Source organism: Antrihabitans stalagmiti, assembly GCF_016482825.1.
Lineage (GTDB): Bacteria > Actinomycetota > Actinomycetes > Mycobacteriales > Mycobacteriaceae > Antrihabitans > Antrihabitans stalagmiti.
Genome location: NZ_JAEMNV010000001.1, coordinates 345,438 through 403,108, shown reverse-complemented (window position 1 = coordinate 403,108; position 57,671 = coordinate 345,438). Strand labels below are relative to the sequence as shown.

The following is a 57,671-nucleotide window of genomic DNA, read 5'->3' as shown; positions in this document are numbered from 1 at the left end:
TGGTTCGTCGCGTGTGTTGATGATGGGCCGGGATCGGGTGGTGGCAGAGGAAACGCCTTCCCAGATGTGTTCGGCGCGCTGTGACAGGCAGAACGTCGCCGCCTTCGGCGTCTGCAGCACCTTGCCTGCACCACAGATCAGCTGGCGAGTGACAAGGAACGGCAGCAGCACATCGGAGATGCGCGAGAACTCACCAGCACGGACCACGAGGAAGTTCTCGTGGCAGCCGTAGGAGTTGCCTGCCGAATCGGTGTTGTTCTTGAACAGGTAGATGTCGCCGCCGATACCTTCTTCGGCGAGGCGTTGCTCGGCATCGATGAGCAGCTCTTCGAGGACGCGCTCGCCCGCACGGTCGTGGGTCACCAGTTGGACGAGACTGTCGCATTCCGCGGTCGCGTATTCGGGGTGACTGCCGACGTCGAGATACAGCCGAGCGCCATTGCGTAGGAACACATTGGAACTGCGTCCCCACGAGACGACACGCCGGAACAGGTACCGGGCAACCTCGTCCGGACTCAGCCGGCGATGGCCGTGAAAGGTGCACGTGACCCCGAACTCGGTCTCGATGCCCATGATTCGTCGCTGCACAGTTCGACAGTACAACCACGACACCCTCTCTACCCGGAACAACCAGCGGAACCGGCGCCGACGCCCACACCGAGCTATGCCTAGGCTGGGGCGAGTGAAGCACTCCGCGTCGACCCTGCTGGACTCCCTCGATCGCCGACTTTTGGCCCGAAGTGCACATATTCGGCCGACAGGTGTCGACCGATCACTGCTCATCGCAAGCAAACTCGCCAACCACAGTGTGTTGTGGATGGGCGTTGCAGCAGGGCTCGCTGCAACAGGCGGCACGAACAGACGAGCGGCCGTTCGCGGAGCCCTCGCGGTCGCTGGCGCGAGCGCGCTCGCGAACGGTGTTGCCAAACCGGTCTTTCCGCGCCGCCGCCCACCGCCGGACTCGGTCCCGTTCGTGCGCCGTCTCGTCCGCCGACCCGAGTCCTCGTCGTTTCCGTCGGGGCACGCCGCGACGGCCGCCGCATTCGCTACCGCGGTCGCCATCGAATCTCCCAAAGCAGGCTTGGTCGTGGCCCCCGTTGCAGCAGCTGTCGCCTATTCGCGGGTGCACATCGGGGTCCACTGGCCTTCCGACGTCGTCGTCGGCGCGGCGCTCGGGGTTGGCGTCGCCCTCGCGACGCGACGGTGGTGGGCAGTCCGAATCGAGGAACCGGCATCGATCGGGGGGAGCGTCGAGGTCGCGGCGCTACCGCAAGGGCGAGGACTCGTGGTTCTGCTCAACGCCGGTGCCGGATCCGACGACGACTCGTTGACAACCGAGCTGCGAGAACGTCTGCCGGCCGCCACTTTCGTCGAGCTCGATACCGAACGAGACATCATCGAGCAGATCCACGCCGGGATCGACAGCACCGACGCCGAAGCACTCGGCATCGTCGGCGGCGACGGATCGGTGCTCGCGGCGGCAGGCATCGCCATCGAGCGCGGCCTGCCGCTTGCCGTGTTCCCCGGCGGAACCCTCAATCATTTCGCTCGCGACGTCGGAGTCACCGACGTCGCTGCGACGACGGAAGCATTGGAGGCGGGTTCTGCGGTGCTGATCGATATCGCAGAGGTCCACGTCGACGGTCACACCGCCGAACTGTTTCTCAACACCTCCAGCCTCGGCGGCTACCCGGACTCCGTCCGGCTCCGCGAGAAATGGGCACCGCGGTTCGGCAAATGGCCCGCCGCGGCTGTGGCAATGGTCCGGGTTCTCGCGTCGGCACAACCCCTCTACGCCCGCATCGACGGCACCGAACACGCGATCTGGATGTTGTTCGTCGGGAACGGCCGATACTCCCCCGTCGACAAGGTGCCCATGTCTCGCCCCGACCTGCACAAGGGCGCCCTCGACGTCCGCTACATTCGTGCCGACACGCGGCTCTCCAGGCTGCGGCTTGTTGTCGACGCTTTGGCCGGAACCCTCGGCAACTCGAAAGTGTATGTCCAGCAGTTCGTTTCGAAAATCGATATCGAAATCGACGGCGCCGAGGTCGCACTCGCCACAGACGGCGAAGTGCCCCGGGCCGGTCGCACATTTCGTTTCGCGAGTCGGCCGGGGGCACTCCGGGTATATCGAACGCCCTAGGTCGGGTCGGCTGGACCTGCGTCGGTCGTGTCGGCCTTGTCGGGCGCGGGCTCGGCTTTTTCCGGCTCGGCAGGCTCGGGTGCAGCAACGCCGCCGAGCAGAGCCTCCAACGCGGACCCGGTGATACGACGGAACGCACGACGCGGGCGCGCTTGGTCGAGTACCGCCACCTCGAGCGCGGCGACGCCGATCGGCTTCTTCTCCTTGTCGGCACCTTCGGGCACACCGGCCTGCAGTGCTGCGACAGCGACAGCGATACCCGCCTCGAGCGACAGTCCAGGCTTGTACGAACTCTTCAACGCGGTCGCGATGGGTTCGGTGGTGCCACCCATCACGATGAACTCCCGTTCGTCGCCGATGGAACCGTCGTAGGTGATCCGATACAGCTGCGGCGGCTTCGGATCGTCGGGATACCCAACCTCGGCGACGCAGATCTCGACCTCGTACGGTTTCAGCTGATCGGTGAAGATCGTCCCGAGCGTCTGCGCATACGCATTGGCAAGAGTCCGGCCGGTCACGTCACGCCTGTCGTAGGCGTAGCCGCGAGTATCGGCGTGCACGATGCCTGCTTTGCGCAGATTCTCGAATTCGTTGTACTTACCGACGGCGGCGAAACCGAGACGGTCGTACAGTTCGCTGACCTTGTGCAACGCCGTCGACGGGTTTTCGGCGACGAACAGCACGCCGTCTGCGTACGTCAGCACGACGACACTTCGACCGCGACCGATTCCTTTGCGCGCCAACTCGGACCGGTCGCGCATGATCTGCTCGGCAGATGCGTAGTACGGCATCGTCATCGCGGCGCACCTCCCTGTTCGGTTCGGTCGGCAACGACGGCGCGAGCAATCTCCTCCGTACGCGTGGCCGGTACTTCGACCGCACCGTCGACGGTGATGGTCACTGCCGACGGGTAGATACGCCGAGCGAGATCGGGTCCGCCTGTGGCCGAATCGTCGTCGGCCGCGTCGTAGAGCGACTCGATGGCGATGCGCAACGCCTCGGCCTCGTCGAGGCCATCGCGGTACAGCTTCTTGATCGCCGATTTCGCGAACAGCGAGCCGGACCCGACAGCGTGATAGCCGGAGCGTTCTTCGCTACGTCCACCGACGACGTCGTAGGACACGATGCGGCCGGCTTTCGCCGGGTCCGCCGCTGCGGTGTCGTAGCCGACGAGCAGCGGGATCGCTGCGAGGCCCTGCATGGCTGCAGGCAGATTGCCGCGAACCATGCCGGACAGCTTGCTTGCCTTGCCGTCGAACGTCAGCGAGATGCCTTCGATCTTCTCGTAGTGCTCGAGTTCGACCGCGAACAGCCGGACCAACTCGATGGCAATGCCTGCAGTGCCTGCAATGCCCGCCGCGGAGTACTCGTCGGTGACGTACAGCTTCTGAATGTCCTTGTTGGCGATCAGGTTGCCCTGGGTCGCCCTCCGATCGCCCGCGAGCAGGACACCGCCGGCATAGGTGAGAGCGACGATCGTCGTGCCGTGCGGCGCGAAGTCGGCCCCAACCATGACGTCACCACTCCGTGCTTCGAATCGGTTGCCCGGCAACAGTTCCGGCGCGTGCAGACGCAAGTGCTCCGAGAACGACGACAGGTTCGATCCGAAATGCAGCGCGAGCGGCCCCTCCGCCGGTGGAAAACCAGTTCTGTCCGGGGTCACTGGCCGCCCTTCTGGACATAGGCGCGAACGAAGTCTTCGGCGTTCTCCTCGAGCACGTCGTCGATCTCGTCGAGCAGGTCGTCTGTTTCCTCGGCAAGCTTCTCGCGACGTTCCTGGCCTGCGGCACCGTCACCGGCTGGACCTTCGTCCTCGTCGCCGCCACCGGTGCGCTTGGTTTGTTCCTGCGCCATAGCAGCCGACCTCCTCGTATGCAGTGCATTCGAACGGGATTCGAATGCGTGTCTCCCGTGAACCTTCTCGGACCTTAACCCTACCGATCGCTACCGTCATGTTGGGGTAAAGCTCGGGTTCACCGCTAGGTTGCGTCGACTAGGTGGTGAGTTGATCGACCAGCTCTGCGGCGGTGTTGACCGAATCGAGCAACTTGCCGACGTGCGCCTTGCTGCCACGCAACGGTTCGAGGGTCGGAATGCGGACCAGCGAATCGCCGCCGAGATCGAAGATCACCGAATCCCAGCTTGCTGCGGCGATATCGGCACCGAACCTGCGCAGGCATTCGCCACGGAAGTAGGCGCGCGTATCGAGCGGCGGCCGCGTCATCGCTTCGAGCACCTGAGCCTCGGTGGTCAAACGCAACATCGAGCCTCGTGCGACGAGACGGTTGTAGAGACCCTTGTCCAGCCGGACGTCGGAGTACTGCAGGTCGACGAGGTGCAGCTTGGGGGCCGCCCAGCCGAGACCTTCGCGATTTCGGATGCCCTCGAGCAGACGTAGTTTGGCCGGCCAATCGAGGATGTTCGCGCACTCCATCGGGTCGCGCTCGAGCAGGTCGAGAACCATGGCCCACTTTTCGAGGATGTCGTTCGCCCTCGCATCGTCGGGGCTGTGCGATGCGACGAACTTCGAACACCGCTCGAGGTAGATCCGTTGCAGCGCAAGCCCGGTCAGTTCGCGTCCGTCGGCGAGCGCGACGACGGCCCGCAGCGTCGGATCGTGGCTGATCGTGTGGACCGCCGTCACCGGACGCGCCAGCTGCAGATCGGAGAGGTCGACACCCGCTTCGATGAGGTCGAGCACGAGAGCGGTCGTACCGACCTTCAGGTACGTCGACATCTCGGCAAGGTTGGCGTCGCCGATGATGACGTGCAGGCGGCGGTACTTGTCCGCATCGGCGTGCGGCTCGTCGCGGGTGTTGATGATGCCGCGCTTGAGGGTCGTTTCCAGGCCGACCTCGACCTCGATGTAGTCGGAGCGCTGTGACAGCTGGAAGCCGGCTTCGTCGCCGGACTGCCCGATGCCGACCCGGCCCGAACCGCAGATCACCTGCCGGGACGCGAAGAACGGCGACAACCCGACGATTATCGAATTGAACGGCGTGTTCCGGCTCATCAGATAGTTCTCGTGCGTGCCGTACGACGCGCCCTTGCCGTCGACGTTGTTCTTGTACAGCTGCAAGCGTGGCGTTCCCGGCACGCTGGACGCGTAGCGCGCCGCGGCCTCCATCACGCGCTCCCCCGCTTTGTCCCAGATCACGGCGTCGAGCGCGTCGGTGACCTCGGGTGCGGAGTACTCGGGATGGGCGTGATCGACGTACAGGCGAGCACCGTTGGTCAGGATCATGTTGGCAGCACCGACTTCGTCGGCATCGATCACCGGGGCTGGTCCGCTGAGCCGACCGAGATCGAATCCACGAGCATCCCGAAGCGGCGATTCCACCTCGTAGTCCCACCGCGTTCGCTTGGCCCGTGGCACACCCTCTGCCGCCGCGTATGCCAGTACTGCCTGCGTCGACGTGAGAATCGGATTCGCCGAGGCCTCGGTAGGCGACGAGATGCCGTACTCGACCTCGATTCCGATGATTCGCTGCATGCGTCCGAGCCTATGCGACCTCCTCCGAGGATCGTCCGTCCGCTCGTACTTTCGGACGATGTGCGTGCAAGCGCCGCCGACCAGGCTGAGGGTATGGACCGAATCCGATCACTCGACGTACTGCGCGGTATCGCGATCCTCGGCACGCTCGCGACCAACATCTGGATCTTCACCAACCCTGAAGGTTTGGTCGGCTACATCAGTCGGTCGGATCCGCTCGACGGTGGGTGGCAGTGGGTGGAGAAGGTCATGCAGCAACTGGCGCAGGGCAAATTCCTCGGTCTGCTGACGATCATGTTCGGCATCGGACTCGCGATCCAACAGCAATCCGCGCTGCGTCGAGGTAGGCCGTGGCCAGGTCTGTACCCGTGGCGAGCACTCCTGCTGTTCATCGACGGCATCGTTCATTTCGTACTTGTCGTCGAGTTCGACGTCCTGACCGGCTACGCGGTGACAGGCCTTGTCGTCGCCTTCGTCCTCGCGACATCCGAACGCGCGCAACGCCGTTGGATGTGGACGGCGGCTGCGATACATCTCGCTCTGCTGACGCTGATCACCCTCGCGCTTGCCTTCGCCGCCGAGCCCGAGACCGCACCTGCGCCCCTCGACCCCAATCCGTACGCGGACGGCTCGTGGTTGGATCTCGTCGTGTTTCGGCTCGACAACGTCGTGCTGTTTCGTTTCGAGCCGGTGTTCGTATTCGCGATGTCGATCGCGCTCTTCCTTGCGGGTGCGCGGTTGTACCGGGCAGGTGTGCTCGGGCCACAGGGCCACCGCATTCGCGTTCGGCTGATGCTCGCAGGTGCAATCGCGTGGCCGATCGACATGGCGCTCGGCGTGGCCGGCGGCGATACGGGCGTCATCGCCGCCCGCTACGGCACCGCAGCGATCGTGGCGTTCGGTCTGCTCGGGCTCATCGCAGAGTTCTACGTTCGCCGCACCGTGGGGGCGGTCGGTAGACGCCTGTCCGAGGTCGGTCGGATGGCGTTGAGCAGCTACGTCCTGCAGAACATCGTTGCGTCGATCATCTGCTACGGCTGGGGATTCCGGCTCGCCGATCGGGTGTCCGGCACTGCACGAATACCGTTCACGCTCGCCGTGTATGTCGTGGTCGCGGCGGTTGTGACGGTCTTCGCGCACGTCTGGCTCATGCGCTACGACAAAGGACCGGTGGAGTGGCTGTGGCATGCGAGCTACCTGAGAATCGTTTCGAAGACTGCAGCGAACGATGCGACGATGGCAACCATGACGTCGAAACCTGCGGACGAAGTGGTCGCCGTGTACGACAGCGAACGCAACGTGATCGGAGAGGCACCGAGATCGGTCGTCTACGCCGACGGGCTCTGGCACGCGACCTCGGGGGTGCTTGTTCGGTCCTGCGATGGTGAGCGGATCTACGTGCACCGCCGGACGGACACCAAGTCGATTTTCCCAGGGATGCACGACTGCCTCGCCGGCGGCGTCGTCGACCCCGGCGAAACCATCGAAAGCGCCGCGATCCGCGAACTCGAAGAGGAACTCGGGATCGCGACGACGTCACTTCGACCACTGACAGACCTGTCATGGGACGGCACCTGGCACGGTAAACCGATGCGCTGCCACATGTTTGCGTTCGAGATTGCCAGTGACGGACCGTTCCGACATCAAGCCAGCGAGATCGTCGACGGCTGGTGGTGGACCGACGCCGAGCTACGCGAGCACCTCGCCGATCCGACGTGGCCGTTCGTCCCCGACACCCGACTGCTGGTACCTGGGATGTTGCGTTCCTTGGCGTAGCGCGAGAACGCGTGGACAGTGGTGTCATGAAGTTCGGAGCGGCGAAGTCCGGAGCCGCGACGCCCGCGCAGACCGACCGCGGTTCGCCGGTGGGGCGTCGAGTCGTTCTCGGTCTGCTGGCTGCGGGGGTCGCCGGTGTCCTCGGCGGCAACGAGATTCAGAACGGACTCGCCCGTGTGCTCGGCCCACTCGGCAATCACGATCCGACCGGACTGATCGGTTTGATCCCTGTCGGCAACACCTTCAGGTTCTATTCCGTCACCCGCGGAGCGCCCCGCCGCGACGCGACCAACTACCGCCTCACCCTCAGCGGGCTTGTCGACAAACCTCGTAGCTTCACCCTCGACGATCTGCGATCGATGCCGCAAACCACTCTGGTGCGCGATTTTCAGTGCGTCACCGGCTGGCGGGTTCCCGAGGTGCGGTGGAGCGGAGTACGACTCGCCGACCTCATCGACGCAGTCGCTCCGCGGACCACCGCAACCGCGGTTCGATTCACTTCTTTCGACGGGACCTACACCGAGAGCCTCACGCTCGAACAAGCCCGACGCGACGATGTCCTCGTCGCACTCGAAATGATCGACGGACCCGTCACCCACGATCACGGCGGCCCGGTTCGGCTCTACGTCGCACCGATGTACGGCTACAAGAGCCTGAAGTGGCTCGACGGTATCGAACTGACCAGCGAAGTAGTACCCGGTTATTGGGAAGAACGCGGGTACTGGATCGACGCGTGGGTCGGCGAATCGAACGGACGCGACGATGACCCGACCTGAGCTCACCGACAGCGAAGCGGACGGCGCGATGGTCGAGGTTCATCGCTTCAGCCGGGCCGAACGCTGGGTCCACGCGACGACGGGCGTGCTCGTCGCGGTCTGCATCGTGACTGCCGCGATTCTCTACAACGGTTCCCTTGCTGTGCTCGTCGGCAACCGTCACGTTGTCGAAATCGTGCACGTCTATTGCGGTTTCGCGCTGCCGGTCCCATTGCTCGCCGGACTCGCATCCGTCGCATACCGGACCGACCTGAGCCGCCTCAACCGGTTCACCCGTGCCGACTGGCAATGGTTGCGGTCGAAGACTCGGCGGGTCAACGCGACCGGTGTCGGCAAGTTCAACGCCGGGCAGAAGGTCAATGCCGCACTGAGCGCGGGCTCGATCCTCGTGCTGTTCGGCACCGGCATCGTCATGTTCTTCCCCGACTGGACCCGGTTGGTATGGCGAACCGGTGCGACGTTCGTGCACGATTGGTTCGCGCTGGCGTTCGGACTACTTGTCGTCGGCCACCTCTTCTACGCGTTCAACGACACCACGGCCATGCGGGGGATGCGAACCGGCTGGGTGCCACGCTGGTGGGCGGAGCGCGAACACGAGGTATGGGCCGCGGAAGTACGTGCCGGATCGGGCGACGACGAGCATTCGGGTAGCAAACCGGCACCGTAGGGTGCCTATTGTTCGAGTGTCGCTGCGGCCACGCTGGACGGGACCAGCACGGTTGTCCCACTCAGCGATTCGGAGTCACACATGGCCCGCAGGACCGCTTCAGCGGCAATATTTTTGGGGTTTGCGATCGCAGTTGCTCCGGCATTCGTCCCGATCGCGAGTGCAGCTGCGGCACCGAGCGTCGGCATCCAGCAATCCCCGCAGGGCCCGAACGGCCCGGCCAAAGGTCCGGACCGACCGCTCAGCCCAGACGCTCTGCGCTATCACTTCGTATCGGCCAACGACAATCCAGCCTGTATCGAGATCGCAGCGGAAGCGAATCGTCTGCTGTCGCAAGGGTTGGCAAGCGCCGCAGCCGATGTGGCCAGAAGTAAGGGCGACGACTGCCCGACCGTCACGGTGCGGGGCTAGCCATCCGGCGGGGCTAGGCCGCCGTCGCGAGTTCGGTGTCGCGGCGGCGTTTCTCGAGGTCCCAGTTGCGGAGCAGGACGTCGGTGGCGAAGCTGGCATCGAGCGGTTCACCGGACCAATCAGCAGTGACAGCATCGGGATCGATGTGGTGGTAGCGGCGACTGAGGTCGTCGACGTCGCCGGACAGCAGTGGCGCGTAGTCGATTCTGCGTCCGTCGAGGTCTGCGAAGGTGAAGCGCTGATTGCCGTCGGCAGTAATGGTGAACAGCCCGTCGTGCAACGCGCGGTGATGCTCACCGCAGAGCAGGGTCAGATTGTCGAGATCGGTCGGACCACCCCGCGAATAGTAGACAACGTGATGCGCATGCAGAAACCTCGTGCGGCCACAGCCCGGAACCGTGCAGCACCGATCCCGGATCAGCAACTGCCGCAGCAGGGTTCGACTCGGCCGACGTCGAGACCTGTCCCAGGCGATGGTCGGTCCGAGACGGCCGTGACGGATCAGCCGCACCGCCGCAGTGCACAACACTGTTTCCAGAGTCTGCGAGTCGAGACCGGGTCCGTCGTCGAGATGAGCATGCGGAGCGTCCAGTGGTGCCCCGTCCGGACCGACATGGACCAACACATCCGCGGCCGGCGACACGACCGGAGACTCGGCGGTGCACAGAGTCTCGGCCATCGCCACCATCGCCGGAACCGGATTCGAGGGTGCCGGTGCAGTCCGGTCCGGCTCGTCGTCGTCGGTGCGGGTCCGTTCACACTCCGCGCGGGTGAGGGCGGCGAGGAATCGGGCACCGTCCTCGGGACGGAATCGGGCCATCACCACCAGGTAGCCGTCGTCGTCGTAGAACCACCGCCCACGAGCGCGGTCGGTGTCGGTGTTGTTGTTGGTGTCATCCGGGGTGCGGGCTTGTTTGACGAGGCCGCGGACGAGTCGATCCAGATGTGCCGCAGGTGACTGCAGAGCGATACGCAGCAACGATTCTTCGGTGTGCGGTGTCGCAACACGGGTGAGGGCACGGACTTTGGAATAGGACACCCTGCCTTCGGCAAATGCCTGCGCGATGCGTGGCAGCTCGGTGACGGCGTTCGCGACGCGGACCTGTTCACGGGCGGTGTGCAGGCTGATACCGGCTTTCCAGGACAGCCAGTGGGCTGCGGAGTGTAGTTGCCAGCCGGCCCAGCCGCGGCGGGCGTCGAATTCGGCGAGCAGGGTCAGGAATCGTGCGGTGGCGGCGGCGATCTGCCCGGCGAGAGAACAGATTTCGGTTTCGATCTCTTCGATCGGCCGTTCCGCCGGGTGGTTTGTCGGTGGTTGTGCTGTGGTGTTCATCGAATCTCCCCGTTTCGATAGAACTGATGCTCGACAAACCTACCGCGGGGCACCGACAGAAACTGATCGCCGACACGTCCCCGCGGGGACGCCCGGACCCGGGCATCGAACAGACACCGACCAGCTCCGCGATCAGGCCAAGGCCGACGCGAACACCAGGCTCGTCGATACCCGAACGCCCGACCCACCGACGGAACGGATCGCCGAAACGTCCCCGCGGGGACGCCTGAACCGGGTCCGACGTCCCCGCGGGGACGTCCCGATCCCGTCGCCACCGCAACCTGTCGGACCGCATCGCTAGCGTGGATTCATGAGCACATTGTCGATGAGTTCAGATGAACGCGAAGAGTTTCTTGCCGGTGTCCACATCGGCGTTCTGGCCGTTGGACGGGCAGGCGACGCACCATTGACCACGCCGGTCTGGTACCGCTACGACGACGGCATTGTCGAGATCGCGACAGCAGCGAGTACCAAAAAGGTTGCACTACTGCGCGAGTCGCCCGAGGCAAGTCTTTGTGTGCAGCGGGAGGAGTACCCGCCCGCGTACGTGACGGTCGAGGGGGCGGTGAGCATCGAGTCATTACCGGCCGGGGTGGTCACCGACATCGCGGCGCGCTATCTCGGCGCGAACGGCGCCGCCCAGTACGCGGAAACCGCCGAGGACGACACGCTGCTCCGCCTGCAGGTCCATACCTGGCGATCGGTCGATTTCGCCAAGCTCGGCGGCTGACCTCCCATTCGTCCAAGCGTTCCCGAACCGGCAAAGTGGACACTGGGGGCATGACACAGCAGACGACCGACGGTCACGCCGAGTTGCTGACGCTTCTCGAGGACTGGGATGCCGCGCTCGTCGCCAACGATGCCGAGCGCATCGCTGAATTCGCCACCGCAGATTGGTCGTTCGTCTCGCAGGACGGACTTGTGCCGGGCCGCCAGTTTCTGGAGTCGGTCGCGAACGGAACCGTTTCACACGACACGATGAGCAGCGAGGTGGTGTCAGTTCGCGAGTTCGGCGACGTCGCGGTAGTTGTCGCTCGGGTGACAAATACCGGCTACTTCCAGGGCGAGCGGTTCGAGAACGACGAGTGGACGTCGGATGTCTTCGTTCGTAGCGACGGTCGATGGCGGTGCGAACTGACCCACCTGACTACCGCCCGACAAGGCGTTGCCTGAGGGCTGGCCGACTCCTACCCGCCCGGAGTGAAGCTGCCGACCCAGTTCGCAAACGCGCCGGGATTACGCGTCTGCAGCAGTACTCGTCCGGGTCCGACGAAGTCGAACACGAACCCTTCGCCGGATTTCATCGACTGAATCGAACGACCCTGCACTGCCCTGCGCATCGAGAACGACATCGACAGGTCGTATGCGACAACATGTCCGGTGTCGATCGTGACCGCATCCCCTGCGGCGAGATCGAACACGTCGATCGCGCCGAAGACTCCGAGAACCACGTCACCCTGGCCGTGTGCGCGCAGGCCGAAACCACCTTCACCACCGAAGAGGTTGGCCATGCCACCCCACTTGCTTTCGATCTGCACACCATGCGAGCTGGCCAGCCAGCCGCCGCGGTTGATGAAGTAGGGCCGGTCAGCGGTAACCGGCAGCGCGAAGGCGTCGCCGGGCAGCACGGAAGCGACGTCGACCCAACCGCCGTTGTCCGGCGCGGTGTAGGTGGTGATGTAAAACGACTCTCCCGCAAGCACTTTGCGTTTGAGACCGGCTACCAGACCACCTTCGGCTTTTGCTTCGAGACGAATGCCTGCAGAGTGGGCGACCATTGCGCCGCTCTCGACACGAACGGGTTCGCCCGGTGCAAGAAAGCACCGGGCGACCGTCGATGATGGGTTGTGGCGGAGTTGTACCTGCACGAGGCGACCCTACAGGTATTGCCCCGTGTTGGACTCGGTGTCGATAGCCCGGCTTGCACTGGCATTCTTGCCGGTGACGAGCGTGCGGATGTAGACGATCCGCTCGCCCTTCTTGCCGGAGATACGAGCCCAGTCGTCCGGGTTGGTTGTGTTCGGCAAGTCCTCGTTCTCGGAGAACTCGTCGACGATCGAGTCGAAGAGATGCTGGATCCGCAGACCGGGTGACGCCGTCTCGAGGACTGCCTTGATCGCGTACTTCTTCGACCGGTCGACGATGTTCTGGATCATCGCGCCGGAGTTGAAGTCCTTGAAGTACAAGACCTCCTTGTCACCGTTGGCGTAGGTGACTTCGAGGAAACGGTTGTCTTCGCTTTCGGCGTACATCCGCTCGACGACCTTCTCGATCATCGCCCTAATGCAAGCCGAACGATCGCCACCGAATTCGGCGAGGTCGTCTGCGTGCACCGGCAAACTCTCGGTCAGGTACTTCGAGAAGATGTCCTGTGCGGATTCCGCGTCCGGCCGCTCGATCTTGATCTTCACATCGAGACGTCCGGGCCGCAGAATCGCGGGGTCGATCATGTCCTCGCGATTGGAGGCGCCGATGACGATGACGTTCTCCAGACCCTCGACGCCGTCGATCTCACTGAGCAGCTGCGGCACGACGGTCGTCTCCACGTCCGAGGAGACACCCGAACCACGGGTCCGGAAGATCGAGTCCATCTCGTCGAAGAAGACGATCACCGGAGTGCCCTCGGACGCCTTCTCGCGTGCCCGCTGGAAGATGATCCTGATGTGGCGCTCGGTTTCGCCGACGAACTTGTTGAGCAGTTCGGGGCCCTTGATGTTGAGGAAGAACGACTTGGCTTCCTTGGCATCCTCGCCGCGCGATTCGGCGATCTTCTTTGCCAGCGAGTTGGCGACCGCCTTGGCGATCAGCGTTTTACCGCAGCCGGGAGGACCGTAGAGCAGCACACCCTTCGGTGGCCGCAGCGAGTACTCACGGAACAGTTCCTTGTGCAGGAAGGGCAGCTCGACCGCGTCGCGAATCTGCTCGATCTGCCTGCCGAGACCACCGATGTCGCTGTAGTCGACGTCCGGCACCTCTTCGAGCACGAGGTCCTCGACCTCAGCCTTCGGAACGCGCTCGAACGCATAGCCGGCCTTCGTGTCGACCAGCAGCGAGTCGCCTGGGCGGAGCTTGCGGATCGGCCGGTCGGGGTCGTCGACGTCGTCGATCTCGGCGACATGAGCAAGCGGCTCGGCCAACCAGACGACGCGCTCTTCGTCGGCATGGCCGACCACAAGCGCTCGGGTGCCGTTGTCGAGAATCTCGCGAAGCGTGCAGATTTCACCGACGCGCTCGAACAAACCCGCCTCGACCACTGTCAGCGCTTCGTTCAGACGCACGGTCTGGCCGAGCTGGAGCGTGTCTGTGGCAATGTTCGGCGAGCAGGTCAGGCGCATCTTGCGACCCGAGGTGAACACGTCGACAGTCTCGTCGTCGTGCACGCCGAGCAGGGTGCCGTAACCACTCGGCGGCTGCCCGAGTCGATCGACCTCCTCGCGCAGCGCGATGAGTTGCTGACGCGCTTCCTTCAGCGTGTCCATCAGCTTCCCGTTCCGAATGGTCAGCGAGTCGACTCGACTTTCGAGTTCACGTGACCGTTCCGGCGACTCGGCAAGCTGGCGGCGGAGTCCAGCAGCTTCGGCACGCAGGGCTTCCAGTTCTCGCCACGCCGCCGAATCCGAACTATCTGTGGGGCTCATAGTGTCGACTCCTCCCAGTCCCGGTCTATCCACGCTACCGGCAGCGCGCGCTTTCTGCCGTACGACACTGTTTCGGTGCTGTGACGTGTCTCGGATGTGTTCGGCGACACGACGAGTACCGCCAGGTCGTTGCGGCCCGATGTTAGCGTGACGTCCCGTCGCCGATACGCCCCGCAAGCTGCGATCGAGAGAAGAGTGCACGTGATTCACCGCAAATGCGTTAGTTCCGTCGGTGCTTTGCTCGTCGCGGTGGCCGTTGTCGCCTGCGGTTCCGACGATGCCAATACCCCTGCTGTCGGTCAGCCGTCGTCGCAGCCGACCACAACGGCACCTGAGCCGTCGGCGGTGCCGACCACCACGCAGGTGCCCGATGTCGCTCCCCCGACGCCGGATCTACTCCAGGATTCGCTGGTGCGGCTCGTCGATCCGGCGATCCCGGCACAGAACAAAGCGGGGTTGGTCGTCGACGGTCAGACGCGGGTGGAAGCGTTGGCCGCCTTGACGACGGGGCTGGACAACTACGGGCGAATCACCTTCGTCGTATCCGGTGTCGACGTAGCCGGGACATCGGCAACGGCAAAGGTCGACGTCACGGGTCCGCACGGCACAATCCCCATCAACATGACCTGGGACAAGGTCGGCGAGGCGTGGCAGCTGTCGAGCGCAAGCACATGCAATCTGCTTGCGATGGGCAGAGTGCAATGCTGAAACGACTGCAACTGTCCGAAATGGTCGGTTTGTTCTTGCTGGTCGATTACCGTTACGCGGCATGAAGGAAGGCGACCAGGCGCGCAACTTCGCCTTGCTCGATCACACCGGCACACGACGGACCCTGTACTCGTTCCTCACCGACGGACCCCTCGTGCTGTTCTTCTACCTCATCGCGTCGTCGCCGATCTGCTCTGCCGAGGCCTGCCACTTTCGTGATCTGGCGGCAGAGTTCGCCGCGGTCGGAGCGCGGCGCGTCGGGATAAGTACCGATTCGGTCGACAGGCAGGCGCATTTTGCACAGCAGCGGTCGTTCGACTTTCCGTTGCTGTCCGACGTCGGCGGTTCGGTTGCAGAACAATTCGGCGCCAAGCGCAGCGCACTGGCAAAACTGAGCCGCACCAGGCCCGCTGCGTCGTCAGGCCGCCATGCCCGGCATCGCGACGGGTGGCTCACCCGAATAACCACACGCCGCAAGACCTTCGTCATCGACGAGAACGGCACGGTGTGCAAGATCGTGTCGAACGATCTGCGCGCGAACATTCACGCGGATCAAGCGTTGTGGTATCTGCGTACCGAATACCGCAAGCCCCTCCCGTACTAGCTCGGGCTCTGCCCCTTCGATGCCCTGCGCTGCGGCTTCGGCGTCACCGTTCCCTCCGCCAGTTTGCGTGCGCTCACGAGAAAAGCTGTGTGCCCCTGCATTCGGTGCTCGGGACGCACAGCAAGGCCGACGACGTGCCAGCCGCGGACGATCGACTCCCACGAGCGTGGTTCGGTCCAGCATTCCTGCTCGCGCATCGCCTCGACCACCTTCGACAACTGCGTCACGGTCGCGACGTAGACGATGAGGACACCGCCTGGAACCAGCGCCTTCGCGACGGACGGCAACGCGTCCCACGGGGAGAGCATGTCGAGCACCGCACGGTCGACCTGCCCGTCGAATTCGGCGACGTCGGCGATGGTGAGATCCCAGTTCTCGGGGCTGCCCCCGAAAAAGGTCTCGACGTTGCGGACCGCGTGCTCGGCGTGGTCGGCGCGGACCTCGTAGGAGATGACGCGGCCCTCGGGCCCGACCGCTCGCAACAACGAACACGTCAATGCACCGGAACCCGCACCGGCTTCCAGGACACGCGCGCCGGGGAACACGTCGCCCTCGTGCACGATCTGTGCCGCGTCCTTCGGGTAGATCACCTGCGCACCTCGCGGCATCGACAGGATGTAGTCGACGAGCAACGGCCGCAGTGCAAGGTAGGGCGTGAAGTTGCTCGACTTGACGACCGTGCCCTCGTCGGAGCCGATCAGATCGTCGTGCGCAAGGCCACCGCGATGGGTGTGGAACTCCTTGCCCGCTTCGAGAACGACCGTGTAGTGCCGGCCCTTCGCATCGGTCAGCTGCACTCGATCGCCGACCTGAAAGGGTCCGGTACGTCTTGCCGTCATCGAAATCCGACTCCCTATTGCTGGTCCGCTATTGCTGGTCCGCGCGGCCTCGACTCATTGTCGGCCCAGGGGCATACCCTGCCAGGTGTGACGACAACAGCACCGCCAGCCCCCGATTCGGCACCTCCGCGCAGGCCTGCGCTGTCGCCGTCGCGTGCTGCCGATTTCAAGCTGTGCCCGTTGAAGTACCGATTGCGTGCAGTCGATCGAATCCCCGAAGTGCCGACGAGAGCGGCCCTGCGGGGAACTGTCGTGCATGCCGCACTGGAATCTCTGTACGGATTACCCGCCGCGGACCGTGTTCCCGACACGGCGACCGCGCTCGTCGATCCTGCTTGGGACCGTCTCGTCGGGGATGCACCGGAGTTGTGCGAGCTGGTCACCACCGACGAGCGCGGCGAATTTCTCGACGAAGCGCGCGCGTTGATTTCCAGGTACTACCGGCTCGAAGACCCGACTCGATTCGAACCTGAATCGTGTGAGCAGCGAGTGGAGGTCGAGCTGGAAGACGGTGTCCTGCTTCGTGGTTTCGTCGACCGCATCGACGTAGCACCGACCGGCGAGGTTCGGGTCGTCGATTACAAGACGGGCCGCGCACCGGGCGAAAGGCGCGAATCCCACGCGCTGTTCCAGATGAAGTTCTACGCGCTGGTCATTCTGCGGACCCGTGGGATCGTCCCGACGCAGCTTCGACTGCTGTATCTCGCCGACGACGAAATTCTCACCTACCAGCCCGATCGTGACGAACTGCTGCGGTTCGAACGCACGCTGTCCGCACTGTGGAAAGCGATCCTCGAAGCAGGCGCGACCGGAGATTTCCGGCCGAGTCCCAGCAACATGTGCAACTGGTGCGACTACAAGCCGCTGTGTCCAGCGTTCGGCGGCACTCTCCCCGAGTATCCGGGCTGGCCCGCAACCGTGCCGGACGGCACGAGGTAGGCCTGCCCGGATCCAGCGTCAGAACGCTCGACAGGACCGAATGTCGGACGCGAGAATCGCTTTCGCGCCCAAGTCGGCGAGACGATCCATCACGTCGTTGTGTTCGGTTCGCGGCACCATCGCGCGCACGGCGACCCACGCTTCGTCCGCGAGCGGCGACACCGTCGGCGACTCGAGGCCGGGCGTGATCTGCACGGCCTCGTCGAGCAAGGTCTTCGGGCAGTCGTAGTCGAGCATCAGGTACTGCTGCGCGAAGACGACTCCCTGCACACGTGCGACCAATTGGTTGCGTGCGCGGTCCGCCCGGTCCGACCCGGCCCGCTCGATGAGCACTCCCTCCGAGTCGCACAGTGAATCACCGAAAGCGACCAGGTTGTGCTGCCGGAGCGTGCGGCCCGACCCGACAACGTCGGCGATCGCATCGGCGACGCCGAGTTGGATGGATATTTCGACGGCACCGTCGAGCCTGATGACATCGGCTGTCAGTCCGCGCTTCGCGAGATCGGCGCGAACGAGGTTCGGGTAGGACGTCGCGATGCGGAGGCCGCCGAGGTCGTCGGCACTCCAGTCGCGACCTGCAGGCGCCGCGTAGCGGAATGTCGATCGACCGAAGCCGAGCGGTAGGCGTTCGTCGACGGTCGCCCCCGAGTCGCGGGCGAGATCGCGGCCGGTGATGCCGAGGTCCAGTTCGCCTGACCCGACGTAGATCGCGATGTCTTTCGGTCGGAGGAAGAAGAACTCGACCTGGTTCGCTTGGTCGAGCACGGTGAGGTCGCGGGAATCGGTGCGGCGGCGGTAGCCGGCTTCGCTGAGAATTTCAGCAGCAGATTCCGACAGGGCACCTTTGTTGGGGACTGCTACACGCAGCATGGGTTGAGTCTCTTTCACGGTCTTGGCCTTTCAGGCGGGGCGTGCACGGCGACGAGGAGTACCGATCACAGATGTCGGTAGACGTCGTCGAGCTTCAGGCCGCGCCCGATCATCAGCACCTGCACCCAGTAGAGCAGCTGCGAGATCTCTTCGGCGAGGGCTTCGTCGCTCTCGTGCTCAGCCGCGATCCACACTTCGCCAGCCTCTTCGAGAACCTTTTTGCCCTGCGCATGCACGCCGGCGTCCAACGCTGCGACGGTTCCGGAACCGTCAGGGCGATTGGCGGCACGGTCGGCCAGCTCGGCAAACAGGGATTCGAAGTTCTTCACGGAAGGCCATTCTTCCAGCTACGCCAACGGTGACCGGCCAGTGGGTGCGAACGTGCCCGCACTCGGACGTGGCGAACGCCTCAGCCGAGCTCCTGCAACGAGATCTGGAACGACGTGTCGCTGGCGCCGGGGATGTCGCCTGCGACGATCGACACCCACAACCCATCTCGGGTGAAGACGTGGGAGCCGCCGCTCGACGTGGTGTCGTCGAGGGTCCAACCGAGCCCCGGCAGCCTGCTGTCGTAGAACTCGATGAACTCGTCGGCGGTCGACGTGGTCGTGCCACTCAGCAGAGCGGTGACCGACTCGTCACGGCTCTCGGTTGTGTTCAGATTTTCCGGGAACGGAAAGTCGTCGGGAAACAGCGACGGAATGCCGTCGGTTGCCGGCTTCGTCGTTGTCGGCGGCGTAGTCGCCGTGTCGGACGCGGTCGGCTTGGTCGTCGCGGGCGCCTTCGGTGTCGCGGTTGCCGTCGCCTCGGCGGTGGACGGTTCGGGCGAGGCCTTCGAGCTGTCGTCGCCACCGCAGGCGACGAGGGCGAATGCCAACGCAGTTGTGGCCAGCAAGCAGGTGAATCGTCGGGTCATCACTAGGTCCCTGTCGTCGACACCGCAGTTCAACGGTTCGACGATAGCCCCGGCGTTTACGCGCTGCTACCCGATGCGCAGATCACCGACGGTCAGCCCGATCAGGCTGTCGCGAAAGACCCGACCGGACGCTTCGGGAACCGGAATTTCGCAGGGTACGACGATGAGCGAGCACCCAGCAGCTTCCGCGGCGATCGCACCAGTCGGCGAGTCTTCGATCGCAACGCAGTGGGTCGGGTCGGTACCGAGCAGTTCGGCGCCGCGAAGGTAGAGGTCGGGAGCCGGCTTGCCTTGTGGCACCTCGTCGGCGCACACCGATGCGGCGAAATGCTCGCGGCCGAGCGTGTCCAGACCGAGCTCGGTGAGCGAGCGTTTGGTGTTGGTCACGAGTGCCATGGGGATTCCCGCGTCGAGAACCATGGCCAATGCCTCCTGCGCCCCTGGCCGCCACGGGATACCGTCACCGAACAGCTGGACAACGCGCTTGTCGAGCCAGTCGTCGGCATCGGCAAGGGCGTCCGGATGCGGTTCGAGGTCCAGCGAGTCGAAAATGATCGCGAGAGTGTTGGGTCCCGAGGATCCGATCAGCGCATGTCGCGTCGCTGGTGTCATCGGTCCGCCCAGGTTGAGGGAGAGTTCGTTTATGGCGACGTCCCACAGCTTCTCCGAATCGAGCAGCGTTCCGTCCATGTCCCACAACACACCGGCTACTTCTGGCACGCACTTTCCCCTCTGATTCCGACATCTCTGATCCAACATCGACAGCCATGACGGTAGCCGACTGGACCGCTTCGCCGAGTGGCGCGGGAGGCGAGGACCACACACCTTCTATCGTCGTGATGACCATCACCGAACGCCTAAGATTCGATGCCCGAAACGGACGATAGACTCGCTCTCGGGGGTCGGAAGAGACCGTTCGTCAGCAATGTGACACGCGTCTCGCCTCATCGCAGGGAATATTTGTTGCCGAATATTTGCTGATCCCACAAACTGAACAAACAGCAAGTAATTGAAAAGCGAAGCAACCGACAAGCGAACGAAAGGACCTTTCATGTCGTGGTTACGACATACCGCGGTCGCGCTCGCTGGTGTCGCAAGCGTCGGCTTCACGGGCGCTGCGGCGTCAGTAGTGCTATCCGACATGGGCGTCGACATGCCCACGAAATCGATCTTCGACTTCGCCATGCCGAATACGCCGAGGCCAAGTGGCCCGGTAGCCGTCAGTGGCGTCAATGGAGTGGACGCTGCGCGCACTGTCGCAGTCGATCTCGCAACCGCGACCGAAGTCGCACACCTGCTGCTCGACACAGCAACGCAGGAATCGGTGACCGCACCGAATCTCGTCACACCGCACAAGCCTGCGCTCGAGGCGAAGGTGACCGTCGACGACTATTACCTCGGCGCAGCGGTCTCGCCTGTACGGTCACGCGTGGTCGGGCTCGATTTCACGACCAATATCCTCGACGTGATCCCGACCTTCGTCCGAGCCTTCTACGATCCCGATCCGAACTCCAAAGGTCCGACCGAGATCCGTACCGAACTCGACGGACGTGTCGGTGAAGTCAACGTCGTCGTTTCCGATCCGGATGTCGGCGAACGAGAAGTCACCCTCACCCGCACCGACGCGGTCTGACCCAGCCGAAGTGCTGCATCACCTCAGACGTTGAAGTACTTCGCCTCGGGGTGATGCAGAACGAACGCGTCGGTCGACTGCTCCGGATGCAGCTGCAGCTCTTCCGACAGCACGACACCGATTCGCTCGGAATCGAGTAGCGCAACCAGCTTCGCCCGATCTTCCAGGTCCGGGCACGCACCGTAGCCGAAGGAGTAACGGGCGCCGCGGTAGCCGAGCTTGAAGTACTCCGACACATCGGACGGGTCGTCCTCGGCGAGACTGTGACCGCCGAGCACCAATTCCTCACGGACGCGGCGATGCCAGTACTCGGCGAGAGCTTCGGTCAGCTGTACACCGATGCCGTGTACCTCGAGGTAGTCGCGGTAGGAGTCGGCAGCGAAAAGTTCGTTGGCGAAATCTGCGATCGGCTGACCCATCGTCACCAATTGGAACGGCAACACGTCGACGGAACCGTCCGCAACGGCCTTCTCCCTCGACCTGACGAAGTCGGCGATACACAGGAAGCGGTCGCGCTGCTGGCGCGGGAACGTGAAGCGGTACCGTTCCGCCGCATCGGGTTCCGGGCTCTCGAGCACGATCACGTCGTCACCCTCGGACACGGCCGGGAAGTAGCCGTAGACAACCGCGGCATGAGCGAGGATGCCGTCGCTGGTGAGGCGATCGAGCCAGTACCGCAGGCGCGGACGTCCTTCCGACTCGACCAGTTCCTCGTACGTCGCGCCTTCGCCTGCTCGCTGACCGCGCAGTCCCCACTGGCCGAGGAACAGAGCACGTTCGTCCAACAGATTCGAATATTCGGACAGCGCAACACCTTTGACGATGCGACTCCCCCAGAACGGCGGTGTCGGGACAGGAAGATCTGCCGCGACGTCGGAGCGCTCGGGAACAACGACGGGAACCTCTGCGGCCTTTCGTTTTTCGGCGATCTTGCGGGAACGCTCGTGCCGCGCTTTACGTTCGGCCGCCTTCTCACGTTCCGCGATCGCCTCGGGGCTGTCCGGATCGGGTCCGCCGCCGCGTTTGCGCGTCATGATGGTGTCCATCAACCGCAGACCTTCGAAAGCGTCACGGGCGTAACTGACTTCGCCGTCGTACACCTCGGTCAGGTCGTTCTCGACGTAGGACCGTGTGAGCGCCGCGCCACCGAGCATGACGGGGAACTGCCCCGCAACACCCTTGGCGTTCAGTTCGAGCAGGTTCTCCTTCATCACGACTGTCGACTTCACGAGCAGGCCGGACATACCGATGACGTCGGCCTTCTTGTCGATCGCGGCATCGAGGATCGACGCAATCGGTTGTTTGATACCGAGGTTGACGACCTCGTAGCCGTTGTTCGACAGGATGATGTCGACCAGGTTCTTACCGATGTCGTGGACGTCGCCCTTGACGGTCGCGATCACCATGCGGCCCTTGCCGTCGTCGTCGGTCGCCTCCATGTGAGGTTCCAGATAGGCGACAGCAGCCTTCATCACTTCGGCAGACTGCAGCACGAAAGGCAACTGCATCTGACCGGAGCCGAACAGTTCGCCGACCGTCTTCATCCCGGACAGCAACGTCTCGTTGATGATTTCGAGGGGCTTCTTGGTGAGCATCGCCTCGTCGAGATCGACGTCGAGACCGTTGCGGTCACCGTCGACGATCCGGCGTTCCAGCCGCTCGAACAGCGGCAGCTTGGCCAACTCTTCGGCTCTCGACTCACGGGCATCGGCCGCCGAGACGCCTTCGAACAGCGCCATCAACGTCTGCAGCGGGTCGTAGTCGTCGCGGCGACGGTCGTAAACGAGGTCGAGTGCGGTCTGCCGCTGTTCCTCGGGGATCCGCGCCATCGGCAGGATCTTCGACGCATGCACGATCGCGGTGTCGAGACCGGCCTCGATGCACTCGTTCAGGAACACGGAGTTGAGCACCTGCCGCGCAGCGGGATTGAGGCCGAACGAGATGTTGGAAAGCCCGAGTGTCGTGTGGATCTCCGGATGCAGCCGCTTGATCTCGCGGATGGCCTCGATCGTCTCGATGCCGTCGCGCCGGACCTCCTCCTGGCCCGTCGAGATCGGGAACGTGAGCGCGTCGATGATGATGTCGCTCTCCGACAATCCCCAGTTGCCGGTGATGTCCGCGATCAACCGCTCGGCGATCCGGACCTTCCACTCGGCGGTACGCGCCTGACCCTCTTCGTCGATCGTCAACGCGACGACCGCCGCACCGTGTTCCTTCACGAGCGACATGATCTGCTGGAAGCGCGAATCGGGTCCGTCGCCGTCCTCGTAGTTGACGGAGTTGACCGCACAACGCCCGCCGAGGTGTTCTAGACCAGCCTTCAGCACAGCGGGTTCGGTGGAGTCGAGCATGATCGGCAACGTCGACGCGGTCGCCAATCTGCTTGCGAGAGCAGACATGTCCGCGGCACCGTCACGGCCGACGTAGTCGACGTTGAGGTCGAGCATGTGCGCGCCGTCGCGCGTCTGATCCTTCGCGATATCGAGGCACTTCTCGTAGTCCTCGGCAAGCATCGCCTCACGAAAAGCCTTGGAGCCGTTGGAGTTCGTACGTTCGCCGATCATCAGGATGCTGGCATCCTGCTCGAACGGCACTGCCGTGTAGAGCGAAGAAACGCCGGGCTCGCTGATGTGCTTACGCGTGCCCCGCTCGACATCGCGCACGGCCGCCGCAACCTGACGAATGTGCTCTGGCGTTGTGCCGCAACAGCCGCCGACCAACGCCAGACCGTATTCGCGTACGAAACCACTCAGTGCGATTGCCAACTCTTCCGGTGACAGCGGGTATTCCGCGCCGTTGGCACCGAGGACTGGCAGACCTGCGTTCGGCATCACCGACACCGGCAGCTTCGAGTACTTCGAAAGATGGCGGAGGTGCTCGCTCATCTCGTCGGGTCCCGTTGCGCAGTTGAGCCCGATCAGGTCGACGCCGAGCGGCTCGATAGCCGTCAGCGCGGCGCCGATCTCGCTGCCGACCAGCATGGTTCCGGTTGTTTCCACAGTGACGTGGGTGATGATCGGCAGCCGCCTGCCGAGCTTTGCCATCGCGTTCTGGCTGCCGATGATCGCGGCCTTGACCTGCAGCAGGTCCTGACACGTCTCGATCAGGATGGCGTCGGCACCACCGTCGATCATGCCGAGCGCGGACTCCGTGTAGGCGTCGCGCAACACGGCGTACGGGGCGTGTCCGAGGGTGGGCAGCTTGGTGCCGGGGCCCATCGAACCGAGGACGAAACGTGGCATCCCGTCGCGACCTGGACCCATCTCGTCGGCAACGTCGCGCGCTAGCTGAGTGCCCTTCTCGGACAGCTCACGAATGCGATCGGAGATGTCGTAATCGGCAAGGTTCGGCAGGTTGCAGCCGAAGGTGTTCGTCTCGACTGCGTCGGCGCCCGCTTCGAAATACGCGCGGTGAATGTCTTTGAGCACATCGGGGCGCGTGTCGTTGAGAATTTCGTTGCAGCCCTCCAGCCCGAGAAAATCGTCGAGGGTGAGGTCGGCAGCCTGCAACATCGTGCCCATCGCACCGTCGCCGATGACAACACGCTGATCGAGTGCATCGAGCAGTGCAGAGTGCAGTGGCAAAGACATGCGCTCCAGAATAGTGGGGGCCTCAACAGTGTGATCTTCAGACGTATCCGGCTCACGGCCAGAACTACGCGGTGCAGCGGCAACCATCGGCACATCCCCTCGTCTATCCACGCTTGCCGCACCCGAATCGGACGTGCGGCCTGGTCGTCACCCGGAGCACCCCACCGTGGCGGAGGGTTGCCGACCAGCGAGCCGGGGCTGTGCGCTGGTACTCATGACCAACGTCAAGGCTGGCAGGGGATGGCTTTCGTTGTCAAACGGCGCTATGTGAAGAGGCGGACCCGCCCTGGTCGTAGGCTGTGTCGGTGAGTTCCGAAGAGTTCCCGGTCGTAGCCGACCTCGATCTGCCTACGCTGCGCGATCCGATCCTCGTCGCGGCGTTCGAAGGCTGGAACGACGCCGGTGATGCGGCAAGCGGTGCAGTCGAGCATCTCGAACTGATCTGGGATGCCGAGCCGCTGGCAGAGCTCGATTCCGAGGATTATTACGACTACCAGGTAAATCGACCGACGGTGAAGCAGATCGACGGCGTCACCCGGGAGATCCAGTGGCCGTCGACCATGCTGTCGGTGTGTTCGCCTCCCGGTAGCGAACGCGATGTTGTGCTGCTTCGCGGTATCGAGCCCAACATGCGCTGGCGCAGTTTCTGCGACGATCTGCTCGAATTCGTCGAGCAACTCGGCGTCAGCACCGTCGTGATCCTCGGCGCACTGCTCGCCGATACCCCGCACACCCGCCCGGTTCCGGTCACCGGTTCGGCCTACAGCAAAGAGGCCGCCGAGCAGTTCAAACTCGAACAGACCAGGTACGAGGGCCCGACCGGCATCACCGGCGTGCTGCAGGACCACTGCGTCAAGGCGGGTGTTCCCGCGGTGTCGTTCTGGGCGGCCGTTCCGCATTACGTGTCGCAGCCGCCCAACCCGAAGGCGACGATCGCCTTGCTGCAGCGGGTCGAGGACGTGCTCGACGTCGAGGTTCCGCTCGGTGAACTACCGACCCAGGCCGAGGATTGGGAAGAGGCGGTCACGGAGATGACGGCCGAGGACGAAGAAATCGCCGAGTACGTCCGCTCGCTGGAAGAACGTGGCGACGCCGAGATCGACATCTCCGACGCCATCTCCAAGATCGACGGCGATGCGCTCGCAGCCGAATTCGAAAAGTACCTTCGCCGGCGCGGGCCTGGCAGCTTCGGACTGTAACCACGGGTGAGGACCACAGCGTGAGTCGCCTCCGCACGCTCGCCCTCTACGCGGGTGGGTTTCTCGGACCGTTCGGTGGCGGAGTCGTCACGGCAATGCTCCCGGAGATGGGCAACGACCTCGGCGTCAGCTCTCCCGCAGCAGCATCGACGCTCGCGGCGTACCTGTTCCCCTTCGCAATCTTGATGTTGGTCTCCGGCACACTCGGTGCACGCTGGGGTCAATTCCGCACTGTCCGAATCGCTTACGCCGTGTACGTCGTCGCGTCGCTGGCCTGCGTCGTCGCACCGAGTCTGTCGTTTCTGTTGGTACCGAGAGCAATTCAGGGGTGCGCGAATGCCTTCACCACTCCCCTGCTGTTGGCCTCGCTTGCGTCGATAACTCCCAAGGCGCGGCTCGGTCGTGCGCTCGGCACGTTCTCGGCACTGCAGGCAGCAGGCCAGACGACGGCGCCGCTGGTGGGCGGGCTTGCGGCAGAGGTGAATTGGCGGCTCGCGTTCGTCGCCGTTGCTGTGGTCGCAGCGATATTGGGAATCGTCGGATTGCCCACCGGCGCACAGGTGTCGGGACGCGAAGTGAAGCTGCGCCAAGCTTTACGGCCGGATGTCGTACGCATCGGACTGGTCGCGTTCCTCGGATGGGGCGCACTCGGCGGTCTGAACTTTCTGGTCGCCTTCCGCGCCGAGGATGCGTTCGGCCTCGGCCCCACGCAGCGTGGCCTGCTGCTCACCGGCTTCGGAATCGCAGGAATGATCGCCGCCCGGCCCGTCGGAAATGCGATCGACAGGATCGGTGCGCGCCGGTCGGTACTGATCGGCGCCACCTGCGGTGCCGTTCTCGTCACGCTCGCGGGGACCGCCGGACTGCTCGTCGTCGCCGCTGCCGCTTGGGCCGCCGCAGGCGTTGCGGGTCAGGGCATCCTCGTCGGCGTCAATGCAGCGGTACTCGGCCTGCGCGGACCGAATCAGGGCGGCGCGCTCTCGGTTGTGCAGTCGTTGCGCTTCTCGGGGCAGGCGCTCGCGCCGGTGCTGCTCACACCGCTCTACGGTGTGCACCCGACCACTGCGTTCGTGATTCCCGCGGTGCTGCTCGCACTGGTGGCACCGGTGCTGATGCCGCGTCCGCGGGCCGAGACCGAACCGGTCTGACATCGCTCGGTGTGCGAGGTAAGCCTTGCCAACTATGATCCGGTGGTGGCGCCATCAACCGAACGTGCGACGACGCGACTCGTCGACGAGCTGGCGCGCCATGGTGAGCGCACAGCAATCGTGTCGGGCACCGACGAGGTGTCCTACCGCCGCCTCGCCGCGCTCGTGCACGATGCCGCCGCACGCTTCGGGACCGAACGGCGGTTGGTGCTGATCGCGGGTCGCAACGACGTCGAGGCGGTCGTCGCATACCTCGGAGCGCTCGCCGCCCGTCAGCCGGTGTTACTCGTGCCGGGCGATCCGCAGTACGACACGACGTCCCTCGTCGATACCTACGATCCCGACATCGTGATCGAACAGCGCAGCGGCAGTTGGCATTTCGACGAACGACGGTCGGTGTCCAGGCACACGCTGCATCCCGATCTGGCACTGCTGCTCAGCACGTCGGGTTCGACTGGTTCGCCGAAGCTGGTTCGCCTCTCACGTGCGAACCTGCGATCGAACGCCGAATCGATTGCAACCTACCTCGACATCCGTCACACCGACCGAGCGATGACCAGCCTTCCGATGAACTATTGCTACGGCTTGTCGGTCCTGCACAGTCACCTGCTTCGGGGTGCCGGAATCGTGCTGACGGACGCGTCTGTCGTCGATGCCGAGTTCTGGGACCTTTTCGGTCGGCATCGGGCAACAACGTTTGCCGGCGTCCCCTATACGTTCGATCTGCTCGACAAAATCGGATTCGAGCACATGCACCTGCCGCATCTGCGCTACCTCACCCAGGCAGGCGGTCGGCTCGCTCCCGACCGGGTCGCACGGTACGCCGCACTCGGCGAACGCGACGGCTGGGATCTGTTCGTCATGTACGGCGCAACGGAAGCGACCGCTCGGATGGCGTATCTCCCACCGCACCTGGCACGGTCGCATCCGAACGCGATCGGTGTCGCGATACCCGGTGGGTCTTTTCGCATCGACCGCAGCGGGGACGAAATCGATCCCGACGCGGGCGAACTCGTCTACTCGGGCCCGAACGTGATGATGGGCTACGCCGAATCGGCGGCAGATCTCGCCGCCGGAGCAACGGTCGACGAGCTTCGTACCGGCGATATCGCCAAACGCGGCGCTGACGGCCTGTACGAAATACTCGGCAGGTCAGCACGCTTCGTCAAACTCTTCGGCCTCCGGATCGATCTGCCTCGCGTCGAAGCCGCACTCGACACTGCAGGAATAACGGCCTCGTGTATCGACGGCGACGATGAACTTGTCGTTGCTTTCGAAGGCGCCCTTGCACCGGCGAAGGTCCGTGCGATCGCGGCTGCCGCGTCGGGTCTACCTGCGGCTGCAGTCCGCGCCTGCCGAGTCGCCGAACTGCCGCGCCTCGCTTCCGGCAAGCCGGACTATCCCGAGATCCGCACACTGGGCCGCGCCGAGGCCACAAGTACCGCACGGACCGGAAGCGAGCTTCGCGAACTGTTCGCGCAGGTGCTGCGACTCGATGTCGCCGACATCGGCCCCCAGTCGACATTCGTCGAACTCGGCGGGGATTCGCTGTCCTACGTCGCGATGTCGGTGCGGTTGGAACGCAAACTCGGCCACCTCCCGCCCGATTGGCACACGACGCCGATCCGCGACCTCCGGGTTCGTGGGCCGAGACGGTGGATTGCCGGGCGGTCCGTCGAGACCAGCGTCGTGCTGCGAGCTGTCGCGATCGTGCTCGTCGTCGGATCGCACGCCGGGCTATATCACCTGTGGGGCGGCGCGCATATTTTGCTCGGCGTCGCCGGGTACAACTTTGCGAGATTCGTCCTCACGGACAAGCCCCGTACGCAGCGGCTGCGCCACCTCCTGACAACGGTGGCCGGCATCGCGATACCCGCCGTGGCGTGGATCGCGTTGACGTTGAGCTTCTCCGACGACTACACGGTGACAAACCTGTTCCTGCTCAACAAGATTCTTGGACCCGACGGCCCGACGCAGGGCCATCTGTGGTTCATCGAAGTACTCGTCTACTTCCTGCTCGCACTCGCGGCACTGCTGGCGATACCGGTGATCGACCGCCTCGAACGCCGGCAGCCGTTCGTTTTCGCGTTGGCGCTACTCGCGGTCGGCTTGGCCATCCGCTACGACGCTGCCGGGCTCGAAACGGGTTCGGAGGGCAAGTACAGCTGGTACGCCTTCTGGTTCTTCGCACTCGGTTGGGCGGCAGCCAAGGCGCGGACCCGGTGGCACCAACTCGTCGTCGCGGTCGCGCTCGTCGTGTCCATACACGGCTATTTCGACAGCCTGCTTCGCGAAGGGCTCGTCGTGGCCGGGCTGCTGTTGCTGATCTGGGCGCCGACGGTCCGAATACCCAGCTTCGCTACGCCGGTCGCAAGCGTGCTCGCCAGCAGTTCGCTCTACATCTATCTGACGCACTGGCAGATCTATCCGCTCTTCGCATCGCAACCTGTGATTGCTGTCGTCGCGGCACTGCTGTTCGGTATCGGCTTCTATCTCCTAGCCGACAAAGCGAAATCGGTCGCTGAGAGGTATTCCTGATCCCGGCGTAACGTCCCGGCAGCCTCTGCGTCACCGGTTCATCGGACGCTTCACACCATGGCCAGTACTCCGCGGTTCCTGCAGGGCGTTTTCGGCTTCACCGGCAATGGACTGGACAAGCCCGACCCGATCGATCCCACGCTGTCCTACACCGTTCCGCCCGGTGTGACGGCGCAGCCGCTGTACTTCCGCGGCGGAAACTCCTCCGACGAGCTCGTTGTCGTCACGTTGCTTCGCGACGGCCGTTCGATGCGAGTCTTTCCGATCGGCGCCAAGTCCGGCGTGAACATCCCACTCCGCGTTGTGGAGGACGTCGATCCGGACACCGTGCTGGAACTTGTCGTCGCGGCACCGACCGGATGCACAGGCGACGTGGTCGTCGACTTCGGTTTGGTGGAAATCTGATGCCTCCGACCGCGCGGCTGCTTGTCGTGGGGAACGGGATGGCCGGTGCGCGGACCGTCGAGGAGATCATCGCCAGAAACGGGCGCGATCTGTTCGAGATCACCATGATCGGCGACGAACCGTACGGCAACTACAACCGCATCATGCTCTCGCACGTGCTGTCCGGCGAAGCGAGTACCGACGACGAAGATCTGATGCTCAACCCGATGAGCTGGTATCGCGAAAACGGTGTGAAGCTGCACGTCGGGGACCGTGCGACAAAACTAGACCGCTTCGCCAAGCAGGTCACCTGCGAAAGCGGCCGGATCGTCGACTACGACGTGCTGATCGTCGCCACCGGCAGCAACACCTTCTTTCCGAACATGGACGGACTCCGTGAACCCGACGGACGTTTGGCACGTGGGGTTTTCGGCTTCCGTACGATCGCCGACACCAACGGCATGTTGCAGCAGGCACAGGCCGGTGACGACGTCGCCGCTGTGGTGATCGGCGGCGGTCTGCTCGGACTGGAAGCGGCATACGGGCTGCGCACCCAAGGGCTGAAAGTCGACGTGGTGCACTCCCCCGGCCATCTGATGAATCAGCAACTCGACGCCCGCGGTGGCCGATTGCTACGCAACAAGATCGAGTCTCTCGGCGTCGGTGTACACACGTCCAAGCGAACAACTGCAGTCGTTCGAACGCCCGATGGCCAGGTTGCCGGTGTCGGCTTCGCAGACGGATCGAGCATCGACGCCGACATGGTTGTCGTCACAGCGGGGATTCGACCGAACGTCGAATTCGCCCGCGGCGGTGGGTTGGTCGTCGAACGTGGCATCGTCGTCGACGACCAGATGCGCTGCGAGGACGAGGGCTCGATCTTCGCGGTCGGCGAATGCTGCCAACATCGTGGTGAGGTCTACGGCCTCGTTGCACCGCTGTGGGAGCAGGCGACCGTGCTCGCGGAGCACCTCACCGGGACCAACCCTGCTGCGGCATATCATGGTTCGCGGCTCACGACGAAGCTCAAGGTCGCCGGGGTCGATGTTGCTGCAATGGGTGTGCAGGGCCCGGAGCGCGACGACGACGAGTACGTGCAGTTCTACGAACCGAGCACCGGAACCTACAAGAGTGTCGTCGTTCGAGACGGAAGACTCATCGGTGCAACGTTGTTGGGAGACGTCAGCAAGGTCGGCTTCCTGTCGCAGGCATTCGACAACAAGGTTGCGCTGCCCGCCGAACGAATCAGCATGCTGTTCGATCTCGGAACACCCACCGCGGCAACGAGTGCCGCCGAATTGGCCGACGACGCTGCTGTGTGCAACTGCAACGGCGTGAACAAGGGCCAGATCGTCGCGTGTGTGCATGCCGGCGCGACAACGGTCGCCGACGTCGTCGCGAAGACGAGAGCAGGCAAGGGCTGCGGATCGTGCAAGGGACTGGTCGCGGATATCGTCGCGTGCGCGACAGGCGGCGCTGTCGCCGATGACCCGTCCGCCGACTTCTACGTCCGGTGCATACCACTGCGCAAAGCGGAACTCGTTGCAGCCGTGCGCGATCGCGGACTTCGCGCGGTGTCGGAGGTGTTCGCCGAACTCGCACCGGACGGCGAGGACGCGGCAGCGAAGATGCCACTGGCTTCGTTGCTGCGGACCGTCTGGGGACCCGATTGGGTCGACGAGCCCGGTGCACTGTTCATCAACGATCGGGTGCACGCGAACATTCAGCGCGACGGCACGTTTTCGGTTGTGCCACAGATGAAGGGCGGCGTGACGACACCGGATCAGTTGCGCCGCATCGCCGATGTCGCGGACAAGTACAACGTGCCACTGGTCAAGGTGACCGGTGGTCAGCGGATCGATCTGCTCGGTATCCGCAAGGAAGACCTGCCCAAGGTGTGGGGTGATCTCGACATGCCGTCGGGTTATGCCTACGGGAAGAGTTTCCGAACGGTCAAAACCTGTGTGGGCAGCGACTTCTGCCGGTTCGGGCTGGGCGACTCGACTGCCCTGGGTATCGCCATCGAAGAACGGTTCCAGGGTTTGGAGACACCCGCGAAGCTGAAGTTGGCCGTCGCAGGCTGTCCACGCAACTGCTCGGAGGCGCTCTGCAAGGACTTCGGTGTGGTCGCGGTCGGCGACGGGCGCTGGGAGATCTACATCGGTGGAGCGGCGGGTGCGCACATCAGGAAGGGCGACGTGCTTGCGACAGTCGACAGTGCGGAGGAGGTTTTGGTGCTGGCAAGCAGGTTCATCCAGTACTACCGCGAGAACGCCAACTGGCTCGAGCGCACCTACGCCTTCGTTCCGCGTGTGGGTATCGACGAGCTACAACGCCTTCTGGTCACGGACGAAGACGGGATCGCGGCGGGATTGGAAGAGCGGATGCAGATCGCCGTCGACGGTTACACCGATCCGTGGCTGCAACGCGACGATCCGCGATCGCCTGCCCAATTCGCGCCGTCCCTGCCGCTGCTGCCGCTTCCCCAGGTTCCGGTCCGATGACGGTGACGCAGGCGTGGACCGAGATAGGACATCTCGCCGACCTGACTCCCGGCGAGGGGCGCACCTACGTGGTGAACGGTCGTCAGATCGCCGTGTTCCTACTCGGTGACGGCACCGTCCGTGCGGTCGACGCGGTGTGCCCACACAAAGGTGGCCCGCTCGCGGACGGGCAGACCGACGGGACGGTCGTCGTGTGCCCGCTGCACCTGTACGCGTTCGCACTGGCGGACGGCTCGTGCGCCGACGACGTAGGTGCGGTCAGGGTCTACCCAGCCATGGTGAACGGCGATCGGATCTTTCTCGAACCGATCTGAGCGGCGACCGGGTCGGACGGACCCATTACCCTCGTCGGGTGACCGAATCCGACGACCGCCTTCTGCGCGACGATCGGCTTCGGCTGTTTTCGTTCACAACTGCCGAGAAACGTGCCGACTACCTGCAGGTTCTTCGGGCGTTCGACAAAGCCCGAGCCGGGTACGTCGTGCTGCTGCATGCGGGTGACGTCGCGGCACTGACCGCCAAGGACAGCGACAGTGCTGTGACGCTGACCGCAGCCGAGGTCGGGCCGCTGCTCGAACAGCTGCACTCCTGGGGGGTGCTCGAGCGGAGCTACGACGGAACCCGCGCCGCCAACCTCGCCGAGTATCGCAACCGCCACTACGTCTATCAGTTCGCGCAAACGGGTTACCAGGCGTTTCGTGCCATCGAGGATGTCCTGGCCGCGCGCATCGAGGACGCCGCGCTGTCTCGGCTGGTACTGCCGGAACTGCTTGCGGATCTGGACGATCTCGCCAAGGCGAACCGCGAAGCAGATGCCGACGCGGTGTACCGAAAACTGAGCCGGCTCGACGCCGCGCTGTCCGAACTGGCAACGCGAGCGGCGCACTTCTACCTCTCCCTCGGCGATTTGGTCAGAACTACCGAGGTGACACCCGAGTCGTTTCTTGCACACAAGGACGCGCTGCTGTCCCACATGCGCGAATTCAGCCTCGACCTCGCGCGCTACGCACCGAAGCTGGCAGCGGCCATCGAAGCGGTCGAAGCGACCGGCGTCGATCGGCTGTTCCAGCGCGCAGCCGAAAGTGACGAGCGAGTGTTGCTGACCGTTGCCGAGCGCCGAGACGACTGGCAGGCGCGGTGGGCGGGCCTGAGCAACTGGTTCGTCACCGCCGAATCGGAGCTCAGCGAATCCGACCGTCTCCGCGAGGGCACGATGAGCGCAATCGCAGCGGTCCTGGCACTGCTGCGTCGAGTCACCGAAAGCCGTAAAGGCGGGGTGAGCCGAGAGTCCGCGTTGCGCCACCTCGCCGGCTGGTTCGCCGCAGCACCGTCGGACGAGGCCGCGCACGCGCTCTTCGGCGCGGTCTACGGTCTCGGCCGACCACGGCACCTTGCGCTCGAACATCCAGACGCCGAGCTCGTCCCGGTCTCACAGTCGTGGTGGGACGCTCCCCCTGTCGAGATCTCCCGGACACTCGCCGAAACCGGACGGGCGCCGTCACCCGGCGCACCGGGGCGGATTCAGCGCAACGACGCGGGCATTCGTCGGCTCCGCGCCGCGCAGTTGGAAGCGCAGAGATCGCGCGCGGCTGCGGCCGCAGCACTCGCCGCAGGCGGTGTGCACGATCGAGTTCTGGACGAGGAAGAGACCGAGGTCCTCCTCGGATTGCTCAACGCCGCCCTCACCGCTCGGGTGCCGGTCAGCGGACGGACGCGACCGTCGACCGGCTCCGAACACGGCGTCAAGCTCACCCTGCGGCCGCACGAGCGCTCGACAGTCATTCGGACCGCTCGTGGGTTGCTTCATCTCGACGGCCTCGAAGTGACGGTGCGATGACCTCCGATCGTATACCGGCGCTCGCGCTCGACAACTACCAGCGCGCGGCTCGGGTAATCCTGTCCAATCACCTTGTCACACAGACATATCCGGACCGAATTGCCCTTCCACTGCTGCGCCGCTGGGCGACCGAGTTGCGCGAGGACCTACTCGACCTGTTCGGTTACCGACTCGAAGTGACCGAGACAACGGCACGCCTGTTTCCGATCATCGATCGGCTCGACCCGACCCAGCCTGCCCGCACCGCTACCGAGCGGATCTTCGACCGACGCCGCTACGCCTACCTGACCCTCGCGCTTGCCGCTCTCGGCCGCGCGGGAGATCAGATAACGTTGTCCGAGTTGGCCGATCACGTCGCGGCCGAGACAGCGCAGGTCGACGGCCTCGACCTCGCCACCGAACGTGCGACCGACCGCGATGCCTTCGTCGACGCCGTCGGGTGGCTCGCGACCCGAGGAGCGATCACGCTCGCCGACGGTGACGCAGGTGGGTGGGCGTCGGATCCCAGCGCAGGCGAGGCGTTGTACGACATCGACCGCACCGTGGTGCTTGCGCTGTTCCGTCCACCGCGCGCACTGCAGCAGTTGCACAGCATTTCGGGATTGTTGTCGGGCGCATCGATCGGTCTGGACGAACTCTCCGACGATTCCACTCCGGACCCGCTGGAAACGGCAAGGCGGACCCGCCGCGCACTCGTCGAACGTCCGGTCGTCTACTTCGCCGAGTTGGCAGCCGCCGAGGCCGGACTGCTCGTATCGAATCGACTCGTCGCGGAAGTGGAAGGACTGACCGGTCTTTCGGCCGAACGCCGAGCCGAGGGGGTCGCGCTGATCGACACGTCCGGCCGATTCTCCGACATCCGATTTCCGAGTACCGGAACCCTCGCGCAAGTTGGGCTTCTGCTTGCCGGCGAGCTTGCCGATCGGGTGCTCGATCCGGACCACCCGCCGCGCCTGATCGGCACACCGCCGGACCCCAGTGTTGCTCTCGCACACCAACTCGACACTGCGATACCGGACTCCGCCCTGATCGAGACGGCAGGCGTTCACGCTGTCCCGATAGAGCCGGACGCAGGCGCAGACCTGCCCTTCGTCGAAGACTCCTGGGTGGCGGCGACGATCGAGGGTCTGATCGAGCGATACGGCAAAACCTTTGCGGCACAATGGCAAGCAGACCATGTCGGGCTACTCGCCGGGGCCGTGGCGCTACTGGCTCGACTGCGGCTCGTAGTCGTCGTCGAGGGCGGGCTTCTCGCCCTACCCGCGCTTGCCCGCTATCGCGGCGTCGTCGTGAACGTCCGTACCCACCCTGAGCAATCGTTGTACACCACACCTATCGAGAGCGAGCACCCGTGACGCGGACAGCGAGATTCCGGCCGACACGGGCAGGCATCATCAATCTCTGGGACTACCGAGACCAGGAGTTCTCTTTCGCCGACGGACGTTTGGTACTGCGCGGACCCAACGGTTCGGGCAAGACCAAGGCCCTCGAGGTGCTCTTCCCGTTCGTCTTGGACGGCCGTATCGAACCTCGCCGACTCAATCCGTTCGCCGGCGAGGAACGGACCATGAAGTCGAACCTGTTGTACCGCAAGCAGGACTCGGCGCATTCGTATGTCTGGATGGAGTTCGCGCGTGGCGACAGTGCCGATCCAGAGGCTGTGACGGTCGGAATCGGCATGCGCGCAACCCGATCGAGTGACAAGGTCACCCGCTGGTACTTCGTCGCCGACGGCCGCGTCGGCGTCGACTTCTCGCTGCTCGGTCCGGACGATCGACCGCTCACTCGGCGCCAGCTCGCCGACGAATTGGGCACCGACGCCATCGTCGACCGTCCGGTGGACTACCGCGCGGCCATCGATGCCCGCCTGTTCGGGCTCGGCACGCAGCGCTACGACCAGCTGATCAACCTGATTCTCACGCTGCGTCGCCCGCAGTTGGCGAAAAATCTTGATCCGAAGGGACTCTCGCAGGCGTTGACCGACGGGCTGCGACCGCTCGACGAGAATCTGCTGCTCGACGCCGCACGTTCCTTCAGCGACATGGAGGAGGTCGGGCGTGCGCTGGAAGGTCTCGTGCAGGCCGACAACGCCGCCAAGAAGTTCGTCGGGGTCTACTCGAAGTACCTTGGCGTGCAAGCAAAGACCGATATCGAACAGGTCGCTCGCCGGTTGACCGCTGTCGAGCACGCCACAACAGCGTTGTTTGCCGCGAAGGCACTGCGGACACGGCGCGAGGACGAACGGGTTGCCGCCGATCACAGGCTGGACGCCGCAGACCGCGCTCTCGACCAGGCAACCGCGGACCGCGAAACTCTGATGCGATCGAGTGCCTACGAGGGTAAGCAGCAACTCGACGACCTTGCCGAGGCTGTGCGCAGGTTGGAACTGTCGACTCAGCAGCAATCGGCGAAGGCAACCAAGTCTCAGGAGGCGCTGGCTCAGCGCACACTCGACGTCGAACGCACCAGGTCCGGCGTCGCGGAGAATGCGGCGGCGTTGGCACGGTGTGAGAACGAATTGGCCAGTGCCGCAGACGATGCCGGTATTGCATGGACCGCACTGCCTGCGCACATGCGACCCGACCAGGTCACAGCTGCGGTTCGTGGGCATGCCGAACAACGCGACGGCGACATCCGGGCAGTGCGCATGTCGCTCGGCGTCGTCGACCGAACGCTCGCCGAGCGGGGACGCGCAGAACGCGCGGCGACTGCCGCCCGTGAGCTGGTCGAACGCTCTTCGCGCGAGGTCGCCGCAGCGGAATCGGCCGTCGAGGCCGCTCGCGTCCACAGCTCGGCGGCGTTGCGCGAGTGGTGGTTTCAATACTCCGACGGGTACGGTCCGCTTGCCGAACGGCTGTTCACGGTCCTCGACGCGGCACTTGCCGAGGTCGGCGGTGACGACGCGGAATCTCTTTCCGAGGTGTTGGCTCGCGAGACGGAGCACCTTGTCGACGCTGCACGCGATCGTCGGCAAGGTGCACGCCAGTTGGCCGACGAGGCGACCGAACAGGTTCGAGCGCTGACGGCGACGCGGGCGGAGGTCGCTGCCGAACACGACGATGCGCCTGCACCATTCGCTGCCCGCACCGCGCCGCGTGACACCTCCAGCGGTGGGCCGCTGTGGCAGCTCGTTCGTTTTGCCGAGAACGTCGATGCGGCCGCTGCCGCGGGAATCGAAGCCGCGTTGCATGCGGCAAATCTGTTGGACGGCTGGATCGCTGCGGACGTGCCCTCCGATTCGGTCTCCGATCAGTTTCTCGTGGCACTACCCGAGGCGGCGCGTCCGACGGGCCGCACGCTCGCCGACGTCCTCGTCGCTGAAGAGAACTCCCCTGTCGCAGCACATCTGGTGACCGATGTGCTCGCGTCGATCGCGGTGGACGATCAGCTCAAGGCAGCCGAGGCTGTCGTCGTCGACACCAACGGCCACTACCGTCAGGGCGTCCAACTCGGTCGGCACACGAAGCCGGAGGCCGAATACATCGGCGCGACGGCCCGAGCGCGACGCCGAGTCGCCAGAATCGCCGAACTCGACGCGGCGATCGCCCTAGCGGAGGACCGCGTGGCGACCGCTCGATCAGACGAGGCAGCGGCAGTCGCGAACTCGAATCACATAAGCACTGCCGCAAAGGCTTTGCCGCGTGCGAATGCCCTGTTGGCGGCAATGCGCAAGGTAACCGAACTGGCGGGTGCGTTGCGGTCCCGCACCGAGGCCGCGACAGCAGCCGATCGCGAACTCGATCATGCGGTCGCCGAATACTCCGTTGCCGAAAAGCGGCTTCGCGCCGCCGCTGTCGAACACCGAGCGCCACATACGATTCGGGACCTCGACGCTCTTGCGGCGGCGGTTCGCCATTTCGAGAACAGTGGCGCGACCCTACTACGCAGGCGGAGCGAGTACGACCGTGAAGCCGAGCGGCAGCTGGAGGCGCAGCACCGCCTCGACGAAGCCCGCAGTGTCGCAGAGGAATTTGCAGAAGAGAGTGCGATTGCGCAGGACAGCTACGAGCAGCAGCACAACAAGCTCGACAAACTGCGCGACGCGCTCGGAGCGAGTTCGCAACAGATCGACAGCGAACTCGAAGCGGCGCGCGACCGCATCGAAGCTGCACGAGCAGAACAGCGGGCCGCGCGGAAAGCCGATCGCGAAGCGGGCGAGGCGGTCGGCCAGGCTGAGGGTGCGTATCGGAGTGCCACGGAAGCGATCCGAAGCGCACTGACCGAGACACATGCCGATGCCCGGAAGCTGGAACCGTACGCACAGCGTGACATCGCTGCGCTCCTCGGTGCGTCGAGCGACTCCAACTGGCCTGCGAGCGACGCCGCGTGGGCCACCGTCGAGCAGCTGCTCTACCGAATCGATTCGGCTCCCGGCCCTGACACGGAGGTCGGCGTGCTTCCACCCGAAGTGCACGTGTTGTTCGAAAGCCTCAGTGCCGCAACCGCTGATGTTCGGGTGAGCGACGCAGCACGAAAGTCCACCCGCAGTGCGGTGACCACGGCATTGCAGGAGTTCGACGCCCAGCTCAGTGCGTCCGGGCAACACTTCCGTCTCAACTGGGACGCTGCGGACGGGCTCACCGTCGTGCGTGTGCACGACGACCAGGGCATGTCGTCGATCGCGGACTTTGCAGTCCGGATCGATCAGGCTCGGCAGGAGCAGGAGCTGCTGCTCACCGATGCCGAACGTCGCATTCTCGAGGACGCTCTACTGACCGGGCTCGCACAGCAGATTCACGAACGCACCATGGACGCACGGGATCTCATCGCTCAGATGGGCTCGGAGATGAAGCAGCGCAGAATGTCGTCCGGCAACACGATCGGCGTGCACTGGGTGCTTGCCGACTCTCTCGACGACACTGCTCGTGCGGTCTCGAAGTTGCTCGACAGTGATTCCGCGACGCTGAGCTCCGACGAATTGGCCCGCATCCGAGCACATTTCGCGGCGAACATTCGTACCGCACGCGCCGCTCATCCGGAACGGTCCTATCCCGAGATTCTTGCTGCGACCTTGGACTACCGACAGTGGCGCGTCTTCTCGTTCACCTTGCTTTCCGGCGACGGCACCGAGGAGCGTTTGACGGTGGCGCGACACAGCGCGCTGTCCGGTGGCGAGCAGTCGGTGTCGCTGCATCTGCCACTGTTCGCGGCAGCGCACGTCATGTTGTCGTCCGCGGACCCGCACTCGCCGCGGCTGCTCGCGTTGGACGAGGCGTTCGCAGGCGTCGACGACAACGGCCGTAGCGAACTGCTCGGTCTCAGTGTGCAATTCGATCTCGATCTCTTTATGACCGGCTACGACCTGTGGATCACCTACGCCGATGTCCCCGGCTGTGCGCACTACGATCTCGCCCATTCGACAGCGGAGAACACCGTGAGTGCAGCGCTGTTGGTGTGGGACAACGGCGAACTGCTGGCCGAGCACGATGGTTCCGATCTCGCCGAGGCCCTGGGCTCACCGCTGCGTCGCCGTGTCCCGACGCCGGCTGTCGGTGGCTTGGAGTTCGCCTGAGTTCCCTGAGTTCTCCTCTGCCGGCCGAAGTTCGGTCGAAGAGAATCCGACGTTTCGTCCTTTGTGTCAGAATCGAGTGTAGGGTCTGGCCTGAGGAGCTTGGATGGCCGCAGAATTTCCACAACAGCTTTCCGGGCTGAACTACCTCACCGAGGGCGGCCAGGAAACCGAGATCATGTACAAGTACGGGTACGAACTCCCGGAATTTGCCATGTTCCCTTTGCTGGACAACCCGCAGGCAATGACCGAACTCCGCGGAATGTACAGCCGATATCTCGAGACCGCGGCCCGTCACAAGTTCGGCGTTGTGATGGGTGGCCTCGATTACCGCGCGAGTCCGGACTGGGCCTCGCTGCTCGGGTATTCCGCCGACTCGCTCGCCGACATGCAGTTGCGGTCGATCGAGTTCCTCCGCGAAGTAGCCCAGCCCTTCCGGGAGCAGATCCCCGCACTCTTGTTCGCCGGCATCGTGGGTCCCCGCGGGGACGCGTACAAGGTCAACCGGGCTATCACCGCGGACGACGCCGAGGATTACCACAGCACCCAGCTCGCCAACCTGGCCTCGGCCGGCGTCGATCTGGTCGAAGCCATGACCTTCAACGATGTGCCCGAGGTAGTCGGGTTGGCCCGCGCAGCAGCGGTTGTCGGGTTGCCACTGTCGGTCTCGTTCACCCTCGACAACAGCACACGTCGGCTCGCGTCCGGGTTGAGCTTGAAAGAGGCGATCGAAGCGATCGATGCGCAGACCGGTGCGGCTCGGCCCACCTTCTACGGCGTCAACTGCTCACACCCCTTGGAGTTCATCCCGGCGATCGAGCCAGGCCCGTGGTTCGAGCGAGTGCGTTGCCTGCGACCCAATGCGGCGATGATGGACAAGATTTCGCTCTGCACCCTCGGTCGCCTGGAGTCGGGTGACCCCGTCGAGCTCGGTGAGCTTATGGGCGACCTGGCTCGGAAGTACCCGCACATCGACATGTGGGGTGGCTGTTGCGGGACGTGGGACACACACCTGGACGAGATCGCGAAGAACGTCCACACGGCAAGGAAGGCCGAGACCGGCTAGCTGCTCTCAGCGCAGCGCAACCCCGAGCAAAGCGTCGACCGCGTCGGCGATCAGACCGGGAGCAGCAGCGTCGCCGCCACCGTAGGTCAACGCCTGATGCGCCCAACCATCAATGGCGTCAAGCGCTTTCGGGGTGTCCAGGTCGTCGGCGAGATGCTGACGCAGCCGGGCGACGGTATCGGTGGCGGACGGACCCGCCTCGAGCGCAACCGCGTCCTGCCAGAGCTTCACCCGAGTGTGTGCGTCGGCCAGTACCTCGTCGGTCCACGGTCGGTCCTGGCGGTAGTGCCCGGACAGCAGGCCGAGCCGAATTGCGCGTGGATCTACTTGCTGGCAGCGAAGTTTCGACACGAACACCAGGTTGCCCTTGCTCTTCGACATCTTCTCGCCGTCGAGTCCGATCATGCCGGTGTGCACGTAGTGCCGCGCGAAACGACGTTCCGGCACAATAGCTTCCGCGTGTGCAGCCGAGAATTCGTGGTGGGGGAAGATCAGATCACTGCCACCACCCTGCACGTCGAATCCGGCACCGATCCGATTGAGCGCGATCGCCGAACATTCGATGTGCCAACCGGGGCGGCCTTGGCCGAACGGCGACGGCCACGACGGCTCGCCCGGACGTACGGCCCGCCATACCAGCGCGTCCAACGGATCACGCTTGCCTGGTCGGTCCGGGTCGCCACCTCGCTCGGCGAACAGCCGATCCATCGTTTCGCGGTCGTAGCCGGATTCGTAGCCGAACTGCTCGGTCGCATCGGCACGGAAGTACACGTCGGGGAACTCTGCGTCGTCGACCACGTACGCGGCGCCGGAGGCAACCAACTTCTCGACGAACGCGACCACTTCGTTGACCGATTCGACGGCACCGACGTAGTCCCGCGGCGGGAGCACACGCAACGCTTCCATGTCTTCGCGGAAGAGGGCGGTCTCGCGCATACCGAGGACCATCCAGTCTTCGCCGTCGCGGGCAGCGCGTTCGAACAGTGGATCGTCGACGTCGGTGACGTTCTGCACGTAGTGCACGTCGTGGCCGGCATCTCGCCAGACCCGGTTGATGAGGTCGAACGTCAGGTACGTGGCGGCGTGGCCGAGGTGCGTCGCGTCGTACGGTGTGATGCCGCAGACGTACATCGTGGCCGTCGGCCCGACTGTGACCGGTCGCACCCGCTGGTCGGAGGTGTCGTACAACCGCAGGGGTGGGCCTTCGCCCGGAACGGAAGGGACGGCGACATCGGACCAAGACTGCATAGAAAGCAGCGTAGTGGAGGCCTGGTAGTCAGAATGCGGGCCATGGGATCGGGCGCTGCGACGACGGTCTCGGCATCACCGGACGTTCGATCAGCCGCGTCACCCTGGTGGCGAGTGCTTCGATCTCCTCATCGGTGACATGCTCTGCCAATTCGTCGGCGACCGCACCCGGAAGCCGCGTCGAGAAGTCGACGACATCGGCAATCAACGCGTCGTCGATGGCCTCGCCTGCCCAACCCCAGAGCACGGTTCGAAGTTTGTTGTCCTGGTGCATGCAGATTCCGTGGTCGACGCCGTACACCTCGCCGTCGAGGCCTTCCAATGCGTGGCCGCCTTTGCGGTCCGCGTTGTTGATCAGCACGTCGAGAACGGCCATACGATGCAGACGCGGGTCGTCAGCATGAATGAGCGCGACATCGTCGCCGTCGCCGTCGATCGCCCGCAGGACCTGCCGGAACCCCGACGGCACCGCATCGGGCGGTACTAGGTCGACGATGTCGACGCGGGTGCCCTCGTCGGTGCGACTGTCGACGGTATCGATCCAGCGCTGCACCATGCCGGGGCCGAACGGTCCGTCGCGCAGGATGGTTTCCGGGATCACGCCCCAGCCGAGCGCCGCGGACACCAGGTAGGACGCCACCTCGCGACCGGCAAGAGTTCCGTCCGGGAAGTCCCACAGCGGTCGCTCACCGCGGACCGGTTTGTAGACGCAGCGAACAAGTCCACCGTCTACCTCGGCCTCACAGACCAAGGTGACGTTGCTGGCCGAAAGTATGCGCCCGACCAGTTTCAGCTCGCCCGATCTCATGGAGTCGACGGCCGAGTCGTCAGGACTCTTCACCGAACTCGGGTCCGTTGCCGAAGATCTCGCCGCGGCGGTAGCCATTTGTCCGAACGCACATGTGCCCGTCCGGCGACAGCGGTACGCCGCACAGCGGGCACGGCGGACGTCCTGCCGCGATGACCTTCTCCGACCGCAGCGCGAATTGGCGCGCTTGGATCGGCGTCAAGAACACGCGAACCGCGTCCGGACCTTCTTCGGCGTCGTCCAGGACGACGGATTCGTCGAATTCGGCTTCGGTGACGGCGAGCAGTTCGACAACCACCGCACCCGCGTCGGCGTCCCAGCCGAGACCCATCGTCCCGACTCGAAATTCGGCGTCGACAGGCATGACAAGCGGGCTGGTGTCGCCCAATTCGGTGTCTTCGGGAGGAAGTTCGGTGCCGAACCGCCGATGCACCTCTTCGAGCAGCAGACCCATTCGGTCGGCGAGCACCTGAACCTGTTGCTTCTCCAGCGAGACACTCACTATGCGAGCGTCGTGGACCGCTTGGAGGTAGAACGTCCGATCCCCTGGCTCGCCGACTGTTCCGGCGATAAAGCGATCGGGGGTGCGAAATACATGGATTGCGCGTGCCACTTGCACCTCCTGAACCCGGTCGGACGAAACGAAACTACTTGCCCTCTGCTCCATTATCCGCATCGGCAACGCTACCGACCTCGCCGCCGGGCACAGACGTCGCCGCAGCGGGTTGAGCAGCTTTTGTCGCGAGCGCACTGAGGTCGGTCCCGGTGTCGTTGATTCGCCACACGTACGGCGAGGTCGGCAGGTAGCGGACGACACTGATCGACGCAGGCTCGGCGACGATGCGCTGGAACCCGTCCAAATGTATCCCGAGTGCGTCCGCCAGCACGGACTTGATGACGTCACCGTGTGTGCAGGCGACCCAAAGGACGTCGTGACCATGGTGTTCTGCCAACCGCGAATCGTGGTGACGAATCGCGGAAACAGCGCGCTGCTGCACCTCCGCGAGACCTTCACCACCCGGGAATACGGCACCAGAGGCATGGCGCTGAACCACTTTCCACAGCGGTTCCTTCAACAGTTCGCTCAGCACGCGGCCGGTCCACTCGCCGTAGTCGACCTCGGCGAGACGTTCTTCGACCACGGGGGTGAGGTCCAGTTTCGCTGCCAGCGGACCGACTGTTTGCTCACACCGCAACAGCGGCGAGCGGACGATCTCCTCGATCGGCAGGCTCCCGAGCCGGTCGACGAGTGCCGTGGCCTGCTCACGTCCGCGGTCGGCGAGCTCGATTCCGGGTGAGCGACCGGCAAGGGTGTGGGCGAGGTTCGAGGTCGATACCCCGTGCCGGAGCAAGATCACGGTCATTCCGCAAGCCTAGGGCGCTCCGCGCCTCGTGAGTCTTTTGGGAGGTGCGGCCCTCCGAAAAGACTCACGAGCGGCGTAGCCGCCTACGTCGCCGAAACGACTCCGGTGGCAAGCAATGCGAGGACGCCGACACCGAGGATGATGCGGTAGCCGACGAACCAGTACAGCGAATGATTCACGACGAACTTGAGTAACCACGCGATCGACGCATAGCCGAGGACGAACGCAACGACGGTTGCGACGAGCAGCTGGGCACCGCTCGCGTTGAGTCCCTCACCGGCAGGCTCGAACGCGTCCGGCAGGCTGAACAAGCCCGACGCCGTCACGGCGGGGATCGCAAGCAGGAACGAGAAGCGGACGGCGGCTTCACGCGAGAGGCCGAGAAACAGACCCGCACTCGACGTCGCCCCCGACCTCGATACGCCTGGCACGAGCGCAAGACACTGCGCGAAACCCATAGCCAGACCGTCGCGGGTCGTCAGCTTTTCGATCGGGCGTTCTTTCTTACCGAAGTGCTCGGCGGCGGCGATCACGAGCGCGAACACGATGAGCATCGTTGCGATCAGCCACAGGTTGCGTGCCCCGGTGCGGATCTGATCTTTGAACAGGAACCCGAGCACGCCGATCGGGATGGTCGCGATGATGACGTACCAGCCCATGCGGTAGTCGAGATCGCGATGTTCCTCGTTGAGTAGTCCCCGGAACCACGCCATCACGATGCGGCCGATGTCCTTGGCGAAGTAGACGAGTACCGCCAACTCCGTGCCGAGCTGCGTGACGGCTGTGAAGGACGCGCCTGCGTCGTCGCCGAAGAAGACCTCCGACACGATGCGCAGATGACCCGAGGACGAGATCGGGAGAAACTCGGTGAGACCTTGGACGATGCCGAGGATGATGGCCTGTACCCAGGTCATCGATTCGCCGATCAACGGCCGACTCGTTTGTCCGATAAATCCTGCACGACCCAATTACCCCTGCTAAGCACACGTTTCACGCCCGCGACCCTACCCGGCGCCGACCTTCGTTCGCGTTGTGACATTGCTCGGTTGCTGCGCTGATGTCCGGTATGGCCGACTACGCTGGCGCGGTGATCAAGCAGCGAACTGTCGGCAACAGCGGACTTCGGGTATCGCGAATCGGACTCGGAACCCTCACGTGGGGCCGGGAAACCGATGGTGACGAGGCTGCGGCCCAGCTATCGGCATTCGCGGAGGCGGGGGGCAATTTCGTCGATACCTCGCCTGCCTACACGAACGGCACCGCGCAGCGGATTCTCGCCGAGCTGCTCGGCGACGTGGTCCCCCGCGACCAACTTGTCATCGGCGGCAGTTCCGGCATCGACGTCTCCAGCGAGGGCATCCATCGGATCGATTCCTCACGCCGCATCCTGCTACGCCAGCTCGACAGCACCCTTGCCGAGCTGGGTACCGATCACCTCGACATCTGGCACATGGCCGCATGGGACGACCAGACCCCGATCGACGAGGTCGCCGCAACGCTCGACTACGCCGTGACGTCGGGACGCACACGCTATGTCGGCGTCACCGGTTTCGCCGGCTGGCAGCTCGCGACCCTGGCCGGAGCCGTGTCGACCACGCTGATCTCGGCCCAGAACTCGTACTCGCTGCTCGACCGCTCGGCGGAATACGAACTCGTGCCGAGTGCGCGCCACCACGGTGCAGGCTTGTTCGCGCAGGCACCACTCGCCGGCGGCATCCTGACGGGCAAGTATCGGTCGGGCACCCCGGCGGATTCGCGCGGTGCCGACGAGCAGCGCAGCGACGACATTCATGAACTCCTGACCGACCGAGCGAGCCGGGTCGTCGAATCCGTCGTCACAGCCGCCGACGGCTTGGGAACGTCACCCCTCGCAGTCGCACTCGCGTGGGTCCGCGATCGGCCTGGAGTGTGTACGGCCGTCGTCGGCGCCCGCGACAGCGCGCAGTTGACCGGCGTACTCGCTGCGGAGGAACTCGAACTCCCCCGCGCGATCGCAGCAGCGCTGGACGACGTCAGCGCATAGGGACGCGGCTGCTCGTTTAAGACTGCGTTCATAGTCTGGCTGCACCATCGTCGGTTGCGAGACCGTAGTTTGGTTTCGTACGCGCACGATCGCACCGCAGCACGATTGCACCGCAGACGAAAGGTCAGGTATGAGCCGCCAATTCCGGGTGAAGAGCTACCGAATGATTCTCGGCAGCATCGGGTTGGCCTCGGCTGTACTGCTCACGGGCTGCACGACGAACAGCCCGGCGGGCTCGTCCGACCTCTCGGGCGCGACCACGGCGAAACTTGCGACACTCGACCCGGAGCCGATCGCGACCGCACCGGTATCGAACCTTCCCGTGACCGTCCGCAGTTTCGACGGCACCGACGTGACCATCACCGACACCAGCAGGATTGTCGCCGCCGACCGCTACGGCACGCTTGCCCAGACCGTGTACGCGCTCGGTCTGGGTGACCGGCTGGTCGGTCGAAGTACTGCGGCGGCGTTCCCTGCGGTCGAGGACGTCCCCAACGTGACGCCGGCGGGCAACTCGCTTGCGACGGAAGCGATTCTCGCCCTTCGCCCGACACTGTTCCTGTCCGACACCACAATCGGACCCGACGCGGTTCGCGACCAGCTACGTGCGGCGGGAGTGCCTGTCGTGCTGTTCGATCCGACTCGCACCCTCGACGGCGTCGCGCCGCAGATCGAAGCTGTCGCCGCGGCACTCGGCGTTCCGGAACAGGGTAGGGCGCTCGCCGAGCGAAGCAGCAAAGAGATCGCGGACGCGACCAAAGCTGTTGCAGCGCCGAACCCACCGCTCAAGATCGCGTTTCTCTATCTGCGTAGTACGGCGCTCACGATGCTCGCCGGAAAAGGCTCAGGGGCCGACTCGCTCATCGAAGCGCTCGGCGCGGTCGACGCCGGTACAGCCTCGGGCATAACGCAGGCGTTCGTACCGGTCACCAGCGAGGCCCTGATCGCAGCCGCGCCCGACGTGTTTCTCCTCATGACCGACGGACTCGAATCGATCGGCGGCCCTGACGGACTCGAAAAGATTCCCGGTGTCGCCCAGACCCCCGCTGGGCGCAACAAGCGGGTCGTCGACATGCAGGACAGCGTGCTGCTGAGTTTCGGTCCGAACACGGGCCACGTAGTTGCTGCACTCGCCGACGCGATCTATCCGCCGAAGTCCTGATGGCGACGAAGTTCCGGCTGCGCGACAGAGCGCCCAAAACCGCGCAACCCCCCAAGGTCTCGCTCAGCAGAACCACGGCAACGATCGTCGGCCTCACTGTCCTGGTGCTGGTCCTCGCGTTGGTCTCGGCCTGCCTCGGCCAGGTTCCGACGACAGTGGCAGAGGTCCTCGGCAGCATCGCGCACCGCATGCATCTGGACCTTGGACCGATGCCCGCACATCCGGCCGGCGAAGTGACGCTGTGGGAGGTCCGCTTTCCGCGGGTTGTGTTGGCGATACTGGTCGGTGGATCACTCGGCTGTGCAGGCGCTTTGCTGCAGGGCGTCTTCGCCAATCCGCTCGCCGAACCTGGCGTGATCGGCGTATCGGCGGGCGCCGCGGTGGGTGCGAGCACCGTGATCGTCGTCGGTGGCGCGTTTGCCGCGGGCTGGGCCGTTGCAGCGGCCGCCTTCGCGGCCGGACTCGCGACGACCGCTCTCGTCTATCTATTGGCAAGGTCGGAAGGTCGCACCGAGGTCGTGACGCTGATTCTGACGGGCATCGCGATCAACGCGTTCGCCGGTGGTGTCATTGCCTTCCTCACCTTCGTCGCGACACCCGCTGCCCGCGATCAAGTGGTTTTCTGGCAGTTGGGCAGCCTCAACGGCGCGACGTGGGAAGCGGTTGTGATCGTCGGCCCGATGGCCCTGGTCGGCATCGTTGCCGCGACCATAATCTCCCCCCGCATCGACCTACTTGCTCTCGGCGAGACCGCGGCACGCAACCTCGGCGTCGACGTCGAACGACTACGCCAGGTCGCGATCGTCATCGTAGCCATCCTCGCCGCATCCAGCGTCGCCTTCACCGGCATCATCCTTTTCGTCGGGCTGGTCGTGCCGCACCTGGTGAGAATGCTTGTCGGACCGGCACATCGGGTGCTGATCCCGGTCAGCACACTCGGCGGCGCGATCGTTCTGCTTGCCGCCGACATCGGCGCACGGACCCTCGTCGACAACGCCGACCTACCGCTCGGAATGCTGACCTCTCTCGTCGGCGGACCGTTCTTCTTCTGGTTGCTGCGTAGAACCCGAGCCCAGCAGGGTGGGTGGGCGTGATGGCGTCACGGTTCGTCCGACTCAAAGGTGTTCTTGTCGCGCAGATCGACGTCCCAACGGCGACCGCTCCGGGCGGTGTGACATTGCGCGCGGTCGGCGTCGCCGTCGACCGCCGCGACCGGCGCGTGCTGACCGACATCGATTTCGACGTTGTCGCAGGCGAAGTCGTCGCGCTGGTCGGACCGAACGGTGCGGGTAAGTCGACGCTGTTGGCTGCCCTCGCGGGCGAGCAAGCGACCGCATCCGGTCACGTCGAGTTGGACGGTAGGCCGTTGTCGTCGTGGACGCCGGTCGAGATGGCCCAGCGTCGTGCGGTGCTACCGCAGAGCCACACGATCGGCTTTGCGTTCACCTCGAAACAGGTTGTGGCCATGGGCAGATCACCGTGGAGTCGAACTCTCTTGCGCGACGAGGACGACCTTCGCGTGGAGGAAGCACTCGCCATCTGCGACGTCGGCCATCTCGCCGACCGACCCTTTCTCGCGTTGTCGGGAGGCGAGCGTGCACGCGTCGCGTTGGCACGTGTGCTTGCCCAACGAACCGGCACACTGCTGCTCGACGAACCGACCGCCGCGCTCGACCTCTCCCACCAGGAGACGGTGATGCGTCTTGCCCGAGAGCGAGCCGCGACCGGCGTCGCCGTCGTCGTCGTCCTGCACGATCTCGGGTTGGCGGCGGCCTACGCCGACCGCGTCGCAGTACTGGAGCAGGGCCGGATGGTCGCCGACGGGCCACCCCGCAAAGTTCTTACCTCGGAACTGCTTACGAGGGTCTACGACCACCCAGTGGAAGTGCTTGCGCATCCGGAGACGGGCGCGCAGTTGGTGTTGCCTCGCCGTTGACCTTGTGGTGCAACGAGATTCGCCCGTACCAGCACCACTTGCCCAGCATCTTCATCACCGCGGGAACGAGCAGCATCCGAATGATGGTCGCGTCGAGCAGAAGTGCGGCGATCATGCCGATTGCAAGGCATTTCATCAGCACGAGGTCCGACATGGCGAAGGCACCCGTGACGACGATCAAGATCGACGCGGCGGCTGTGATCACACCACCCGTCCGCGCGATGCCGTAACGGATTGCCTCCTCTGTGTCGGCGCCGTGGTCGTGCGCTTCGACCATGCGGGACATCAGGAACACCTCGTAGTCCGTCGACAGACCGAATACGACCGTGACGATCACGATGAGAACCGCGAACATGATCGGACCTGGTGTGAAGTTGAGCAGCGACGAGAAGTGACCGTCGACGAAGACCCACGTCAACAGTCCCAGCGTCGCACCGAGGCTCAGCGCGCTGATCACAATTGCCTTGATTGCCAACACGATCGAGCGAAATGCCAGATACATCAGCAGCAGCGATGCCGCGACCAGAATGGCGACAAGCCAGGGCAGCCGCTTGATCAAACCTCGAATGCTGTCGTATTCCAGCGCGGGGATACCGGCGACGAGTACCTGGACGCCGTCCGGCTCCGGTAGCGCTCGGATTCTGTCGATCACGACGTCGGCATCGATCTTGTTCACCAGGCCGGCCTCGAGAACGTTGACGCCGTCCTTCGTCGCGGCTGTCGGCTCGAAACGTCCAGTCAGACCGGGTATGTCGCTCGCCTGCGCACGGATCTCTCCGAGTTGGGTGTTGTCGGCACCGAGCACGACCAGACGCAGCGGTTCGGTCCGGAACTGCGGGAACATTCGGTCGAAGTCTTGTTGCGCCACCCTCGCGGGATCGCTCGGCGACAGGTAACGCTCACTGAGACCGCCGAATTCCATCCCGCCGAACGGAACTATCAACGCGGCGAGTCCGATGATGATCGGGAAGACGATGAGTTTGGGCCGTCGCATCGCCCACGTCGCAAGTCGAGACCAGAAGCCGGCGTCGATCTGCTCGGGAGTTCTGGTCTGCGAGAAACGCTTCCAGCTGAGCAGGTCGATCCGCTTCCCGAGGATGCCGAGCACGGCGGGCAGCACGGAGATCGACAGGCCTGCCGCGAGCACGACCGAGCTGATTGCGCCGTACGGGACCGATTTGAGGACGCCGTGTGGATAGATCAGCAGACCACCGAGGCAGACGACGATGATCGACGCCGAAAATACGACGGTCCGGCCCGCACTTGCCACAGTGCGGGCGACGGCGTCCTCGATCGATCTGCCCTGGGCGACTTCCTCTCGAAATCTGCTCACGACGAATAGTCCGTAGTCGATCGCAAGACCGAGACTGACCAACGTGACGACTGCCGTAGCGAAGGCATTGACGTCGATCACGTTGGTGATCAGCCGCATCAAACCTTGAGAGCCGATGATGGTCATCCCACCGATCAGCACCGGAAGCAGCGCTGCAACCACGCCGCCGAACACGAAGTACAGCAACAGAGCAACCAACGGCAGCGCAATGATCTCGGCACGTCGAATGTCTTGCTGCATACCCTCGTTCAGCGCGTCTACCACCGGTTGGACGCCGGCCAACTGCAACGTGAGCCCGTCGATGGGCAGGTCACCCTTGATCGCGTTGTAGTCCTCGAGCGTGACCGATCCTTCGCGGCGAAGTCCGATACTGGCGAATGCGTGCTTCCCGGAATCGTCCTTGAGTTTCTGGATGCCGGTGTCCCAGTAGCTGTCGATCTTCAGAATCAGCGCAGATTCGTCGCGAAGCAGCCGTTCGAAGTGCTCGCGGGCGCGCGCCCGAATCTCGGGGTCGTCGACCGTCTTGCCTTCGGGCGCCGTGTAGAGCGCGATGACGTCGCCGTCGGTTTCCCGGCCAAAGGTCGCGTCGGCGATCTTGGAGCCCTTGACCGACTCGCTGGTGTCGTCGAACCAGCCCTCCTGGCTCAATCGTTTCGACAGGTCGAGGCCGTAGATGCCCGATACGGACACGAGGATCACGAACACCGCGATGACGCCGTAGCGGGCGCGATAGACGAAACGTCCCCAGGCTAGGAACACGCAGACTCACATCGCGCACCGAGAAACGGCGAGGGCGCTACGCGCCTCGTGAGTCTTTTCGGTGGGCCCGCCCTCCGAAAAGACTCACGAGCGGCGGAGCCGCCTCGGTCGTCAGCCACAGGCTTGGGTGCGATAGTTCGCCTGGCGCAGAATGCCGCACAGGTCGTCTCGCGAGATCTTCCACCGTCCGTCACTCGCGACGAAGTGCACGACAGCGGTTTTCAGGTCGGTGCCGCGACCGTCCTTGTCGAGCTGGAACGTCGCGGTGAGTGTGCCGTCGTGATTGTCGAAGACTGGATCGACGACCTTGAATCGGGCGTTCGGATTTTCGTCGATCGCCCTGTACAGATCCGGGATAGCACTCCGGAACGCTTCACCGTCCTCGATCAGCGCGATACGTTCGTCGTCGGAGATGGTTCGGCTCAGCGCGCCGATGAGCAGGGCGTCGAGGTCGGCAGCGGACGGCACCTTCGGATACGCGACGCTCGTCGGAGATGCGGACCGATTGTTCGAATACGACGACGCGTCGACGACATCGCTACCGCAACCTGCGGCCGCGACCAGCAGAGCCCCGCAGATGCCGGCGACTGCCACGGTGAGTGCTCGTGGGCGCTTACGTTGCGATGGTGTCGTCCTCGTCACAAGTTCAACTGTACTGGGCTGGCCCGTGTCTCTCATTCTTCGAGACCCGGGGCCAGAGCTCGATGGTCGCTTCGCAAGCTACGCGACTAAATGGAGTCGATTACCGAGCTGATCCGACTCAGGAACGCACGGACCGTTGTCGACTCGCTCGCGACCTCTCGTTCCACCGGTTCCGCCGTGTGGACGAGGTCGCGCACGAGAGCGACGATGCTGCGTTCGTCGTTCAGGTCGATGTCGGTGATCGACGCTTCGGCGAGCGCTGCGACATCTTCCTGATTGGGCACGGTGTGATCGAGGTCCTCGCGGTACACCTCGACGTGGATGGTTCGCCTGATCACGCGAAATGCGTACGGGCGTCCGTCGCCGCTGGTTCCGAAACCGTGCGCGTAGGCACCGACGCTGATGTCTTCGACTGTGAACTCGGGTGTCGCTTTGGTATCCAATGGAACTCCGACCATCTCACCCATGTGACCGCTTCGACCGCCGACCACGTTAACCCCATTCCGTGTGCCCGTGTGCGACTTCGCAATCACCCCGCAACACCCACGGTCTCGTTTGTCGTGGCGACGTGATCAGATATGGGCACTACCGAAACGGTGGCGTCGTCTAGGAGGTATGGGTGCGTTTGCGGAAGCGATACCGGCTCGGCGTTCCGTTGGTCGTGGCATCGGTGCTGCTCACGGGCTGTTCTTCGGATTCCGAACGCGACGATCCCCAAACCATCGAACCTGCGACGGCCGCTGTGTCACCCACCGTTTCTGCCGTACCGGCCGGTCTGGTCGAGCTCGCAGGCACGTCGATTTCCGCCATGACACTCGATTCCGATACCGGAATTGTTGCTGCACTCACATCCGATGCCGGCTTGCTATTGATCGATTCGCGCTCCCCCGGTGCGACGCCACGGCCCGTCGATGTCGACAGCGGGGTCACCGTCGCCGCCGGGCGGCCAGGCGAGGTACTGGTACCCGGTGCCGGACACGTTGACCGGGTCGATGTGCGGTCAGGCGCTGTCACCACCGTGCCTGTCGACGGCGATGCGCTGTCGGCACAGGTGCTACCCGATGGCCGCCTCGCCGTCGGAACCGCTTCCGGCGCAGTGCAATTGATCGGACCGGACGCAGGCTCCACGGAGACCATCGACGGGTTGAGCTCCGCAGACGCGCTCGCTACGGTCGACGGCGCGCTCGCCGCGCTCGACAAGCGTCAGACTTCATTGACCGAACTCGATCTCGACGGTGGAAAGCTCGGACTCGCATTACGCGCCGGTGAAGGCGCGACAAATCTTGCGACCGATCACTACGGACGTATTCTAGTGACCGACACCACCGGCGGTGAGCTGCTCGTCTTCACCGCGGACTCGTTGGTCCTGCGGCAGCGGTATCCCGTTGGCACGTCGCCCTATGCGGTCACCTACGACAATCGTGCGGACATTGCGTGGGTGACGCTGACGGCAACCAACGAGGTCGTCGGGTACAACCTGGCGAGCGGGTCGCCTGTCGAGGTTGCGCGCTGGGCGACCGTGCGCCAGCCGAACTCGGTGGTCGTCGACAGCACAACCGGTGAGCTGCTGGTCGGCTCGGCAACCGGAGACGGTCTGCAACGAATCGGAGGTCGCACGTGACGATCCGCGCCGCAATGCCCGCAAGCTGGGAAGCCGCCATCAACGACGCGGCTGCCGGCGACGACTACGAATACATTCCGCTGCGCCTTCCGCCCGACGTCAGCCGCGTGACCGCGTCCATGCGGCTCGCCATCCAGGCAGAGTTCGGTGGTTGGGAACTCTCGCGCGTACGGCTGTATCACGACGGCAGCAGGCGCGTTCTGCTCAAGCGGCGACGGACGTGGACGGCACCGGACGCGAACGACGTTTCGACACTGCAAACCGGGACCTGAGGCATGTACGGCATTTTGCTGCGTTTGATGTTCCTGATCCCTCCCGAGCGGATCCACCACCTCGTTTTCGCCTTGATGCGCCTGACCGCGCGCGTCCCACCGCTGCGCGCCGCGCTGGCCAAGATCCTGGTGGTCGACGATCCGGTTCTGCGGACCAGCGCATTCGGGCTCGACTTCCGCGCACCTCTCGGTCTCGCTGCGGGTTTCGACAAGGACGCGGCGGGCGTCGACGCGTGGGATCCGCTCGGCTTCGGCTTCGCCGAGATCGGCACGGTCACCGCGCAGCCGCAACCAGGCAACCCGTCACCACGCCTTTTCCGGCTGCCCGAGGACCACGCGCTCATCAACCGCATGGGATTCAACAATCACGGTGCGGGCAACGCCGCCAACAACTTGCGGCGCCGCCGGACCGGCATTCCGATCGGCGCGAACATCGGCAAGACCAAAGTTGTGGCAGCCGAGGAGGCAGCGGCCGACTACACGGCCAGCGCGCTGCTGCTCGGCCCGCTGTCCGACTTCGTCGTCGTCAATGTCAGCTCACCGAACACCCCCGGCCTGCGCGACCTCCAGGCCGTCGAGTCGCTGCGCCCTCTGCTCACCGCGGTGCTCGACACCGTCGCGGTACCGGTTTTGGTGAAAATCGCGCCGGACCTGTCCGACGACGACGTCGATGCCGTCGCTGATCTTGCGGTCGAACTCGGACTCGCGGGCATCGTCGCAACGAACACGACGATCAGCCGCGAAGGCCTGCGGACCGACCCCGACCTCGTCGCCGAAATGGGCGCGGGCGGCCTGTCGGGCGCTCCTGTCGCCGAACGGTCGCTCGAGGTGCTGCGTCGCCTGCATGCGCGCGTCGGTGGGCAACTGACGATCGTGTCGGTCGGCGGCATCGAGACCGTCGACCAGGCCTGGGAGCGGATCCTTGCCGGCGCGACGCTGTTGCAGGGCTACACCGGGTTCATCTACGGCGGGTTGTTCTGGACCCGCAAGATTCACCGCGGTCTCGCGCGAAAGGTCCGCGAGGCCGGTTATGCAAACATCGCCGAGGCGGTCGGCGCCGAGATCGTGAGCTGACCCCGGCGCATCCGCGTTCTACCCTTTTTCCTCGTACGTACCGACGATGTAGGCCCGCGCGATGGCGTGGACGAACAGGTTGAAGCCGAGGTAGCCCGGCATCGAGTCCGCGGTGACGTCCAACTCTTCGACGTCGACGGCATGGACTGCGATGAAGTACCTGTGCGGGCCGTGTCCGGCGGGCGGAGCAGCACCGACGTAGCGGTTCAGTCCAGCGTCCGACCGCAGCGTCACGGCGCCCTGCGGGAGGCCGAGCGTCGCGTCTGTGCCCGATCCCTTCAGCAACGATGTGGTCGACGCCGGGATGTTCGCGACCACCCAGTGCCAGAAGCCGGACGCGGTCGGCGCATCGGGGTCGTACACCGTGACGGCGAAGCTCTTCGTCTGCTCGGGAAATCCGCTCCACGACAGTTGCGGCGAGAGGTCGCGGCCACCTGCGCCGAGAATGCCGCTGACCTGGTCGTTACCGAGCGGCTCGCCGTCGGCGACGTCGCTCGAGGTGAGGGTGAACGTCGGAAGTTTCGGCAGTGCGTCGTACGGGTTGTACGTCATGTGCAGTTCCTTTCGTGGTTACTCGATCGGTGGTGGTCAGGAGTGTCGGTTCAGGAGCCGTGGGTCAGGAATTCAGGAGGAAGTGTCCGAGCACGCGAGTGCCGAATTTCACGGCGTCGACAGGTACCCGCTCGTCGACTCCGTGAAACAGCGCTGCGAAGTCCAATTCTGGCGGCAACCGCAGCGGCGCGAATCCGAAGCAGCGAATGCCCAAGCGCGCGAATGCCTTTGCGTCGGTCCCGCCGGACAGCATGTACGGAACGACACGGCCGTGCGGATCGTGCGCGAGGATCGCGTCGTTCATCACATCGACGAGATGGCCGTCGAACGTGGTTTCGTACGAATCCAGTTTGGTGATCCAGGAACGTTCGACGTCGGGCCCGATGAGTTCGTCGACCTCTCGCTCGAACTCCGCCTGCCGACCGGGGACGACACGGCAATCCACAACCGCCTCGGCAGTTTGCGGAATCACGTTGGCTTTGTAGCCGGCCTTGAGCATCGTCGGGTTGGCTGTGTCGCGAAGTGTCGCTCCCAGGATGCGGGAGATCGTGCCCAGCTTCTGCAGCGTGCCGTCCAGGTCCGGGGATGCGGGGTCGAAGTCGAGTCCCGTCTCCTCCCCCACAGCCTGCAGGAATTCGGCTACCGAGTCGGCGATCACGAGCGGGAACGTGTGGGTGCCCAGCCGCGCGACCGCTTTGGCGAGAATCGTGACGGCGTTGTCCTCGTGGAGGAAGGATCCGTGGCCTGCTCGTGCCTTCGCGGTCAACCGCATCCAACCGAGCCCCTTTTCGGCCGTCTCGACGAGGTACAGCCGCCGCTCGCTACCGTCCGGCCGTGGCACGGTCAACGAAAAACCACCAACCTCGCCGACCGCCTCGGTGATTCCCTCGAACAGATCCGGCCGATGTTCGACCAACCAATGCGATCCATACGTTCCGCCCGCCTCCTCGTCGGCGAGGAACGCGAACACCAGATCCCGAGGCGGAACCGTGCCCTCGGCCTTGAACTGACGCGCGAGAGCGATGGCCATGCCGACCATGTCCTTCATGTCGACCGCGCCCCGACCCCAGATGTAGCCGTCTTCGACGGCACCGGAGAACGGGTGCACACTCCAGTCCGCGGGTTCGGCGGGAACCACGTCGATATGCGTATGCACGAGCAATGCGCCGCGGTCGGTCTCCCGACCGGCAAGGCGCGCAAAGACATTGCCGCGCCCCGGTGCACCGGATTCGACGTATTCGGTCTCGTAACCAACTTCCTGGAGCATGCTCGCCACCCACTCGGCACACTCGCGCTCGCCCTTGGTCGTCTCCAGTTCACCCGTGTTCGAGGTGTCGAACTGAATCAAACGACTGACGATGTCGACGACCTCACCCACTGCGGCATCGTGCTCGGTATCGGACGCTGTTCGGGCGGGGAAATCTTGTGAGGTCGACACCGTCCCTTACTACCACCGCACAACCTCTGATGTGGGAAAGCAGGGGCGATTTTGGCCCTGCCGACAAATCGGATAACCTAGCTCAGCGCGCACAGCGTGAAGGTAAGTCCGAGTGGCGGAATGGCAGACGCGCTAGCTTGAGGTGCTAGTGTCCTATTAACGGACGTGGGGGTTCAAGTCCCCCCTCGGACACAGTCCAACGAAACCCCGCAGCAATGGCTGCGGGGTTCTTGCTTTGGTAGGGATGGTTGCGACCGAGCGCCTCGACCTTTTCGGATCTGCGACGGGCGCCACCTTCTACCCTCGGTCCCGCGACATCGATAGAGGTCCGCTATGCCGCGTGACGCCTGAACCGGCCTCTGGGATGCCCTGACCGCCGTCCGTTCTCTCGCGACTTTCGACCCGGGTCCCCACATGGTCGCGTTGATCGCCGACTGGCGCGCAAAACGCCGGCAGTGGGGCAGGTACACCGTCCTGCTGGACTGAGCCCCCAGATAGACCCTTCCGTGTGGCTCCCCAGCCACCGATCATGTTGCGATACAGCCCATTTCACGCCCCGTGCGACGACTACGCGCTCCACGCGGAAGCGTGTCGGCGCCAACCGCAGAAGCATCTGCTGGATCGTGTCGTGACGTAGACGTAGCGTGAGCACTCCAGCGATGCGAACATTCATTGTGCACGTGCCCGAAAAGTCCGGTCTCGAAAGAAGCGAGGTCCCTGGTGAGCGAACTTCTCAGCACCATAAACGGCTACATCTGGAGCAATGCACTGGTTTATCTGTGCCTGGCTGCCGGCGTCTATTTTTCCGTCAGGTCACGGTTCGTTCAGGTCCGCCAAGTACCGGAAATGATCCGTCTGATGCTGAAGGGCGAGAAATCGCCGTCGGGAGTGTCGTCTTTTCAGGCACTCACAATG

Annotated in this window: 53 protein-coding genes, 1 tRNA gene, 1 pseudogene and 1 riboswitch (2 of these 56 cut by a window edge); of the genes and pseudogenes, 31 read left to right on the top strand and 24 right to left on the bottom strand. The window is 64.4% G+C overall.

Annotation, left to right across the window (positions count from 1 at the left end):
• Nucleotides 1–588, bottom strand: partial view of a Pup--protein ligase gene (gene pafA, locus JGU71_RS01920; protein ID WP_199701424.1) — the beginning only. Its footprint begins 771 nt before the window's first position; 588 of the gene's 1,359 nt are visible here — the first part of the coding sequence; its start codon is at nt 586–588; its stop codon lies off the left edge, out of view.
• A 76-nt stretch (nt 589–664) separates the two neighbouring features.
• On the opposite strand from pafA, the gene JGU71_RS01915 reads away from it, so the two are divergent.
• Nucleotides 665–2,146, top strand: coding sequence for a bifunctional phosphatase PAP2/diacylglycerol kinase family protein (locus tag JGU71_RS01915; RefSeq protein WP_199701421.1), 1,482 nt, complete (start codon nt 665–667; stop codon nt 2,144–2,146).
• Here JGU71_RS01915 and prcA read toward each other — a convergent pair.
• The 4 genes from prcA to dop all read right to left on the bottom strand — a co-directional run bounded on the left by prcA (nt 2,143) and on the right by dop (nt 5,639).
• Nucleotides 2,143–2,943: a proteasome subunit alpha gene (gene prcA, locus JGU71_RS01910; RefSeq protein ID WP_199701416.1), complete on the bottom strand. Its 801-nt coding sequence runs from the start codon at nt 2,941–2,943 to the stop codon at nt 2,143–2,145. The genes JGU71_RS01915 and prcA overlap by 4 nt on opposite strands.
• Nucleotides 2,940–3,809, bottom strand: coding sequence for a proteasome subunit beta (gene prcB / locus JGU71_RS01905; protein ID WP_307829454.1), 870 nt, complete (start codon nt 3,807–3,809; stop codon nt 2,940–2,942). Before prcB ends, prcA begins: the two co-directional genes overlap by 4 nt.
• Nucleotides 3,806–4,000: a ubiquitin-like protein Pup gene (locus JGU71_RS01900; protein ID WP_199701412.1), complete on the bottom strand. Its 195-nt coding sequence runs from the start codon at nt 3,998–4,000 to the stop codon at nt 3,806–3,808. Before JGU71_RS01900 ends, prcB begins: the two co-directional genes overlap by 4 nt.
• Nucleotides 4,001–4,139: 139 nt before the next feature.
• A complete protein-coding gene (dop, locus tag JGU71_RS01895; RefSeq protein ID WP_199701410.1) occupies nt 4,140–5,639 on the bottom strand; it encodes a depupylase/deamidase Dop in 1,500 nt (499 codons plus the stop codon).
• Between the two features lie 93 nt (nt 5,640–5,732).
• Here dop and JGU71_RS01890 point away from each other — a divergent pair.
• From JGU71_RS01890 to JGU71_RS01870, 5 genes and pseudogenes are all read left to right on the top strand, one after another.
• Nucleotides 5,733–6,854, top strand: a pseudogene (locus tag JGU71_RS01890) (DUF418 domain-containing protein); the annotation flags it as partial.
• Between the two features lie 21 nt (nt 6,855–6,875).
• A complete protein-coding gene (locus JGU71_RS01885; protein WP_372433093.1) occupies nt 6,876–7,415 on the top strand; it encodes an NUDIX hydrolase in 540 nt (179 codons plus the stop codon).
• Nucleotides 7,416–7,441: 26 nt separating this feature from the next.
• Nucleotides 7,442–8,191: a molybdopterin-dependent oxidoreductase gene (locus JGU71_RS01880; protein ID WP_199701403.1), complete on the top strand. Its 750-nt coding sequence runs from the start codon at nt 7,442–7,444 to the stop codon at nt 8,189–8,191.
• Nucleotides 8,178–8,858, top strand: a complete 681-nt coding sequence (locus tag JGU71_RS01875; RefSeq protein ID WP_233528566.1) for a cytochrome b/b6 domain-containing protein — start codon at nt 8,178–8,180, stop codon at nt 8,856–8,858. Before JGU71_RS01880 ends, JGU71_RS01875 begins: the two co-directional genes overlap by 14 nt.
• Before the next feature lie 81 nt (nt 8,859–8,939).
• Nucleotides 8,940–9,269 (top strand): hypothetical protein, encoded by a 330-nt coding sequence (locus JGU71_RS01870; RefSeq protein WP_199701400.1) that lies wholly within the window; start codon nt 8,940–8,942, stop codon nt 9,267–9,269.
• A gap of 13 nt (nt 9,270–9,282) precedes the next feature.
• Here the strand turns inward: JGU71_RS01870 and JGU71_RS01865 are convergent, their stop codons facing one another.
• A complete protein-coding gene (locus JGU71_RS01865) occupies nt 9,283–10,602 on the bottom strand; it encodes an HNH endonuclease signature motif containing protein (protein WP_199701398.1) in 1,320 nt (439 codons plus the stop codon).
• Between the two features lie 310 nt (nt 10,603–10,912).
• Here JGU71_RS01865 and JGU71_RS01860 point away from each other — a divergent pair, with 310 nt between their 5' ends.
• Nucleotides 10,913–11,332, top strand: a complete 420-nt coding sequence (locus tag JGU71_RS01860) for a pyridoxamine 5'-phosphate oxidase family protein (protein WP_199701397.1) — start codon at nt 10,913–10,915, stop codon at nt 11,330–11,332.
• A 50-nt stretch (nt 11,333–11,382) separates the two neighbouring features.
• On the top strand, nt 11,383–11,775 hold the full coding sequence (locus JGU71_RS01855; RefSeq protein ID WP_199701394.1) for a nuclear transport factor 2 family protein: 393 nt from the start codon (nt 11,383–11,385) through the stop codon (nt 11,773–11,775).
• 14 nt (nt 11,776–11,789) lie between these two features.
• Here the strand turns inward: JGU71_RS01855 and JGU71_RS01850 are convergent, their stop codons facing one another.
• Together JGU71_RS01850 and arc are read right to left on the bottom strand one after the other, a co-directional pair.
• Nucleotides 11,790–12,470, bottom strand: a complete 681-nt coding sequence (locus tag JGU71_RS01850; protein WP_199701393.1) for a TIGR00266 family protein — start codon at nt 12,468–12,470, stop codon at nt 11,790–11,792.
• 9 nt (nt 12,471–12,479) lie between these two features.
• Complete coding sequence (gene arc, locus JGU71_RS01845) at nt 12,480–14,240, bottom strand: proteasome ATPase (RefSeq protein ID WP_199701392.1); 1,761 nt, start codon at nt 14,238–14,240, stop codon at nt 12,480–12,482.
• Nucleotides 14,241–14,441: 201 nt separating this feature from the next.
• Here arc and JGU71_RS01840 point away from each other — a divergent pair, with 201 nt between their 5' ends.
• Nucleotides 14,442–14,948 (top strand): MTB12 C-terminal domain-containing protein, encoded by a 507-nt coding sequence (locus JGU71_RS01840; protein WP_199701389.1) that lies wholly within the window; start codon nt 14,442–14,444, stop codon nt 14,946–14,948.
• Nucleotides 14,949–15,009: 61 nt separating this feature from the next.
• A complete protein-coding gene (locus JGU71_RS01835; protein ID WP_199701387.1) occupies nt 15,010–15,552 on the top strand; it encodes a peroxiredoxin in 543 nt (180 codons plus the stop codon).
• On the opposite strand, the gene JGU71_RS01830 is transcribed toward JGU71_RS01835, so the two are convergent.
• Nucleotides 15,549–16,391: a tRNA (adenine-N1)-methyltransferase gene (locus JGU71_RS01830; protein WP_199701385.1), complete on the bottom strand. Its 843-nt coding sequence runs from the start codon at nt 16,389–16,391 to the stop codon at nt 15,549–15,551. The genes JGU71_RS01835 and JGU71_RS01830 overlap by 4 nt on opposite strands.
• 87 nt (nt 16,392–16,478) lie before the next feature.
• Between JGU71_RS01830 and JGU71_RS01825 the strand changes: the two genes are divergently transcribed.
• A complete protein-coding gene (locus tag JGU71_RS01825; RefSeq protein WP_307829453.1) occupies nt 16,479–17,330 on the top strand; it encodes a RecB family exonuclease in 852 nt (283 codons plus the stop codon).
• An 18-nt stretch (nt 17,331–17,348) separates the two neighbouring features.
• On the opposite strand, the gene hisG is transcribed toward JGU71_RS01825, so the two are convergent.
• From hisG to JGU71_RS01805, 4 genes are all read right to left on the bottom strand, one after another.
• Nucleotides 17,349–18,200 (bottom strand): ATP phosphoribosyltransferase, encoded by an 852-nt coding sequence (gene hisG / locus JGU71_RS01820; RefSeq protein ID WP_199701381.1) that lies wholly within the window; start codon nt 18,198–18,200, stop codon nt 17,349–17,351.
• Nucleotides 18,201–18,265: 65 nt separating this feature from the next.
• Complete coding sequence (locus JGU71_RS01815; RefSeq protein WP_199701380.1) at nt 18,266–18,529, bottom strand: phosphoribosyl-ATP diphosphatase; 264 nt, start codon at nt 18,527–18,529, stop codon at nt 18,266–18,268.
• An 80-nt stretch (nt 18,530–18,609) separates the two neighbouring features.
• On the bottom strand, nt 18,610–19,116 hold the full coding sequence (locus JGU71_RS01810; RefSeq protein WP_199701379.1) for a hypothetical protein: 507 nt from the start codon (nt 19,114–19,116) through the stop codon (nt 18,610–18,612).
• Nucleotides 19,117–19,182: 66 nt separating this feature from the next.
• Complete coding sequence (locus JGU71_RS01805; RefSeq protein ID WP_307829452.1) at nt 19,183–19,836, bottom strand: HAD family hydrolase; 654 nt, start codon at nt 19,834–19,836, stop codon at nt 19,183–19,185.
• A 331-nt stretch (nt 19,837–20,167) separates the two neighbouring features.
• Here JGU71_RS01805 and JGU71_RS01800 point away from each other — a divergent pair, with 331 nt between their 5' ends.
• Complete coding sequence (locus JGU71_RS01800) at nt 20,168–20,749, top strand: hypothetical protein (protein ID WP_199701377.1); 582 nt, start codon at nt 20,168–20,170, stop codon at nt 20,747–20,749.
• Nucleotides 20,750–20,772: 23 nt separating this feature from the next.
• Here JGU71_RS01800 and metH read toward each other — a convergent pair whose 3' ends face one another.
• Nucleotides 20,773–24,339, bottom strand: a complete 3,567-nt coding sequence (gene metH / locus JGU71_RS01795) for a methionine synthase (RefSeq protein ID WP_199701376.1) — start codon at nt 24,337–24,339, stop codon at nt 20,773–20,775.
• Nucleotides 24,340–24,443: 104 nt separating this feature from the next.
• A riboswitch (SAM riboswitch) is annotated at nt 24,444–24,559 on the bottom strand.
• Between the two features lie 85 nt (nt 24,560–24,644).
• Between metH and JGU71_RS01790 the strand changes: the two genes are divergently transcribed.
• From JGU71_RS01790 to JGU71_RS01745, 10 genes are all read left to right on the top strand, one after another.
• Nucleotides 24,645–25,538, top strand: a complete 894-nt coding sequence (locus JGU71_RS01790) for a PAC2 family protein (protein ID WP_199701375.1) — start codon at nt 24,645–24,647, stop codon at nt 25,536–25,538.
• A 20-nt stretch (nt 25,539–25,558) separates the two neighbouring features.
• Nucleotides 25,559–26,686: an MFS transporter gene (locus JGU71_RS01785; RefSeq protein WP_199701373.1), complete on the top strand. Its 1,128-nt coding sequence runs from the start codon at nt 25,559–25,561 to the stop codon at nt 26,684–26,686.
• A 45-nt stretch (nt 26,687–26,731) separates the two neighbouring features.
• On the top strand, nt 26,732–29,224 hold the full coding sequence (locus JGU71_RS01780) for an AMP-binding protein (RefSeq protein ID WP_199701371.1): 2,493 nt from the start codon (nt 26,732–26,734) through the stop codon (nt 29,222–29,224).
• Nucleotides 29,225–29,281: 57 nt separating this feature from the next.
• A complete protein-coding gene (locus JGU71_RS01775; RefSeq protein WP_199701369.1) occupies nt 29,282–29,629 on the top strand; it encodes a molybdopterin oxidoreductase in 348 nt (115 codons plus the stop codon).
• Nucleotides 29,629–32,112: a nitrite reductase large subunit NirB gene (gene nirB, locus JGU71_RS01770; protein WP_199701368.1), complete on the top strand. Its 2,484-nt coding sequence runs from the start codon at nt 29,629–29,631 to the stop codon at nt 32,110–32,112. The genes JGU71_RS01775 and nirB overlap by 1 nt, the downstream gene beginning before the upstream one ends.
• Nucleotides 32,109–32,426: a Rieske 2Fe-2S domain-containing protein gene (locus JGU71_RS01765; protein WP_199701366.1), complete on the top strand. Its 318-nt coding sequence runs from the start codon at nt 32,109–32,111 to the stop codon at nt 32,424–32,426. The genes nirB and JGU71_RS01765 overlap by 4 nt, the downstream gene beginning before the upstream one ends.
• A 38-nt stretch (nt 32,427–32,464) precedes the next feature.
• Entirely contained in the window at nt 32,465–33,949 is a 1,485-nt protein-coding gene (locus JGU71_RS01760; RefSeq protein WP_307829451.1) for a TIGR02677 family protein, read from the top strand.
• Nucleotides 33,946–35,304: a TIGR02678 family protein gene (locus tag JGU71_RS01755; protein ID WP_199701364.1), complete on the top strand. Its 1,359-nt coding sequence runs from the start codon at nt 33,946–33,948 to the stop codon at nt 35,302–35,304. Before JGU71_RS01760 ends, JGU71_RS01755 begins: the two co-directional genes overlap by 4 nt.
• On the top strand, nt 35,301–39,461 hold the full coding sequence (locus tag JGU71_RS01750; protein ID WP_199701362.1) for a TIGR02680 family protein: 4,161 nt from the start codon (nt 35,301–35,303) through the stop codon (nt 39,459–39,461). The genes JGU71_RS01755 and JGU71_RS01750 overlap by 4 nt, the downstream gene beginning before the upstream one ends.
• A gap of 103 nt (nt 39,462–39,564) precedes the next feature.
• On the top strand, nt 39,565–40,524 hold the full coding sequence (locus tag JGU71_RS01745; protein WP_199701358.1) for a homocysteine S-methyltransferase family protein: 960 nt from the start codon (nt 39,565–39,567) through the stop codon (nt 40,522–40,524).
• A 6-nt stretch (nt 40,525–40,530) separates the two neighbouring features.
• Here JGU71_RS01745 and mshC read toward each other — a convergent pair whose 3' ends face one another.
• The 5 genes from mshC to JGU71_RS01720 all read right to left on the bottom strand — a co-directional run bounded on the left by mshC (nt 40,531) and on the right by JGU71_RS01720 (nt 44,870).
• Complete coding sequence (mshC, locus tag JGU71_RS01740) at nt 40,531–41,772, bottom strand: cysteine--1-D-myo-inosityl 2-amino-2-deoxy-alpha-D-glucopyranoside ligase (RefSeq protein WP_199701356.1); 1,242 nt, start codon at nt 41,770–41,772, stop codon at nt 40,531–40,533.
• A gap of 28 nt (nt 41,773–41,800) precedes the next feature.
• Nucleotides 41,801–42,580: an SCO1664 family protein gene (locus tag JGU71_RS01735; RefSeq protein WP_233528689.1), complete on the bottom strand. Its 780-nt coding sequence runs from the start codon at nt 42,578–42,580 to the stop codon at nt 41,801–41,803.
• 19 nt (nt 42,581–42,599) lie between these two features.
• Nucleotides 42,600–43,193 carry a DUF3090 domain-containing protein gene (locus tag JGU71_RS01730; RefSeq protein ID WP_199701352.1) on the bottom strand — a complete coding sequence of 198 codons (594 nt, stop codon included), beginning with the start codon at nt 43,191–43,193 and terminating at the stop codon, nt 42,600–42,602.
• Between the two features lie 34 nt (nt 43,194–43,227).
• A complete protein-coding gene (locus tag JGU71_RS01725) occupies nt 43,228–43,944 on the bottom strand; it encodes a histidine phosphatase family protein (RefSeq protein WP_199701349.1) in 717 nt (238 codons plus the stop codon).
• A gap of 83 nt (nt 43,945–44,027) precedes the next feature.
• Nucleotides 44,028–44,870 (bottom strand): undecaprenyl-diphosphate phosphatase, encoded by an 843-nt coding sequence (locus JGU71_RS01720; RefSeq protein WP_199702778.1) that lies wholly within the window; start codon nt 44,868–44,870, stop codon nt 44,028–44,030.
• A 164-nt stretch (nt 44,871–45,034) separates the two neighbouring features.
• On the opposite strand from JGU71_RS01720, the gene JGU71_RS01715 reads away from it, so the two are divergent.
• The 4 genes from JGU71_RS01715 (at nt 45,035) to JGU71_RS01700 (ending at nt 49,065) form a co-directional block, all read left to right on the top strand.
• Entirely contained in the window at nt 45,035–45,967 is a 933-nt protein-coding gene (locus JGU71_RS01715) for an aldo/keto reductase (protein ID WP_199702776.1), read from the top strand.
• 130 nt (nt 45,968–46,097) lie between these two features.
• Entirely contained in the window at nt 46,098–47,129 is a 1,032-nt protein-coding gene (locus JGU71_RS01710; RefSeq protein ID WP_199701348.1) for a heme/hemin ABC transporter substrate-binding protein, read from the top strand.
• On the top strand, nt 47,129–48,223 hold the full coding sequence (locus tag JGU71_RS01705; protein ID WP_199701340.1) for a FecCD family ABC transporter permease: 1,095 nt from the start codon (nt 47,129–47,131) through the stop codon (nt 48,221–48,223). Before JGU71_RS01710 ends, JGU71_RS01705 begins: the two co-directional genes overlap by 1 nt.
• A complete protein-coding gene (locus JGU71_RS01700; protein ID WP_199701336.1) occupies nt 48,223–49,065 on the top strand; it encodes a heme ABC transporter ATP-binding protein in 843 nt (280 codons plus the stop codon). Before JGU71_RS01705 ends, JGU71_RS01700 begins: the two co-directional genes overlap by 1 nt.
• Here the strand turns inward: JGU71_RS01700 and JGU71_RS01695 are convergent.
• From JGU71_RS01695 to JGU71_RS01685, 3 genes are all read right to left on the bottom strand, one after another.
• Nucleotides 48,986–51,157, bottom strand: coding sequence for an MMPL family transporter (locus JGU71_RS01695; RefSeq protein WP_199701334.1), 2,172 nt, complete (start codon nt 51,155–51,157; stop codon nt 48,986–48,988). The two genes, JGU71_RS01700 and JGU71_RS01695, sit on opposite strands and share 80 nt — an antisense overlap.
• Before the next feature lie 111 nt (nt 51,158–51,268).
• On the bottom strand, nt 51,269–51,799 hold the full coding sequence (locus JGU71_RS01690; protein ID WP_199701332.1) for a WKL family lipoprotein: 531 nt from the start codon (nt 51,797–51,799) through the stop codon (nt 51,269–51,271).
• An 86-nt stretch (nt 51,800–51,885) separates the two neighbouring features.
• Nucleotides 51,886–52,266 carry a hypothetical protein gene (locus JGU71_RS01685; protein ID WP_233528563.1) on the bottom strand — a complete coding sequence of 127 codons (381 nt, stop codon included), beginning with the start codon at nt 52,264–52,266 and terminating at the stop codon, nt 51,886–51,888.
• A 152-nt stretch (nt 52,267–52,418) separates the two neighbouring features.
• Here JGU71_RS01685 and JGU71_RS01680 point away from each other — a divergent pair, with 152 nt between their 5' ends.
• Genes JGU71_RS01680 through JGU71_RS01670 form a run of 3 tightly spaced genes read left to right on the top strand, consistent with a single transcriptional unit; the run spans nt 52,419 to nt 54,766 of the window.
• Nucleotides 52,419–53,420 (top strand): NHL repeat-containing protein, encoded by a 1,002-nt coding sequence (locus JGU71_RS01680; protein ID WP_199701330.1) that lies wholly within the window; start codon nt 52,419–52,421, stop codon nt 53,418–53,420.
• A 14-nt stretch (nt 53,421–53,434) separates the two neighbouring features.
• Nucleotides 53,435–53,692 carry a DUF5703 family protein gene (locus JGU71_RS01675; RefSeq protein WP_199702772.1) on the top strand — a complete coding sequence of 86 codons (258 nt, stop codon included), beginning with the start codon at nt 53,435–53,437 and terminating at the stop codon, nt 53,690–53,692.
• A 3-nt stretch (nt 53,693–53,695) separates the two neighbouring features.
• The gene (locus JGU71_RS01670) at nt 53,696–54,766 is read left to right on the top strand and encodes a quinone-dependent dihydroorotate dehydrogenase (RefSeq protein WP_199701328.1); all 1,071 of its coding nucleotides are present in this window, start codon (nt 53,696–53,698) and stop codon (nt 54,764–54,766) included.
• An 18-nt stretch (nt 54,767–54,784) separates the two neighbouring features.
• Here JGU71_RS01670 and JGU71_RS01665 read toward each other — a convergent pair whose 3' ends face one another.
• Complete coding sequence (locus tag JGU71_RS01665) at nt 54,785–55,318, bottom strand: YbhB/YbcL family Raf kinase inhibitor-like protein (protein ID WP_199701327.1); 534 nt, start codon at nt 55,316–55,318, stop codon at nt 54,785–54,787.
• Nucleotides 55,319–55,382: 64 nt separating this feature from the next.
• Nucleotides 55,383–56,756, bottom strand: a complete 1,374-nt coding sequence (locus JGU71_RS01660) for a M20/M25/M40 family metallo-hydrolase (RefSeq protein WP_199701325.1) — start codon at nt 56,754–56,756, stop codon at nt 55,383–55,385.
• A 106-nt stretch (nt 56,757–56,862) separates the two neighbouring features.
• Here JGU71_RS01660 and JGU71_RS01655 point away from each other — a divergent pair.
• Together JGU71_RS01655 and JGU71_RS01650 are read left to right on the top strand one after the other, a co-directional pair.
• A tRNA-Leu gene (locus JGU71_RS01655) sits at nt 56,863–56,948 on the top strand.
• A 528-nt stretch (nt 56,949–57,476) separates the two neighbouring features.
• Nucleotides 57,477–57,671, top strand: partial view of an alanine/glycine:cation symporter family protein gene (locus JGU71_RS01650; RefSeq protein ID WP_199701324.1) — the beginning only. The gene runs 1,353 nt beyond the window's last position; only the first 195 of its 1,548 coding nucleotides appear in the window; its start codon is at nt 57,477–57,479; its stop codon lies off the right edge, out of view.

Bases quoted from the DNA above. Each gene is read 5' to 3' on its own strand.
- JGU71_RS01915 (WP_199701421.1), top strand. From the start codon at position 665: ATGCCTAGGCTGGGGCGAGTGAAGCACTCCGCGTCGACCCTGCTGGAC.
- prcA (WP_199701416.1), bottom strand. From the start codon at position 2,943: ATGACGATGCCGTACTACGCATCTGCCGAGCAGATCATGCGCGACCGG.
- JGU71_RS01900 (WP_199701412.1), bottom strand. From the start codon at position 4,000: ATGGCGCAGGAACAAACCAAGCGCACCGGTGGCGGCGACGAGGACGAA.
- dop (WP_199701410.1), bottom strand. From the start codon at position 5,639: ATGCAGCGAATCATCGGAATCGAGGTCGAGTACGGCATCTCGTCGCCT.
- JGU71_RS01885 (WP_372433093.1), top strand. From the start codon at position 6,876: ATGGCAACCATGACGTCGAAACCTGCGGACGAAGTGGTCGCCGTGTAC.
- JGU71_RS01880 (WP_199701403.1), top strand. From the start codon at position 7,442: ATGAAGTTCGGAGCGGCGAAGTCCGGAGCCGCGACGCCCGCGCAGACC.
- JGU71_RS01875 (WP_233528566.1), top strand. From the start codon at position 8,178: ATGACCCGACCTGAGCTCACCGACAGCGAAGCGGACGGCGCGATGGTC.
- JGU71_RS01870 (WP_199701400.1), top strand. From the start codon at position 8,940: ATGGCCCGCAGGACCGCTTCAGCGGCAATATTTTTGGGGTTTGCGATC.
- JGU71_RS01865 (WP_199701398.1), bottom strand. From the start codon at position 10,602: ATGAACACCACAGCACAACCACCGACAAACCACCCGGCGGAACGGCCG.
- JGU71_RS01860 (WP_199701397.1), top strand. From the start codon at position 10,913: ATGAGCACATTGTCGATGAGTTCAGATGAACGCGAAGAGTTTCTTGCC.
- JGU71_RS01855 (WP_199701394.1), top strand. From the start codon at position 11,383: ATGACACAGCAGACGACCGACGGTCACGCCGAGTTGCTGACGCTTCTC.
- arc (WP_199701392.1), bottom strand. From the start codon at position 14,240: ATGAGCCCCACAGATAGTTCGGATTCGGCGGCGTGGCGAGAACTGGAA.
- JGU71_RS01835 (WP_199701387.1), top strand. From the start codon at position 15,010: ATGAAGGAAGGCGACCAGGCGCGCAACTTCGCCTTGCTCGATCACACC.
- JGU71_RS01830 (WP_199701385.1), bottom strand. From the start codon at position 16,391: ATGACGGCAAGACGTACCGGACCCTTTCAGGTCGGCGATCGAGTGCAG.
- hisG (WP_199701381.1), bottom strand. From the start codon at position 18,200: ATGCTGCGTGTAGCAGTCCCCAACAAAGGTGCCCTGTCGGAATCTGCT.
- JGU71_RS01810 (WP_199701379.1), bottom strand. From the start codon at position 19,116: ATGACCCGACGATTCACCTGCTTGCTGGCCACAACTGCGTTGGCATTC.
- JGU71_RS01800 (WP_199701377.1), top strand. From the start codon at position 20,168: ATGTCGTGGTTACGACATACCGCGGTCGCGCTCGCTGGTGTCGCAAGC.
- metH (WP_199701376.1), bottom strand. From the start codon at position 24,339: ATGTCTTTGCCACTGCACTCTGCACTGCTCGATGCACTCGATCAGCGT.
- JGU71_RS01775 (WP_199701369.1), top strand. From the start codon at position 29,282: ATGGCCAGTACTCCGCGGTTCCTGCAGGGCGTTTTCGGCTTCACCGGC.
- nirB (WP_199701368.1), top strand. From the start codon at position 29,629: ATGCCTCCGACCGCGCGGCTGCTTGTCGTGGGGAACGGGATGGCCGGT.
- JGU71_RS01765 (WP_199701366.1), top strand. From the start codon at position 32,109: ATGACGGTGACGCAGGCGTGGACCGAGATAGGACATCTCGCCGACCTG.
- JGU71_RS01755 (WP_199701364.1), top strand. From the start codon at position 33,946: ATGACCTCCGATCGTATACCGGCGCTCGCGCTCGACAACTACCAGCGC.
- JGU71_RS01745 (WP_199701358.1), top strand. From the start codon at position 39,565: ATGGCCGCAGAATTTCCACAACAGCTTTCCGGGCTGAACTACCTCACC.
- mshC (WP_199701356.1), bottom strand. From the start codon at position 41,772: ATGCAGTCTTGGTCCGATGTCGCCGTCCCTTCCGTTCCGGGCGAAGGC.
- JGU71_RS01735 (WP_233528689.1), bottom strand. From the start codon at position 42,580: ATGAGATCGGGCGAGCTGAAACTGGTCGGGCGCATACTTTCGGCCAGC.
- JGU71_RS01725 (WP_199701349.1), bottom strand. From the start codon at position 43,944: ATGACCGTGATCTTGCTCCGGCACGGGGTATCGACCTCGAACCTCGCC.
- JGU71_RS01710 (WP_199701348.1), top strand. From the start codon at position 46,098: ATGAGCCGCCAATTCCGGGTGAAGAGCTACCGAATGATTCTCGGCAGC.
- JGU71_RS01705 (WP_199701340.1), top strand. From the start codon at position 47,129: ATGGCGACGAAGTTCCGGCTGCGCGACAGAGCGCCCAAAACCGCGCAA.
- JGU71_RS01700 (WP_199701336.1), top strand. From the start codon at position 48,223: ATGGCGTCACGGTTCGTCCGACTCAAAGGTGTTCTTGTCGCGCAGATC.
- JGU71_RS01685 (WP_233528563.1), bottom strand. From the start codon at position 52,266: ATGGGTGAGATGGTCGGAGTTCCATTGGATACCAAAGCGACACCCGAG.
- JGU71_RS01675 (WP_199702772.1), top strand. From the start codon at position 53,435: ATGCCCGCAAGCTGGGAAGCCGCCATCAACGACGCGGCTGCCGGCGAC.
- JGU71_RS01670 (WP_199701328.1), top strand. From the start codon at position 53,696: ATGTACGGCATTTTGCTGCGTTTGATGTTCCTGATCCCTCCCGAGCGG.
- JGU71_RS01665 (WP_199701327.1), bottom strand. From the start codon at position 55,318: ATGACGTACAACCCGTACGACGCACTGCCGAAACTTCCGACGTTCACC.